The sequence below is a fragment of the Streptomyces sp. NPDC020780 genome, assembly GCF_044334475.1.
In the GTDB taxonomy this organism is placed as follows: Bacteria; Actinomycetota; Actinomycetes; order Streptomycetales; family Streptomycetaceae; genus Streptomyces.
This window is the reverse complement of record NZ_JBIRTB010000024.1, coordinates 1-56,854: the sequence shown is the minus strand read 5'-3', so window position 1 is coordinate 56,854 and position 56,854 is coordinate 1. Positions and strand designations below refer to the sequence as shown.

Annotated in this window: 50 protein-coding genes and 1 riboswitch (1 of these 51 cut by a window edge); of the genes, 29 read left to right on the top strand and 21 right to left on the bottom strand. The window is 72.2% G+C overall.

Annotation, left to right across the window (positions count from 1 at the left end; translation table 11 throughout):
• Nucleotides 1-24 carry the 3' end of an HAD family hydrolase gene (locus ACH4VO_RS30920; protein ID WP_360997494.1) on the top strand. It extends 780 nt beyond the left edge of the window, so 24 of the gene's 804 nt are visible here — the last part of the coding sequence; the start codon falls outside the window, past its left edge; it ends in the stop codon at nt 22-24.
• A gap of 62 nt (nt 25-86) precedes the next feature.
• A complete protein-coding gene (locus tag ACH4VO_RS30915) occupies nt 87-323 on the top strand; it encodes a hypothetical protein (RefSeq protein WP_398441778.1) in 237 nt (78 codons plus the stop codon).
• A gap of 254 nt (nt 324-577) precedes the next feature.
• Here ACH4VO_RS30915 and ACH4VO_RS30910 read toward each other — a convergent pair whose 3' ends face one another.
• Entirely contained in the window at nt 578-781 is a 204-nt protein-coding gene (locus tag ACH4VO_RS30910) for a cold-shock protein (protein WP_069174216.1), read from the bottom strand.
• 727 nt (nt 782-1,508) lie between these two features.
• Here ACH4VO_RS30910 and ACH4VO_RS30905 point away from each other — a divergent pair.
• On the top strand, nt 1,509-3,248 hold the full coding sequence (locus tag ACH4VO_RS30905) for a GAF domain-containing protein (RefSeq protein ID WP_360997497.1): 1,740 nt from the start codon (nt 1,509-1,511) through the stop codon (nt 3,246-3,248).
• Between the two features lie 109 nt (nt 3,249-3,357).
• Here the strand turns inward: ACH4VO_RS30905 and ACH4VO_RS30900 are convergent, their stop codons facing one another.
• Nucleotides 3,358-3,840, bottom strand: a complete 483-nt coding sequence (locus tag ACH4VO_RS30900; RefSeq protein ID WP_360997499.1) for a hemerythrin domain-containing protein — start codon at nt 3,838-3,840, stop codon at nt 3,358-3,360.
• Nucleotides 3,841-3,893: 53 nt separating this feature from the next.
• Nucleotides 3,894-5,177 carry an MFS transporter gene (locus ACH4VO_RS30895; RefSeq protein WP_398441775.1) on the bottom strand — a complete coding sequence of 428 codons (1,284 nt, stop codon included), beginning with the start codon at nt 5,175-5,177 and terminating at the stop codon, nt 3,894-3,896.
• A gap of 481 nt (nt 5,178-5,658) precedes the next feature.
• On the opposite strand from ACH4VO_RS30895, the gene ACH4VO_RS30890 reads away from it, so the two are divergent.
• Nucleotides 5,659-6,081 (top strand): pyridoxamine 5'-phosphate oxidase family protein, encoded by a 423-nt coding sequence (locus tag ACH4VO_RS30890; RefSeq protein WP_360997500.1) that lies wholly within the window; start codon nt 5,659-5,661, stop codon nt 6,079-6,081.
• A 169-nt stretch (nt 6,082-6,250) separates the two neighbouring features.
• Here ACH4VO_RS30890 and ACH4VO_RS30885 read toward each other — a convergent pair whose 3' ends face one another.
• Nucleotides 6,251-7,246 carry an Acg family FMN-binding oxidoreductase gene (locus tag ACH4VO_RS30885; protein ID WP_360997502.1) on the bottom strand — a complete coding sequence of 332 codons (996 nt, stop codon included), beginning with the start codon at nt 7,244-7,246 and terminating at the stop codon, nt 6,251-6,253.
• Nucleotides 7,247-7,608: 362 nt separating this feature from the next.
• On the opposite strand from ACH4VO_RS30885, the gene ACH4VO_RS30880 reads away from it, so the two are divergent.
• The 6 genes from ACH4VO_RS30880 to ACH4VO_RS30855 all read left to right on the top strand — a co-directional run bounded on the left by ACH4VO_RS30880 (nt 7,609) and on the right by ACH4VO_RS30855 (nt 15,333).
• A complete protein-coding gene (locus ACH4VO_RS30880) occupies nt 7,609-11,310 on the top strand; it encodes a nitrate reductase subunit alpha (RefSeq protein WP_360997504.1) in 3,702 nt (1,233 codons plus the stop codon).
• A 1-nt stretch (nt 11,311) separates the two neighbouring features.
• Nucleotides 11,312-12,868, top strand: a complete 1,557-nt coding sequence (narH, locus tag ACH4VO_RS30875) for a nitrate reductase subunit beta (RefSeq protein WP_360997506.1) — start codon at nt 11,312-11,314, stop codon at nt 12,866-12,868.
• Nucleotides 12,865-13,656: a nitrate reductase molybdenum cofactor assembly chaperone gene (gene narJ / locus ACH4VO_RS30870; protein ID WP_360997508.1), complete on the top strand. Its 792-nt coding sequence runs from the start codon at nt 12,865-12,867 to the stop codon at nt 13,654-13,656. Before narH ends, narJ begins: the two co-directional genes overlap by 4 nt.
• On the top strand, nt 13,653-14,417 hold the full coding sequence (narI, locus tag ACH4VO_RS30865) for a respiratory nitrate reductase subunit gamma (protein WP_360997510.1): 765 nt from the start codon (nt 13,653-13,655) through the stop codon (nt 14,415-14,417). Before narJ ends, narI begins: the two co-directional genes overlap by 4 nt.
• A 307-nt stretch (nt 14,418-14,724) precedes the next feature.
• The gene (locus tag ACH4VO_RS30860) at nt 14,725-15,156 is read left to right on the top strand and encodes a DUF2267 domain-containing protein (RefSeq protein WP_360997512.1); all 432 of its coding nucleotides are present in this window, start codon (nt 14,725-14,727) and stop codon (nt 15,154-15,156) included.
• A 51-nt stretch (nt 15,157-15,207) separates the two neighbouring features.
• The gene (locus tag ACH4VO_RS30855; protein WP_360997514.1) at nt 15,208-15,333 is read left to right on the top strand and encodes a helix-hairpin-helix domain-containing protein; all 126 of its coding nucleotides are present in this window, start codon (nt 15,208-15,210) and stop codon (nt 15,331-15,333) included.
• A gap of 340 nt (nt 15,334-15,673) precedes the next feature.
• Here ACH4VO_RS30855 and ACH4VO_RS30850 read toward each other — a convergent pair whose 3' ends face one another.
• Nucleotides 15,674-16,366: a response regulator transcription factor gene (locus ACH4VO_RS30850; protein ID WP_360997516.1), complete on the bottom strand. Its 693-nt coding sequence runs from the start codon at nt 16,364-16,366 to the stop codon at nt 15,674-15,676.
• An 839-nt stretch (nt 16,367-17,205) separates the two neighbouring features.
• Here ACH4VO_RS30850 and ACH4VO_RS30845 point away from each other — a divergent pair.
• Complete coding sequence (locus tag ACH4VO_RS30845) at nt 17,206-18,420, top strand: globin domain-containing protein (protein WP_360997518.1); 1,215 nt, start codon at nt 17,206-17,208, stop codon at nt 18,418-18,420.
• A gap of 264 nt (nt 18,421-18,684) precedes the next feature.
• Here the strand turns inward: ACH4VO_RS30845 and ACH4VO_RS30840 are convergent, their stop codons facing one another.
• Entirely contained in the window at nt 18,685-19,608 is a 924-nt protein-coding gene (locus ACH4VO_RS30840; RefSeq protein WP_360997520.1) for a LysR family transcriptional regulator, read from the bottom strand.
• Nucleotides 19,609-19,681: 73 nt separating this feature from the next.
• Between ACH4VO_RS30840 and ACH4VO_RS30835 the strand changes: the two genes are divergently transcribed.
• A complete protein-coding gene (locus tag ACH4VO_RS30835) occupies nt 19,682-20,686 on the top strand; it encodes a DMT family transporter (protein ID WP_360997522.1) in 1,005 nt (334 codons plus the stop codon).
• On the opposite strand, the gene ACH4VO_RS30830 is transcribed toward ACH4VO_RS30835, so the two are convergent.
• Complete coding sequence (locus ACH4VO_RS30830; protein ID WP_360997524.1) at nt 20,673-22,004, bottom strand: aminotransferase class I/II-fold pyridoxal phosphate-dependent enzyme; 1,332 nt, start codon at nt 22,002-22,004, stop codon at nt 20,673-20,675. The genes ACH4VO_RS30835 and ACH4VO_RS30830 overlap by 14 nt on opposite strands.
• A 35-nt stretch (nt 22,005-22,039) precedes the next feature.
• Here ACH4VO_RS30830 and ACH4VO_RS30825 point away from each other — a divergent pair, with 35 nt between their 5' ends.
• The 12 genes from ACH4VO_RS30825 to ACH4VO_RS30770 all read left to right on the top strand — a co-directional run bounded on the left by ACH4VO_RS30825 (nt 22,040) and on the right by ACH4VO_RS30770 (nt 35,310).
• Nucleotides 22,040-22,735 carry a pyridoxamine 5'-phosphate oxidase family protein gene (locus ACH4VO_RS30825; protein WP_360997526.1) on the top strand — a complete coding sequence of 232 codons (696 nt, stop codon included), beginning with the start codon at nt 22,040-22,042 and terminating at the stop codon, nt 22,733-22,735.
• A gap of 1,008 nt (nt 22,736-23,743) precedes the next feature.
• A complete protein-coding gene (locus tag ACH4VO_RS30820; RefSeq protein WP_360997528.1) occupies nt 23,744-24,742 on the top strand; it encodes a substrate-binding domain-containing protein in 999 nt (332 codons plus the stop codon).
• 79 nt (nt 24,743-24,821) lie between these two features.
• On the top strand, nt 24,822-26,357 hold the full coding sequence (locus ACH4VO_RS30815) for a sugar ABC transporter ATP-binding protein (protein WP_360997530.1): 1,536 nt from the start codon (nt 24,822-24,824) through the stop codon (nt 26,355-26,357).
• Nucleotides 26,358-26,368: 11 nt separating this feature from the next.
• Nucleotides 26,369-27,388 carry an ABC transporter permease gene (locus tag ACH4VO_RS30810; protein ID WP_360997532.1) on the top strand — a complete coding sequence of 340 codons (1,020 nt, stop codon included), beginning with the start codon at nt 26,369-26,371 and terminating at the stop codon, nt 27,386-27,388.
• A gap of 43 nt (nt 27,389-27,431) precedes the next feature.
• Entirely contained in the window at nt 27,432-28,517 is a 1,086-nt protein-coding gene (locus ACH4VO_RS30805; protein ID WP_360997534.1) for a zinc-binding dehydrogenase, read from the top strand.
• A gap of 3 nt (nt 28,518-28,520) precedes the next feature.
• Nucleotides 28,521-29,804, top strand: coding sequence for a DUF4380 domain-containing protein (locus ACH4VO_RS30800; RefSeq protein ID WP_360997536.1), 1,284 nt, complete (start codon nt 28,521-28,523; stop codon nt 29,802-29,804).
• 58 nt (nt 29,805-29,862) lie between these two features.
• Nucleotides 29,863-30,648 (top strand): FadR/GntR family transcriptional regulator, encoded by a 786-nt coding sequence (locus ACH4VO_RS30795; RefSeq protein ID WP_360997538.1) that lies wholly within the window; start codon nt 29,863-29,865, stop codon nt 30,646-30,648.
• Complete coding sequence (dgoD, locus tag ACH4VO_RS30790) at nt 30,645-31,793, top strand: galactonate dehydratase (RefSeq protein WP_360997540.1); 1,149 nt, start codon at nt 30,645-30,647, stop codon at nt 31,791-31,793. Before ACH4VO_RS30795 ends, dgoD begins: the two co-directional genes overlap by 4 nt.
• Nucleotides 31,794-31,864: 71 nt before the next feature.
• On the top strand, nt 31,865-32,497 hold the full coding sequence (locus ACH4VO_RS30785) for a bifunctional 4-hydroxy-2-oxoglutarate aldolase/2-dehydro-3-deoxy-phosphogluconate aldolase (protein ID WP_360997542.1): 633 nt from the start codon (nt 31,865-31,867) through the stop codon (nt 32,495-32,497).
• A complete protein-coding gene (locus ACH4VO_RS30780; RefSeq protein ID WP_360997544.1) occupies nt 32,494-33,459 on the top strand; it encodes a sugar kinase in 966 nt (321 codons plus the stop codon). Before ACH4VO_RS30785 ends, ACH4VO_RS30780 begins: the two co-directional genes overlap by 4 nt.
• A 70-nt stretch (nt 33,460-33,529) precedes the next feature.
• Entirely contained in the window at nt 33,530-34,534 is a 1,005-nt protein-coding gene (locus ACH4VO_RS30775; RefSeq protein WP_360997546.1) for an SMP-30/gluconolactonase/LRE family protein, read from the top strand.
• Nucleotides 34,531-35,310: a glucose 1-dehydrogenase gene (locus ACH4VO_RS30770; protein WP_360997548.1), complete on the top strand. Its 780-nt coding sequence runs from the start codon at nt 34,531-34,533 to the stop codon at nt 35,308-35,310. The genes ACH4VO_RS30775 and ACH4VO_RS30770 overlap by 4 nt, the downstream gene beginning before the upstream one ends.
• Before the next feature lie 552 nt (nt 35,311-35,862).
• Here the strand turns inward: ACH4VO_RS30770 and ACH4VO_RS30765 are convergent.
• Nucleotides 35,863-37,032, bottom strand: a complete 1,170-nt coding sequence (locus ACH4VO_RS30765; protein WP_360997550.1) for an EamA family transporter — start codon at nt 37,030-37,032, stop codon at nt 35,863-35,865.
• Nucleotides 37,033-37,357: 325 nt separating this feature from the next.
• On the opposite strand from ACH4VO_RS30765, the gene ACH4VO_RS30760 reads away from it, so the two are divergent.
• Complete coding sequence (locus ACH4VO_RS30760; protein WP_360997552.1) at nt 37,358-37,732, top strand: VOC family protein; 375 nt, start codon at nt 37,358-37,360, stop codon at nt 37,730-37,732.
• A gap of 192 nt (nt 37,733-37,924) precedes the next feature.
• Nucleotides 37,925-38,746 carry a PhzF family phenazine biosynthesis protein gene (locus ACH4VO_RS30755; protein WP_360997554.1) on the top strand — a complete coding sequence of 274 codons (822 nt, stop codon included), beginning with the start codon at nt 37,925-37,927 and terminating at the stop codon, nt 38,744-38,746.
• 24 nt (nt 38,747-38,770) lie between these two features.
• On the opposite strand, the gene ACH4VO_RS30750 is transcribed toward ACH4VO_RS30755, so the two are convergent.
• On the bottom strand, nt 38,771-39,550 hold the full coding sequence (locus tag ACH4VO_RS30750; protein ID WP_360997555.1) for a type II CAAX endopeptidase family protein: 780 nt from the start codon (nt 39,548-39,550) through the stop codon (nt 38,771-38,773).
• 317 nt (nt 39,551-39,867) lie between these two features.
• Nucleotides 39,868-41,373 carry a glutamate-cysteine ligase family protein gene (locus tag ACH4VO_RS30745; RefSeq protein WP_360997557.1) on the bottom strand — a complete coding sequence of 502 codons (1,506 nt, stop codon included), beginning with the start codon at nt 41,371-41,373 and terminating at the stop codon, nt 39,868-39,870.
• Between the two features lie 485 nt (nt 41,374-41,858).
• On the opposite strand from ACH4VO_RS30745, the gene ACH4VO_RS30740 reads away from it, so the two are divergent.
• Both ACH4VO_RS30740 and ACH4VO_RS30735 read left to right on the top strand, forming a co-directional pair.
• Nucleotides 41,859-42,473 (top strand): hypothetical protein, encoded by a 615-nt coding sequence (locus tag ACH4VO_RS30740; RefSeq protein WP_360997559.1) that lies wholly within the window; start codon nt 41,859-41,861, stop codon nt 42,471-42,473.
• Nucleotides 42,474-42,763: 290 nt separating this feature from the next.
• Nucleotides 42,764-42,970 (top strand): DUF5999 family protein, encoded by a 207-nt coding sequence (locus ACH4VO_RS30735; protein ID WP_360997561.1) that lies wholly within the window; start codon nt 42,764-42,766, stop codon nt 42,968-42,970.
• A gap of 91 nt (nt 42,971-43,061) precedes the next feature.
• On the opposite strand, the gene gcvP is transcribed toward ACH4VO_RS30735, so the two are convergent.
• Complete coding sequence (gcvP, locus tag ACH4VO_RS30730) at nt 43,062-45,947, bottom strand: aminomethyl-transferring glycine dehydrogenase (protein ID WP_360997563.1); 2,886 nt, start codon at nt 45,945-45,947, stop codon at nt 43,062-43,064.
• Between the two features lie 189 nt (nt 45,948-46,136).
• Nucleotides 46,137-46,231, bottom strand: a riboswitch (glycine riboswitch).
• A gap of 132 nt (nt 46,232-46,363) precedes the next feature.
• Between gcvP and ACH4VO_RS30725 the strand changes: the two genes are divergently transcribed.
• Nucleotides 46,364-46,735, top strand: a complete 372-nt coding sequence (locus ACH4VO_RS30725; RefSeq protein ID WP_360997565.1) for a PRC-barrel domain-containing protein — start codon at nt 46,364-46,366, stop codon at nt 46,733-46,735.
• Here the strand turns inward: ACH4VO_RS30725 and ACH4VO_RS30720 are convergent.
• From ACH4VO_RS30720 to ACH4VO_RS30675, 10 genes are all read right to left on the bottom strand, one after another.
• Nucleotides 46,657-48,135: a DNA polymerase IV gene (locus tag ACH4VO_RS30720; RefSeq protein ID WP_360997567.1), complete on the bottom strand. Its 1,479-nt coding sequence runs from the start codon at nt 48,133-48,135 to the stop codon at nt 46,657-46,659. The two genes, ACH4VO_RS30725 and ACH4VO_RS30720, sit on opposite strands and share 79 nt — an antisense overlap.
• Before the next feature lie 67 nt (nt 48,136-48,202).
• Nucleotides 48,203-48,823 carry a MerR family transcriptional regulator gene (locus tag ACH4VO_RS30715; RefSeq protein ID WP_360997569.1) on the bottom strand — a complete coding sequence of 207 codons (621 nt, stop codon included), beginning with the start codon at nt 48,821-48,823 and terminating at the stop codon, nt 48,203-48,205.
• 168 nt (nt 48,824-48,991) lie between these two features.
• Complete coding sequence (locus ACH4VO_RS30710; protein WP_003970463.1) at nt 48,992-49,465, bottom strand: bifunctional nuclease family protein; 474 nt, start codon at nt 49,463-49,465, stop codon at nt 48,992-48,994.
• Between the two features lie 53 nt (nt 49,466-49,518).
• Nucleotides 49,519-50,262 carry a MerR family transcriptional regulator gene (locus tag ACH4VO_RS30705; protein WP_360997571.1) on the bottom strand — a complete coding sequence of 248 codons (744 nt, stop codon included), beginning with the start codon at nt 50,260-50,262 and terminating at the stop codon, nt 49,519-49,521.
• A gap of 42 nt (nt 50,263-50,304) precedes the next feature.
• Nucleotides 50,305-51,081: an FHA domain-containing protein gene (locus ACH4VO_RS30700; protein WP_360997573.1), complete on the bottom strand. Its 777-nt coding sequence runs from the start codon at nt 51,079-51,081 to the stop codon at nt 50,305-50,307.
• 190 nt (nt 51,082-51,271) lie between these two features.
• Nucleotides 51,272-52,090, bottom strand: coding sequence for a DUF881 domain-containing protein (locus tag ACH4VO_RS30695; protein WP_360997575.1), 819 nt, complete (start codon nt 52,088-52,090; stop codon nt 51,272-51,274).
• 5 nt (nt 52,091-52,095) lie between these two features.
• Complete coding sequence (locus ACH4VO_RS30690; RefSeq protein WP_003970459.1) at nt 52,096-52,428, bottom strand: small basic family protein; 333 nt, start codon at nt 52,426-52,428, stop codon at nt 52,096-52,098.
• Complete coding sequence (locus ACH4VO_RS30685) at nt 52,425-53,345, bottom strand: DUF881 domain-containing protein (protein WP_360997577.1); 921 nt, start codon at nt 53,343-53,345, stop codon at nt 52,425-52,427. Before ACH4VO_RS30685 ends, ACH4VO_RS30690 begins: the two co-directional genes overlap by 4 nt.
• A 96-nt stretch (nt 53,346-53,441) precedes the next feature.
• Entirely contained in the window at nt 53,442-55,937 is a 2,496-nt protein-coding gene (locus tag ACH4VO_RS30680; RefSeq protein WP_360997579.1) for a mannose-1-phosphate guanyltransferase, read from the bottom strand.
• A 110-nt stretch (nt 55,938-56,047) separates the two neighbouring features.
• On the bottom strand, nt 56,048-56,656 hold the full coding sequence (locus ACH4VO_RS30675; RefSeq protein WP_360997581.1) for a CDP-alcohol phosphatidyltransferase family protein: 609 nt from the start codon (nt 56,654-56,656) through the stop codon (nt 56,048-56,050).
• Between the last annotated feature and the right edge of the window lie 198 nt (nt 56,657-56,854).

Below are 56,854 nucleotides of genomic sequence, written 5' to 3'. Positions count from 1 at the left end.
CCGGGAGCGGACGGCGCAGCGTAACCCCGGGCGCGGGGAGCGGTGGCCGATCGCGGGAGCCTCGTCACGGGGTCAGCCGGCGCGCCATGCAGGGCTTTTGCACCGTGGTGGCCGCCCACTACGGGGATCTCGCCCGGGGCTTCCTGGCGGGTGGTGTGGCCGGGATGCCGTCGGCCGCTCTCGTCGTCGGCATTGTCGAGAGTGTGCCGCTCTTCGTCGCGGGCCCGGTCGTACCCACGGTGTACGGCCTGCTCTTCTTCCTCGCCGGTGTGCACGGCGCGCACGCGGGACGGCCGTCGTCCCCCGCATGGCCCTCGCGGTGATCGAGAGCCTGCATGCCGTCGGGTGACTCGAGTGATGTGCCGGCGCGGTCCGACCTCACCGTCGCACCGGACGACGCGGCGGCTGGTACGGGAACCGGGCGGCCTGCGGCCGGAACGGACCCGCGGTCACCGCGGAGGACCGGGCGCCTTCGGCCGGGCGGTGGGCCGGCCGCGTACCCGACCCGGAACCCCGGCCGGCGGTGGGCGCGCCAGGCCCGCCGCCGGAAGAGGCTGGGTACGGGCGACGGCGGGCGTCAGCCGGGTGTGACGTTCTCGGCCTGGGGCCCCTTGGGCCCCTGCGTGACGTCGAACTGGACCTTCTGCCCCTCGAAGAGCTCGCGGAATCCGGTACTGGCGATGGCCGAATAGTGCACGAACACGTCGGGGCCGCCGCCGTCCTGCTCGATGAATCCGAAGCCCTTTTCCGGGTTGAACCACTTCACGGTGCCGGTGGCCATGCTGCTCTCCTTTACACGGGGGAACGACTCCCCGCGCGTCGCGCGGGTGCGAGGAGATCGTCTTCGCATCACGCGCGGAACGGGCGCAGACACGCCCACGTCATGACACGAACGAGAGCCTGACGCGGCTGCCGACGCGCCGGCGGGTGCCGTACCCACCGGGCGAGGCCGCGCACGTCCGGCGGCTCCGGCTGCTGTCCGTCCGTACGTCCTGTCAGCCCCGTCGGCCCCGGCTGACACACGGACAGCTCACCCGGGTGGTCACCGACGGGGCGACCCGTACCCTGCCGGCCGGTCTCGTGCCGCGTGCCCCACCCCATCGGCAGCGGCCGGATCGCGTCGTACGGGCCCACATGCCGGCGGAGGCGTTCCCAGGCCGTGTTGCGAAAGTGGCGTCGTCTGCCCGGAGGGCAGGCCCGGCGACGTCCGGTGCGTGCAATCGCAAGGCGGAGGGTCGTCCCGATACTGGGCGTATCGGGATGATCCCGACAACGCGGCGAGTGTGCGTGCCAGGCGCCGCCAGGCAGACGGGACTTTCGCAACACGGCCTGGGTCGGCGGCGCTCGTGCTCTCCTCGCAGACGGGTACGGCCCGGCCGCGGACGGCGGGAGGGTAATAGGATCTGGGCTGCCGTGACGGTCGCGCACCACACATGTGTTCGCGTGTGGACGGGGCCGTTCGTGCATGCTGGGAAGGTGCCGACGGCACCTTTTCGGAGGGAGCGGAAATGGCGGAGAGTCCGGCCGGAGGGCGGAAAGGCGGCCCGGCGGCACCCCAGTTGCGGCTGGACGAGCTGCTGGACGGTCTCCAGGCGCAGGTGGCACAGGTACGTGCGACCCGGGACCGCGTGCACACGCTGCTGGATGCCGTACTGTCCATCGGCTCCGACCTCGATCTGGACGTGGTGCTGCGACGCATCACCGAGTCCGCCGTGGCCCTGGTGGACGCCGAGTACGGGGCGCTGGGCGTGGTGGGCGAGGAAGGCCGGATCAAACAGTTCATCACGGTCGGCATGGACGAGGAGACCGTCAAGGCGATCGGCCACTACCCCGAGGGCCAGGGCATCCTGGGACTGCTGATCAGGGAGCCGGAGCCGCTGAGACTGGCCGACCTCGGCACGCACAGCGAGTCGGTGGGCCTCCCCGCCGGGCATCCCCCGATGACCACCTTCCTCGGCGCTCCCGTGCGGGTACGCGACCGGGTCTTCGGGAACCTCTACCTGACCGACAAGCGCGGCGGGGCGCAGTTCGACGACGAGGACGAGGCGGTGCTGCGCACCCTGGCGGCCGCGGCCGGTGTGGCCATCGACAACGCCCGGCTGTACGAGGACACCCGCCGCCGGGAGCAGTGGCTGGCGGCCAGCAGCGACCTGGCCCGGAGCCTGTTGTCGGGCGCCGATCCGGACCGGGTGCTGCACCAGGTCGCCTCCACCGTGAGGGAGTTGTCCGGGGCGGATCTGGTGACGATGGCGGTGCCGCTCGACGGCGGCGACGAGCTGGTGATCGAGGCCGCCGACGGGGAGGCGGCGGAGCGGGTGCGCGGGCTGGTGCTGCCGGCCACGACGCTGGCGGCGAAGGTCTACCACTCCAACGAGCGGATCACCAGCAACGCGCTGTCCCAGGAGCCGCAGAACGGGGGCGGATCCGCGGCCCAGGTAGAACTGGGAGCGGGGTTCCTCCTCCCGCTCGGCAGCCGCGAGCACGTCCGCGGGGTCCTGCAGGTCGGCAACCTTCCGGGCGGCGACGACTTCTCGGAATCCACCGTCACGATGATCAGCGGATTCGCCGATCAGGCCGCCCTCGCCCTGGAGATCGCCGAGCACCGCCGTGAGGCCGAGCACCTCCTGGTCCTGACCGACCGCGACCGCATCGCCCGCGACCTGCACGACCTGGCCATCCAGCGGCTGTTCGCCTCCGGGCTGACGCTCAACTCCGTGCTGGGCCGGCTGGGCGACCGGCCGGAGGTCGCCGAACGTGTCCAGCGCGTGGTCGACGACCTCGACGACACCATCAAGACGGTGCGGACGACGATCTACGCGCTCCGCGAGCGCGACCGCGCCGAGGGGCGGTCCGGACTGCGCGCCCAACTGCTGTCCGAGACCGACAAGGCCGCCGAGACACTGGGCTTCGGCCCGGCCCTGCGCATGACCGGTCTGCTGGACACGGACGTCCCCGCCGGCCACGCCGATCATCTGCTGGCGGTGCTGCGCGAGACACTCTCGAACGCGGCCCGGCACGCGCACGCCTCCGCCGTGGAGGTCACCGCCGAGACGGACGGCACCCGGCTGCGCCTGCGGGTGTCCGACAACGGACGGGGCGTCGACCCGGCGGTCACCCGCCGCAGCGGCCTGGACAACCTCCTCCGGCGCGCCGCCGATCTGGGCGGCAGCCTCACCGTCGGGCCGAACGAGACCGCCGGGACCGTCGTGGAGTGGATGGTCCCCCTCCCCGCCCCCGCGGACAGGTGACCGCGGGGCCGGCTGCGGTACCGCGCCGACGCCCTGCCCCCCCGTACGCTCCGGGGCACCGGCCGACGCGTAAGGGGGACAGCCCCGGAGCGGGGGCGGCGCGGGCGGCTCAGGCGGCCGGCCGGGGCAGGGGACTGCCCGCCCTGGCGCGGGCCGCCTCGACCGCTTCCCACTCCTCGGTACCGAGGTGGGCGAGCGCGGCCGGGAAGACGCCGTCCTGCTCCTTGAGGATGTGCTCGCGCAGCAGCGCCATCGCCTCCAGCAGCCGGTCGGGCCACGCCGGGTCCGGGGGTGTCACCCCGTCGGCGGCCTCGGCGAGCACCGCCTCGACGCGGCGGTGCTCGGCCTCCAGGGCGGCGATCTGCCGGGGGAAGTCCCCGGCCAGGGCGGGGAACAGCCCGTGCTCCTCGACCTGGGTGTGAGGGCCGAGGATCGCGGCGATCTCGCGGGCGACCTCCGCCATCCGCGTCACGCCGCCCCCGCCCTCCTGACGGGCGACCCGCAGGTGTCCGACGAGGCGGACCACCTCGTCGTGCTCCCGGGTCAGTTCCTCGACCGCTGCGAGGGCCTGGCAGCCGCAGTACTCGCACATGGGGCTTCTCCTTCCTTTTTCCTACTCCGCCCGTCGTTCCCGTCGCCCCGCCCTCACACGGTGCTGCCCGCGGTGCGGCGGCCGGACCGGCGGCCGGTACGCGGCTCGCGCCCGCCGCCCCCGGCGGCTGCGCGGACTCCGGTGAGGGTGTAGGCGAGCGCGGCAGCCGCCACGATCGCGAGCAGGGCGAGGCCCGCCGCGTACGTTCCGTACGCGCCGTACAGCGAGCCCATCACCAGGGGCGGCAGGAAGCCGCCCAGGCCGCCCGCGGCGCCGACCACGCCGGTGACCGAGCCGACCTTGTCGGCCGGGGTCAGCAGGGCCACCAGGGCGAAGGCCGCCCCGCTGCCCGCGCCGAGCGCGGCGGCCAGGGCCAGGAACGCCAGGGTGCCCACCGGTGCCAGGGCCGGGGTGAACGACTGCACGACCGCGCCGGCCACGACCGTGCCCAGCGAGCCGGCCAGGACCCGGACCGGGCCCAGCCGGTCGGACAGCCAGCCGCCCACCGGGCGCATCGCCACCGCGAGGAGCACGAACCCGGCCATGCGGTTGGCGGCGTCGGCCTGGGTGAGGCCGTAGCCGGTCCTGAGGTAGGTGGGCAGGTAGACGGAGAAGGCCACATAGCCACCGAACGCGACCGCGTACAGCGCGGATGCCTGCCAGGTGACGGGCAGCCGGACGGTGGCGGCCAGGCGCCGGGCCAGCGGCTCGGCCGGTACGGTGCGGCCGGGTGCGTCGCGCAGCAGCAGCGCGGCGGCCACGGCGTACACGCCCAGCACCACCGCGGTGATCAGGAACGGGGTGGCCATTGCATGCGCGTCGACGAGCCTCACCGTGGTGAGGGCACTGACGGCGGTGCCGCCCATGCCGGCGCCGAAGACACCGATGGCGAAGCCGCGCCGTGCCGGCGGGAACCACGCGTTGACGAGGGGAACGCCCACGGCGAACGCGGTACCGCCGACGCCGAGGAAGAATCCGCCGGCCAGCAGTGCGGCGAGGGAGGAGTGCCCGGCCAGGCCGAGGGAGAGCACCGGCACGATGGTGACCGCCGACACGATCGGGAACATGACCCGCCCGCCGAACCGGTCGGTCAGCGCTCCCACCGGCACACGGCCCAGCGAACCGACCACGACCGGCACCGCCACCAGCAGCGACTGCTCGAACGACGACAGGTCGAGGCTGTCCTTGAACCGGGGGCCGAGCGGGCTGAGCAGCGCCCACGCCCAGAAGTTCACGGCGAAACCGACCGTGGCCAGGGTGAGCATCAGCCACGCCCGGCCGGGCACCGGGGTGCCCGGCGGGGAGCTGTCGCTCTTCGACTGCAACGGCTGGACCATGGTGTCCGTCCCTTTCCTTTCGGCGGCGGTGCGGCGCCGGGATGGCGCGGGACCGGGCAGGCTCTTGCCTGCGGAACGGCGTCTCCGCGTCACCACTGTCCGTGCCGGGGCAGCACCGCGGGCATGGGCCATGGGTCCCTACCGCCGGGCGGACGGTCCCCGGCTCCGGGCCCGGCCGTCCCTCCCCTGAGGCCGGGTCACGCCCCGGCCGTACGCCCGCGCGGCGGCAGTTGGAACCGGCCGCCCCAAGGACTGTCCCGCACGTCCCGGTGGATCGGCGCGCGGTATCGGATGCGGTGCGTCGCACGGCGGAGGAGTGTCCGCATACGGGATGCCGGGGGGACGTTCCGACAACGTGGCGAGGTGCCGTAGCGGTCGTCGGCCACCCGCCGGGAAGTGCGGGACAGCCCTCCTTCGGCGTCGTACGAGGTAGGGCCGGTCGGCCCTAGCCCGGCCCGGCGGCCAGGGAGACGATGGACCGATGTTCCAGAACGAAGCCTTTCGCGCGCTCGACCGGCAGGAGTGTCTCCGCCTGCTCGTCGGAGTGCCGGTCGGCCGCGTGGTCTATACCTGGCAGGCGCTGCCCGCGGTCCTTCCCATCAACTTCTCCCTGGGCGAGGACGCTTCGGTCCTGCTGCGCACTGCACCGGACTCCGACCTCGTACGTGCCATCGACGGTGCCGTGGTCGCCTTCGAGGCGGACGAGTTCGACGCGGCTACCCGGTCCGGATGGAGCGTGGTCGTCACCGGACGGGCCACCGTGGTGACGGACGCCACCGCACACGAGCGGCTCTCACGGACCGGCCCCCCGTCCTGGATGCCGCTGCCGGGGACGATGTTCGTACGGATCGAGGCCGAGATGGTCACCGGACGTGAACTCCGGGGTGCCCGCGCCGGGTTGTGAGGCACTGCTGTCGACGGCCCTCCTAGGCTTCCGCCGTCCGTCCTCGCCGGGCGTCCGCTGATCCGCGCCGGCCGCCCGGTGTCCTCCATGCCGCCGGTGCCCCCACGCCGGCGGAGCGCGGTCACCGGGCCGGTACGGGCCCGCACCGGCCCCGTACGTGCGTCTCCCGCTACGGTCCCGAGACGCCACCGGGGCCGGGCCGCGCGGCCGCCCGGGGTGTACGGCCGCCGTCCGGGCCGTACCCGAAGCGGATCAGCACCTGCGGGCAGCAGCGCGGTCTCGACCCGGCCATCGCCTCCCGCAGGTCCGGCCACTCCATCGCCTGGTACAGCATCGAGGTGCGCACCCCGCGCCGGGTCGCCGTGAGCAGCACCCGTTCCATCGCCTGACCCGCCCTCAGCCAGTCCTCCCGCCGGTCGTACGAGGTCCACAGCAGGGCCACCTGGGTGTGGCGTTCGAAACGCAGGGCGGGCAGCCGCGGGACGGGCAGCGTCCCGGTGAAGTCCCGTACCGGCATCCGCCCGGACGCGTCCTGCGGGCCGAGGGCCGTCAGTGGGATGCCGTAGGGGGCAGGCGCTCCCGGAGCGGTGACCCAGGCGCGTGTCTCGGCCGTCCGCGCCGGGTGGAGGGCGTTGCGCGCCTCCGCCGCCTGGGTCAGGCGCAGCAGGCGCCGGGTCCCCGGGATGTCGGGGACGTCCAGGCGGGCGCCCTCGGTCCGGGCAGCGCCCGTCATCTCGGTCACGATCGGCTCCGGCACCGGGCGGCCGGTGAACGGCATCCGGCTCGTGTGACGCCGGGCGATGGCCTCGAACAGGCCGGTTTCCGACAGCAGTTCGTCCGTACGGCGCGCGCGGGTCAGCCGTACGGCGGCGAGCAGGCCGGGGTCCCCTGGATCCGGGAGCAGTCCCACCTCCGGCCGCAGGCCCAGGTGGAGGGCGGCGAGCCGGAGGTTGCAGACCGCCGCGCCCACGGACAGGTACTGGGCCCGGTGCGTCGGGTCGGTCACCGGCAGGGTCCGCTCCGGCACCGAACGGACCTCCAGCACCTGGCCGGCGGGGTCCAGGCGGAAGCACCAGGGCTGGGTGTTGTGGATCGACGGTGCCGCCACGGCTGCCGCCAGCAGCGACTCCACGGTGGCGGCGTCCAGCAGGTTTCGGGTGCGCATGGTGCTGCCTCTTCCTTCGACGTTGTGGGTCGTCGCCTCACCGTTCGTCAGGACCCGTGAGAGACGGCCCGACGCACGACCGGACCGCGGATCGCACGCGCCGCACGGGCCGCGTCCGGGGCGCCGGGGACGGGGGACGGCCACCCGGCGGGCGACGCGGGCGGCCGTCCGGGCGGGTCGGACGTCCGCGGTCCGGTCGACGCCCAGCATGCGGCGTCCTTCTCGCCGGCCCACCGGCCGGACGGGCCCTACCACCGGGACCGTTGGTCCCTGGCACGCCCGGCCGGTCGGGGCCGGAAGGCCGCCCGGCGGGGACCGCCGGCCCCGGGTGCGCCGGGCCCGTGCCCCCTAGCGTTCCTGTCATGGAGAACGATCAGAACGCACGACCGCGGGAGCCGCACGCCGGTGAGGGCTGGCCGCTGTCGGCCCGCCGGCTGCTCACGCGCAGCGAGGTGTCGTCCGACGGACGCGCCGTCTTCGGGACCGGTGACGCCCGGTGGGAGGGCTTCTACCGGGACCGCTGGTCGCACGACAAGGTGGTGCGCTCCACGCACGGGGTCAACTGCACGGGTTCCTGCTCCTGGATGGTGTACGTCAAGGACGGCATCATCACCTGGGAGCACCAGGCGACCGACTACCCGTCGATCGGCGCGGACTGCCCGGAGTACGAGCCGCGGGGCTGCCCGCGCGGGGCGTCCTTCTCCTGGTACACCTACTCCCCCGGCCGGGTCCGCTACCCGTACGTGCGCGGCACTCTGCTGAAGCTGTGGCGCGAGGCCCGCAAGCGGCTGGGCGACCCGGTGGCGGCCTGGGCCGAGATCACCGGCGACCCGGCGAAGGCGCGGGCGTACAAGCGGGCGCGCGGCAAGGGCGGACTGGTGCGCGCCGGATGGGACGAGGTCAGCGAGCTGGTCGCCGCCGCGCAGGTGCACACCATCAGGTCCTACGGTCCCGACCGCGTCGCCGGCTTCTCCCCCATCCCCGCGATGTCGATGGCGTCCTTCGCGTCCGGTGCCCGCTTCATGTCGCTGATCGGCGGCACCCTGCTGTCGTTCTACGACTGGTACGCCGATCTGCCGATCGCCTCCCCGCAGGTCTTCGGCGACCAGACGGACGTGCCGGAGTCCGCGGACTGGTGGAACGCCGGTTACCTGATCATGTGGGGTTCCAACATCCCCGTCACCCGTACGCCCGACGCCCACTTCATGACCGAGACCCGTTACAACGGCACCAAGGTCGTCGCCGTCAGCCCCGACTACGCCGACAACGTCAAGCACGCCGACGAGTGGCTCTCCCCGCACCCGGGGACGGACGGGGCGCTGGCGATGGCCATGGGCCACGTGATCCTGCGTGAGTTCCTCGTCGACCGCGAAGTGCCTTACTTCCGGGACTACCTGCGTACGTTCACCGACGCGCCGTTCCTGGTGGCTCTGCGCGAGCACGACGCGGGCGGCCTGGTCCCGGACGGCTTCCTGACCGCCGCCGACCTGGGGCGCGACACGGAGAACGCGGAGTCCAAGACCGTCCTCCTGGACGCGGCGACCGGCGAACCGGTCGTGCCGAACGGCTCGCTCGGCTTCCGCTGGGGCGACACCGGGGCGGGGCGCTGGAACCTCGACCTGGGTGACACCGTGCCCGAGCTGAGCCTGCTCGGCACGGCGCAGGACACGGTGGCCGTGGCCCTGCCGCGCTTCGACGAGGGCGGCACGGAGGGCGGCTCCGTGATGGTGCGCGGGGTGCCCGTCCGGCGCGTCGGCGGACGCCTGGTCACCACGGTGTTCGACCTGATGCTGGCGCAGTACGGGGTGCGCCGGCCGGGTCTCCCGGGCAGCTGGCCGTCGTCGTACGAGGACGCGTCGGAGCCCTGCACCCCGGCCTGGCAGGAGACGATCACCTCCGTGCCGGCCGCGCAGGCGGCCCGGATAGCCCGGGAGTTCGCCCGCAACGCCGAGCGGACCAAGGGCCGTTCGATGATCGCGCTGGGCGCCGGCACCAACCACTGGTTCCACTCGGACACCATCTACCGGGCGTTCCTGGCGCTGGTGACCATGACCGGCTGCCAGGGCGTCAACGGCGGCGGCTGGGCCCACTACGTCGGCCAGGAGAAGGTCCGCCCCCTCACCGGGCTCCAGCATCTGGCCTTCGCCTTCGACTGGCAGCGGCCCACCCGGCACATGGCCGGTACCTCCTACTGGTACCTGAACTCCGACCAGTGGCGCTACGAGGCGTTCGGGCCGGACGAGCTGGCCTCCCCGCTCGGGGACGGGCGGTTCCGGGGCAAGGGGTTCGCCGACTGCCTGGCGCAGGCGGTGCGGCTGGGCTGGACGCCCGGCCACCCCGGTTTCAACCGCAACCCCCTCGACCTCACCGACGAGGCGGCCGCCGCCGGCCGCCCGGTCGCCGAGCACATCGTCGACGAACTCACCTCGGGACGGCTGCGGTTCGCCGCCGAGGACCCCGACGACCCGGCGAACTTCCCCCGTGTGCTGACCGTGTGGCGGGCCAACCTGCTCGGCTCGTCCGGCAAGGGCAACGAGTACTTCCTGCGTCATCTGCTCGGCACGGACGCGGCCGTGCGCTCCGAGGAGACCCCTCCCGAGGGGCGCCCCGAGGACGTGGTGTGGCGGGAGGAGGCGCCCGAGGGCAAGCTCGACCTGCTGGTCACCATGGACTTCCGGATGACCTCCACCGGCCTGCTCTCCGACGTGGTCCTGCCGGCCGCCACCTGGTACGAGAAGGACGACCTGTCCAGCACGGACATGCACCCCTTCGTGCACGCCTTCACCCCGGCCATCGCCCCGCCCTGGCAGGCCCGCACCGACTACGACACCTTCCTCACCATCGCCGACCGTTTCAGCGAGCTGGCCGCCGACCACCTCGGTACCCGCACCGACGTCATCGCCGTGCCGCTGCTGCACGACACCCCCGACGAACTGGCCCAGCCCGGCGGGACGGTACGGGACTGGAAGCGCGGGGAGTGCGAACCGGTCCCCGGGCGGACCATGCCGAAACTCGTCGTCGTCGAACGGGACTACGGCGCGACCGCCCAGAAGATGCGGGCTGTCGGCCCGCTGCTCGACACGCTGGGCACCACCACCAAGGGCGTCACCGTCCACCCGGACCAGGAGTTGGACGAGCTGCGGCGGCGCTGCGGGACCGTCCGCGACGGCGTGGCCGCGGGGCGGCCCTCCCTGGCCACCGCCAGTGACATGTGCGAGGCGATCCTCGCCCTGTCCGGCACCACCAACGGCCGGCTCGCCACCGAGGGGTTCCGTGAGCTCGAGCGGCAGACCGGCAGCAAGGGCCTGGTGGAACTGGCCTCCGAACGCGAGGCCGAGCGGATCACCTTCGCCGATACCCGCACCCAGCCCCGGGCCGTGATGACCTCCTACGAGTGGTCGGGTTCCGAGACGGGCGGACGGCGCTACTCGCCCTTCGTCATCAACACCGAGCACAAGAAGCCCTGGCACACGCTCACGGGCCGGCAGCACTTCTTCGTACAGCACGACTGGATGACCGAACTCGGGGAGCAACTACCCGTCTACCGGCCACCGTTGAACACGCCCCGGCACTACGGGGACGAGCATCTGCACGACGACGGCCGGGCCGAGGTCACCGTCCGCTACCTGACCCCGCACTCCAAGTGGTCCATCCACTCGAACTACCAGGACAACAAGCACATGCTCGACCTGTCCCGCGGCGGCCCGGTGATCTGGATGTCCACCGCCGACGCCGGGAAGATCGGCGTGAAGGACAACGAGTGGATCGAGGCGTACAACCGCAACGGCGTCGTCGCCGCCCGCGCGGTGGTCACCCACCGCATGCCCGAGGGCACCGTGTACATGTACCACGCCCAGGACCGCAACGTGAACGTGCCGAAGACCGAGGTCAGCGGCAGGCGCGGAGGCATCCACAACTCCCTCACCCGGCTGCTGCTCAAACCGACCCATCTCGCGGGCGGATACGCACAGTTCACCTACGCCTTCAACTACTACGGGCCCACCGGCAACCAGCGGGACGAGGTCACCGTCATCCGCCGCCGCAGCCAGCGAGTGGAGTACTGACATGCCACGTGAGGGAGCCCCCGTAGGACGCGTCATGGCGCAGACGGCCATGGTGATGAACCTCGACAAGTGCATCGGCTGTCATACCTGTTCGGTCACGTGCAAGCAGACGTGGACCAACCGCACGGGAGTCGAGTACGCCTGGTTCAACAACGTCGAGACGAAGCCCGGTGTCGGCTATCCCCGCCGCTACGAGGACCAGGAGCACTGGAAGGGCGGCTGGATGCTCGACAGGCGAGGGCGTCTCGTCCTGCGCTCCGGAGGCCGGCTGAAGCGGCTGCTGTCGCTGTTCTCCAACCCTGATCTGCCGGGCATCGAGGACTACTACGAACCGGTGACGTACGACTACGACAACCTGGTCGGCGCCCCCGCAGGGCCGGACATGCCCGTGGCCCGCCCCCGGTCCGTGCTCAGCGGCAGGCCCACCGCCATCACCTGGGGCGCCAACTGGGAGGACGGCCTCGGCGGCGCCCCCGAGAACGCCGGCGCCGACCCCAACCTGACGGGCGCGTGGGCGGAGAGGGTGAAGTTCGAGTTCGAGCAGACCTTCCTCTTCCACCTGCCCCGCCTGTGTGAGCACTGCCTCAACCCGGCCTGTGTCTCCGCCTGCCCGTCGGGGGCGATGTACAAGCGGGTCGAGGACGGCATCGTCCTCGTCGACCAGGACCGCTGCCGGGGCTGGCGGATGTGCGTCACCGCGTGCCCGTACAAGAAGGTGTACGTCAACCACGCCACCGGCAAGGCCGAGAAGTGCACCTTCTGCTTCCCGCGCATCGAGGCCGGACAGCCGACCGTCTGCTCCGAGACCTGCGTGGGACGGCTGCGCTACCTGGGCCTGCTGCTGTACGACGCCGACCGCGTCGGCGAGGCCGCCGCCACCACGGACGACAAGGACCTCCTCGACGCCCAGCGCGGCGTCTTCCTCGACCCCAACGATCCCGAAGTGACAGCGGCGGCACGGGAGTCGGGGATACCGGAGGACTGGCTGGAGGCGGCCCGCCGCTCCCCGGTGTACGACCTGGTCATGAAGTACAAGGTGGCCCTGCCGCTCCACCCCGAGTACCGCACCCTGCCCATGGTCTGGTACGTGCCGCCGCTCTCCCCCGTCCTCGACGCCGTCGACGCGGCGGGCGGCGACCAGGACGACCCCGACCACGTCTTCGCCGCCGTCACCCGGCTGCGCATTCCCCTGGAATACCTCGCCGAACTGTTCACCGCCGGCGACACGGACATCGTCGCCGGGGTCCTGATGAAACTCACCGCGCTGCGCTCGTACATGCGCCAACGCACCCTCGGCGAGGCCGGTGACGAGGCGGTCCTCGAAGCGGTCGGACTGACCGCCCGCACCGCCGAGGAACTCCATCGGCTCCTCGCCGTCGCCAAGTACCAGGACCGCTACGTCATCCCCGCCGCGCACAAGGAGGACGCCGCCGCGCTGAGCGCGCTGGAGGACCGCTGCCCGGTCGAGACGTCCGGCGAGCCCGCGGAGGCCGGCGGCCGGCGCGTGATGCTCGGCCTGCCCACCGTACGCCGCAGTACCTCCGGAGGCCGCTCGTGAAACCGCCGCCCGCCACGATCCCCGCCCTCGTCCGCACCCGTGTCCGGGCGGCCGTACGCCGCCCGGCGCGCCTCACACCCGAGGAGGCCGGGGCACGCGCCCTGCTGCTGCGGCTCTGCTCGCTGGCCTTGCAGTACCCGGACACCGAACTCACCGCCGCCCGGACGGACCTGGCGGCCGCCACCGACAAGCTGCCGCCCTCGCCCGCCGCCGGGCACCTGGCCGCCTTCACCTCCTGGTTCGCCGGCCAGGAACCGGACGCGCTGGAGCGGCACTACGTCGAGATGTTCGACCTGCGCCGCAGGTCCAGCCTCTACCTCACCTACTACCTGCACGGCGACACCCGCCGCCGGGGCATGGCCCTGCTCACCCTGAACCAGCGCTACCGGGCGTCGGGCTGGAACACCGGCGGCGGCGAACTGCCCGACCACCTGCCGGTGGTGCTGGAGTTCGCCGCCCTCGCGGGTCCGGGCGGCGGCGAGGCGCCGCTGCGCCAGCACCGGCGCGGTCTCGACCTGATCCACCAGGCGCTGACCGACGCCGAATCGCCGTACCGTCACGTCCTGGCCGCGCTGCTCACCCTGCTGCCGCCGGCCACCGAGGCGGACCGGGAGGCGGTGACCCGGCTCGCCGCCGAAGGCCCGCCGAACGAGGACGTGGGCCTCGACCCCTACGGAACGTACGGGGACGGGGAGTTCGCCCCGCCGCAGACCTTCGTGCCACCGGTCCCCGCCCCGGCGACCCGTGTACCGCCCACCCCGCCCCTCCGTACGGAAGGCCCCCGATGAACGCCCTGCCCGCCCTCGCGGCCGCCGCTCCGGTGGGCGGCGCCGATCTGCTCCTGTGGGTCGCCGTCCCCTACATCTGCCTCGCCGTGTTCGTCGTCGGGCACGCCTGGCGCTACCGGCAGGACCAGTTCGGCTGGACCTCCCGTACGACCCAGCTCCTCGAACACCGCTGGCTGCGGTGGGGCAGCCCCCTGTTCCACCTGGGCGCATTCATGGTGATCGCCGGGCACGTGGCGGGGCTCGCCGTTCCCGCCTCGTGGACCGAGGCGGCAGGCGTCACCGAGCACGCGTACCACACCACGGCCGTCTGGGCGGGTTCGGTGGCAGGTGTCGCCATGGTCGCCGGGCTGGGCATGCTGTGCGCCCGCCGGCTGCTCAACCGCCGGATCCGCCTGGGCACCGACCGCAGCGACAAGCTGCTCTTCCCCCTGCTCTCCGCCACGGTCCTGCTGGGCATCACCGCCACCGCCGCCCACAACGTCTTCGGCCCCGGGTACGACTACCGTGCGACCGTCTCCGTCTGGTTCCGCGGCCTGTTCGTGCTCCAGCCCCGTCCCGAGGCCGTCGCGGGGGCCCCACTGCTGTTCCAGCTCCACGCCCTGACCGCCTGCCTGCTCTTCGCGGCCTGGCCGTTCACGCGGCTGGTGCACGTGTGGAGCGCCCCGGTCGGCTACCTCGTGCGGCCGTACCTCGTCTACCGGCGGCGCTCCGCGCCGGCGGGCCGGCCCCGGCCCGGCGCCGGCCGGCGGCGGGCCGCGTGATCCGCGGCGCCGCCCCCGTACCGCAGGCCACGGCAGGCCGGCGCAGCCTGTCGTGACCGCGGCCGGCGGGGCCGCGCGGCGGTGCGGCTGCCGACCCGGACCCCCCGCCCTAGCATGGAGCCCTGGGCAGGAGAACGAGCAGGCCGCCGCGGCGCCGCCGGCCCCGTGCGGACACCACCGGGCTGCTGCCCCGCACATCCCGGCCTCAACGCATATGCGGACGGAGTCGCTACGCGGCGCGGCACGTGGAGAAGCACGTGGACACGCCGACCGTCGTGAAGACCCGCACCGTCGGAAGGGAAGGCCCATGCCCACGACACACCCGATCGATTTCGAGCACGCCATCCACAGCGCGAACATCTGGCTGAAAGCGGTGGCGGAAGCGCTGGACACCCCGGACCGCCACCTCGCCCACCGGGCACTGCGCGCCTGGCTGCACACGTTCCGTGACCGGCTCACCGTCGATGTCGCCGCACACTTCGCGGCGCAGCTGCCGGAGCTGCTGCGGGGCGTCTACTACGACGGCTGGGACCCCAGTGTCGTACCCGTCCGGTACGACCGTGAGGGCTATGTCGGCCGGTTCGTCCAGCAGGCGAAGGTCGGCGCCGACGACGTCCCCAAGATCGCCGCCGCGGTCACCGCCGTCGTGCGCGACCACGTCTCGCCCGGACACCTGGAGTCGGCGCTGGAACAGCTCCCCCACGACATCCGCGACCTCCTGCTCCAGCCGGCCGGCTGACCGGAGCCCGGAAGGAGGCGTGGCGGGGGCGTATCCGCCGGCCCGCGAGCCATGCTCCGGTCCGACGACGATGTCGCTGCGCTGCTGCAGGAGTATCCGGATCTGATCTCGCTCACCGGCGGGGACGCGTACAGGGCTCGCGTCTACGAGAAGGCCGCCCGTGCCACCGGCGGCTGACACGCCGACGTCTCCACGCTCGACACGAAGGGGCTGCGCGACATCCCGGGGTCGGCAGGTCTGTCGCCGAGAGGATCTCCGAGTGCGTCCGCACCGGCAGTGGGGCCGCAGTGGAGGAGTTGCGCGCGAAGATCCGGACGGGGTCCGGTGGCTGACGGCCGTTCCCCAGTGATCAACCGGAGACGCGCCTGCGGAGCTTCCTGCGCAAGGGGCGCACCGGTCGCGGGTCGGGCGCCTGACCGGAAGCCACGGCGGACCCGCCGCGGCGCCCGCGGACCGGCACGGCACCCGTCGAGGTGCCGCCACGTTCTTCCCACGGTCGCCGGCCGCCGGGGCGGCCTCAGTTGCCTTGCTGACTGAGCCGGTCCTGAGCCCGGGTCGCGATGACAGCGGCCTGGATGCGCCGCTCGACTCCGAGCTTGGCCAGGAGCCGCGAGATGTGGTTCTTCACCGTCTTCTCGGCGAGGTAGAGCCGCTGCCCTATCTGTCGGTTGGTCAGTCCCTCACCGATCAGGGCCAGGATCTGCCGCTCCCGCTCGGTCAGGCCCGGCAGGACGTCGGGTTCGGGCTCCGGCTCGCCGCCCTGGCGCAGCCGGGCCATCAGCCGTGCGGTGGCGCTGGGATCGAGCAGCGACTGGCCGGCGGCCACCGTGCGTACGGCCGACACCAGGTCGGTGCCCTGGATCTGCTTCAGCACGTAACCGGACGCGCCCGCCATGATCGAGTCGAGCAGGGCTTCCTCCTCGTCGAACGAGGTGAGCATCAGGCATGCCAGCTCCGGCAGTCGTGAGCGCAGCTCGCGGCACACGGTCACGCCGTCCCCGTCGGGCAGCCGCACGTCGAGCACCGCCACGTGCGGGCGCAGGGCGGGTACGCGTACCAGGGCCTGCTCGGCGTTGGCGGCCTCGCCGACGACGGTGATGTCCGCCTCGTCGTCCAGCAGGTCGTGCACCCCGCGCCGTACCACCTCGTGGTCGTCGAGCAGGAAGACCCTGATCGGGTTGTCGGGGCCGGGCCGCTCGCCGTCCGCCATGTGATGCTCTCCTCGTGTTCCGCGCCGGGTGGATCCCGCACCGGTTCCGCACCGGCCTTTTCGGCCCACCGAGCCTAGCCTGTCCCGGCTGCGCTGAATCCTGCGTGATGCGGGGGCCGAAGGGCCAGGGCCCGTCGGCCCTACTGAGCCGGGCACACGGCCCGACCGGGCGGGAGGCGGCCGTGTCCCGCCCGGCCCGGTGATGCGGGCAGCGGGTCCCGCCGGCTCGGGGAGGGTCGGCCCCGGCAGCCCGCCGTGCGGGACGCCAGGGCGTGTTCCGAAGGAACGCCGTCTGCCCGGAGGGCAGGCCCGGCGGCGTCCGGTGCGTGCGAGCGCACGGCGGAGGGTAGCCGCGGTCCCGGATACATGGGGGTGAGCCCGACAACGCGGCGCGTGCGCGTGCCAGGCGATGCCGGGCAGGCGGGACTTCGGGACAGGCCGGAGCGCGGGACCCGTCCGTTCCTGCGGCGGCACGGCGAGGAGGCGGGACGGGCAGCGGACCGGGCGGCGGGACGGCCGGTGGGCCGCGGCCCCCGGCTCACGTGCGACTGACCCCGCACCTGGGGGTGACGGCGGATCACCGTGCCGGTGGCGTACCCGGCGGGCCCCTGCGGACAGGGCCGGGGGGCCGTCGCCGCAGTGCCGTGCGGCCCCACACCCGGGTGCCCGGGCGGGGCCGGTGTTCCCGACGTGACGGGCCGTCCGGCCCTACTTCCCCCCGCGCCGCACAACGGGGGCGGAAGGCGGTCCGGCGCCTGCTACACAGAAGGTGCTGCGGACGCCGCCCGATGCGGCGGCGGCCGTCCCTTCCCCTTTCGATCCTCTGCCCGGGAGGCTTCATGCTGTCCGCAGAATCCACCGCCGTGGTCCGTGCCACCCTGCCCGCAGTGGGCGGTGCGCTCGACGAGATCACCACGCGCTTCTACGGTGCGATGTTCCGCGACCGGCCGGAACTGCTCGACGGAATGTTCAACCGCGGCAACCAGGCCAGCGGAGCCCAGCGCCGCGCGCTGGCCGGGTCCATCGCCGGGTTCGCGACCGCGCTGCTCGACGCCCCGGACACCCGTCCGGACACGCTGCTGGACCGCATCGCACACAAGCACGCCGCGGTCGGGGTGACGGACGACCAGTACACGATCGTGCACAAGTACCTGTTCGGCGCGATAGCCGAGGTTCTCGGCGACGCCGTCACCCCGGAGGTCGCGGCCGCCTGGGACGAGGTGTACTGGCTGATGGCCGGCGCCCTCATCGGCCGCGAGGCCCGCCTGTACCAGGACGCGGGCGTGGAACCCGGCGATGTGTGGCGGCAGTGGACGGTGGTCGAGCGGCGCACCGAGACACCGGACGTGGTCTCCTTCCTGCTCCGCCCGGCCGACGGCCGGCCGGCACCGCGGGCGCGGGCGGGCCAGTACGTCAGCGTCCGGGCCCTGATGGCCGACGGGGTGCACCAGCTGCGTCAGTACAGCCTGTCCTCGGACCCGGGCGGGGACCTGCGGCGGATCACCGTGAAGCGGGTCGCCGGGACGGCCGGCGCACCGGCCGGCGAGGTCTCCGGTCTGCTGCACGACCGCGTTCAGGAGGGCGACGAACTGACGCTCTCCGCACCCTTCGGCGATGTCTTCCTCGACGACCCCGCCGACACCGCCACTCCGGTCGTCCTGGTCTCCGCGGGTATCGGCGGGACGCCCATGACCAGCATCCTGGCCCATCTCGGCGCCCTCGGCTCGGCGCGCCCCGTGCTGGTCCTGCACGCCGACCGCTCCCCCGCCGACCATTGCCTGCGCACCGAGACGAACCGGCTGGTCGCGGAACTCCCGGATGCCCGCGCCGTCTTCTGGTACGAGCGCCCCGGCCCGGAGGAACCCAACGCGCGCGAGGGGCTGATGAACCTCGACGGCATCGAACTGCCGCAGGACGCAACGGTGTTCCTGTGCGGCCCGCTGCCGTTCATGCGCTTCGTCCGCACCCAGCTGCTGGGCGCCGGGGTCGCGGCACAGCGCATCCGCTACGAGGTCTTCGGCCCCGACCTGTGGCTGCCGGGCCCGGCGGACTGAACGCGGGCCCTGTTCCTCCTCCGGTTCGGCGTAAGGGAACTGTCCGGTTCGGCACGGGCGAACGGTCCGGTTCGACGGGGCGGACCCGGCATGCGATCCCCTCGGCGGATCTCCTCGTCGAACGCGCGGCGGTCGGCGAGGTACTCCTCCTGGGGCGCCCACGAAGCTCCCGGTGCGAGCCGGTGGTGCACGCCCGGCGCACGACGGCGGTGCGCCCCCGGTCGCCCGGGCCGCCCCGGCCCGTCGGCCGTGCGGCGCCGGGGGTCAGCTCCCCTGGGGCAGCGGAGCGTCCAGTGCCCGCCCCGCCTCACGCAGCGCCCCGACGGCCGCTCTGATCGACGGCCTGCGGTCCGCGTCCGTGCGCCAGACGGCGTGGATGTGCCGTCGCATCAACTGCCGTACGGGCACGAGCCGCACGCCGTCGGGCACCGGACCCCGACCGAGGCGCGGAGCTACGCAGACCCCGAATCCGGCGGCAATCAGGGCGAGTTGCGTGTGATGTTCGGCTGCGAGGTGGGCGATGCGGGGCTCGATGCCCTCGGACCTGAGGGTGGACGTCAGCCACTCGTGACAGAACTCGCCGGCCGGCCAGGACACCCAGTCGTCGTCGGCGAAGTCCGCGAGGTCGACCTCCGCCCGGTCCGCGAGCCGATGGCCGGCGGGCACGGCGATGTCCGGTACGTCGTCGAGGAGTTCGGCCCGGGCGAGACCGCTCGGGACCGGCAGCCGCTTGTTGCTCCAGTCGAGTACCACGGCGAGGTCGGCGTCCCCGCGCAGCACCGCCCGCATCCCGGCCTCCGGCTCCAGCTCCGTCGTCCGCACCACGAGGTCGGGGTGGCCGGCGCGCAGCGCGGCGAGGGCAGCGGGGAACAGCCCGCGGGCGGCGGTCGGGAAGGCGGCCAGGCGGACCTCGCCCACCACCTGACCGCGCTGCGCCTCGATGTCGGACTGCGCGATCTCCACCTGCGACAGGATGCGGGCCGCGTGGTCGGCCAGGAGCCGTCCGGCGTCGGTGAGCCGCACGCCCCGCCCGTTCCTGGCGAGGAGTTGCTGGCCCACTTCCCGCTCCAGTTTGGCCAGCTGCTGGGAGACCGCCGACGTCGTGACGTGCAGGCCGTCGGCGGCACCGCTCACCGAGCCGTGCCGGGCGAGGGCGTCCAGCGTGCGGAGGCGCTCCAGATTCAACATGTAAGCGATGCTACGCGAAAGGGGTGACGAATTCTCGCTTGTTCTAAGTAGTGAGGACCGCCATGGTTGACCCATGAGCGTCCCCTCCGCACCGAGAACCGTCACTCCGACCGGCACCCCTGCGGCCCTGAAATCCGGTCCGGCCCCGCGCCGCTCCGTGGACTGGCGTCTCCGCTTCGTGGCGCTGTCGCTCATCTGGGGGTTCAGCTTCCTGCTCATCAAGGTCGGCACCGAGGGGTACGCCCCGTTCCAGGTGACCTTCGGCCGGCTGCTGTCCGGCACGGCGGTCCTGGCCGTCGCCATGGCCGTACGCCGTGAGCGGCTGCCGCGCACCGGCCGGACGTGGGGGCACCTGTTCGTCGCCGCGTTCTTCCTCAACGCGCTGCCCTTCTCGCTGTTCGCGTACGCCGAGCTGACCGTCCCGTCCACGCTGGCGGGGATCTGCAACGCGACTTCTCCCCTGTGGGGCATGGCCCTCTCGCTCGTCGCGCTCTCCGAGGACCGGCCGACCCGCCGCCGGGTCGCCGGCCTCGGTCTGGGCTTCATCGGCGTACTGACCGTGCTGGGCGCCTGGCAGGGTTTCTCCGGGCTGGACTTCTCCGGGACGTCGATGGCCCTGCTGGCGTCGCTCAGCTACCCCGTCGGCTGGATCTACGTCCGCCGCACTCTGGCGGGCTCGGGTTCCTCCACCCTTGCGCTGACGGGCAGCCAGCTGGCTGTCGCGACCATTCAACTGGCCGTCGTCACGCCGTTGTTCACCTCGGCTCCCGACCGTTTCCCAGTGATCCCGACACTCGCCGTATGCGCCCTGGGAGCGCTCGGGACCGGGCTCGCCGTCCTCCTCCAGTACGGTCTCGTCGACGAGGTCGGCCCGACGACGGCGCAGATGGTCACCTACTTCATCCCCGTCATCGCCACGGCCGCGGGGGTGGCCGTGCTGGGCGAGCGGCTGAGCTGGAACACCCCGGTCGGAGCCCTGGTGGTCCTGGCGGGGGCCGCGCTCACCCAGAGCCGGGCCCGTACCCCGGCCGGCCCGTCCCGCCGGGTGGCCGGCCGCCGGCCGCTCACCCGTGGCTGACAGGGCGCACCGGCCCGGCCGCCTGCGCCACCGCGTCCGCCAGCGGCGTGATGTCGGCGGCTTCCAGCGGTGACACGGTCAGGCGTACGCCCGGGGGCGAGACCATCCGGAAGCGTGCCCCGGGGGCGACCGCCCAGCCCGCCCGGAGCAGCCTGGCCACCGCCCCCGTCTCGTCGCTCACCGGGGCCCATACGTTCATGCCGCTGCGCCCGTGGGCGGCCACCCCCCGTTCGGCCAGCGCCCGCACGAGCGCGTCCCGGCGCTCTCCGTAGGAGCGAGCGATCGCCACCGTGTCGACGGCCCCCGTCGTCCACAGGTGGACCACGGCCCGCTGGAGGATCCCGCTGACCCAGCCGGGCCCCAACTGCTGCCGTCCCGTCACCCGGTCCACGGTCAGCTCGTCGCCGGTGAGAACGGCGAGCCGCAGGTCGGGCCCGTACGCCTTGGCCACCGAGCGCACGAAGGCCCAGCGTCGCGTGGTGCCGGCGAGGGGGTGAAGGGGAAGATCGACGATGGCGTGGCCGTGGTCGTCCTCGATCAGCAGGACGCCGGGGTGCCCGGCGAGGACGGACCGCAGCTCTCTCGCCCGCCCGCTCCCCACGGCGGCACCGGTCGGGTTCTGCGCCCGGTCGGTGACCACCATGGCCCGGGCCCCCGCCCGCAGCGCCCGATCCACGTCGCCGGGCAGCGGACCGTCCTCGTCCATCGCCACCGGCACCGCGCGCAGCCCCAGCGCGGGAATCAGGTCCAGGAGCCCACCCCACCCCGGATCCTCCAGGGCGACCGCGTCTCCGGGTTTGAGGTGGGCCGACAGCACCCGCTCGATCGCGTCGAGGGATCCGGAGGCGACCGCCACCGGCCCGGCGGGAACACCGTCGGCGTCCATGGCGGCCCGTGCGTACGCCGCCAGTTCGGGCAGCACCGGGGCGTCCCCGTACAGCCCCGGACGCCGGGCGTACGCGGTGGCGGCCGCCGACAGCGCCTCGCGGAGGTCGGGGAGGAGCGCCGGATCAGGGTTGCCGGAGCCGAGGTCCCGACCGCCCGGGGGCGGCTCGATGCGCAGCGAGTTGCGCGCCGTGCTGGCCGGGCGCGACCGCACCCTACTCCCCCTGCGTCCCGCCGTCTCGATCACCCCGCGCTCCCGCAGGGTCCGGTACGCGGCCGCCACCGTGTTCGGGTTGACCCCCAGCCGTACCGCCAACTCCCGCATGGGAGGCAGCAGATGGCCGGGCGGGAACGCGCCGGCACCGACTCCGTGTTCCACGCTCGCGGCGATCTCCGATGCACGGGACCCGCTGATCCGATACTCTCCTAGCACAAAGGTCATTATGCACTAGTGCAATGGAGGAAGCAATGCCGGACACCGAAACCGCCGACGGCACCGGCCCGGACAGCGCCGCGCCTTACGAGCCCACCGGCCGCACGGTCCCGAGCCGGTCCAGGCAGCGGGCGTCGTACGACCGCGAGGTGGTCCACGCGATCCTCGACGAGGCGTACCTCTGCCATCTCGGATTCGTCCGCGACGGCGCACCGGTCGTCCTCCCCACGCTCTTCGGCAGGGTCGGCGAGCGACTGTACGTCCACGGCTCGACCGGATCGCGGCCGCTGCGCGCGGCGGGACAGGCGGACCCGGGGATAGCCGTCTGCCTGACGGTCACGCATATCGACGGCCTCGTCCTGGCCCGCTCCGCCTTCCACCATTCGATGAACTACCGCTCCGTCGTCGTCCACGGCACAGCCCGTACGGTGACCGACCCGCAGGAGCGCCGCATCGCACTGGACGCCATCGTCGACCAGGTCGTCCCCGGCCGGTCCGCGGACTCGCGGCCGGCCGACGCGAAGGAGCTCGCCGCGACGGCGGTCGTGCGGCTGGACCTCGACGAGGTCTCCGCCAAGATCCGCACCGGCGGCCCGAACGACGAGCCGGAGGACCTGGCCCTGCCGTACTGGGCGGGCGTGGTGCCGCTGACCCCCGGATACGCCACGCCGGTGCCGTCCGAGGACCTCGACCCCGCCGTCCCCGTGCCGGACTACCTGTCCGCGCTCTGACCCGTCGAAGCGGCCCGGCCCGGGTGGGGAACCGCGGGCCGGACCCTCACGGATCAGGCGGGCAGGGCAGCCCGCCGCCGGGCGGCCGCCGCACCCCGGCTGCCTCTCCGCCGAGCACCGGCGCCCCGTGCCGGGCGAGGGCGGCGGCCCCGGCGGCATTCTCCGCGGCCCAGCCGTTCCCCGTGGCCGCCCGCGCCCCCCAGCGCGATGAATCCGGGGCGAGGACCGGGCTGCCTCGGTGTCCGCGAGGCTGCCCGGTCGCGCCGGTGCAGATACCGAGTCCAGGCCGCCGCTTCGGGGCGGTGCGCCTCGACCTGGTGGGTGTGGAACGCCCGGGCGGCCGGTGCGCCCGGCGGGTGAGGGCGCCGAAGGAGTCGCGCCGGCCCCCACGAGAGCCGCGGGCAAGGCGGTCGGCGCGCAGGGCGCCGTAGGAGCTGACGGCGGCAAAGGGCGCCGGAACGGGTATGCCGCGGCGGAGGCGAGGTCCTTGCACCACGGCACGTGACGTCGGTGACCTCCTTCGAGGAGGACTCCTCCCCGGCAGGCCGGGCAGCTGTGCATCCGCAGCGTAGGCGGCACGCTGCCTACCTCTGGGGGCGTGAAGGCCCGGGGCGCCTCGCCCGCGAGACGCTGCGGCGGCCGGCGACGGCGCCCCCTCCCACCTGCCGATGTGCCACACACGCGGGGACGCCGGCTTCGCGGCAGTGGCCATCGCCCCCGTGATCACGCTGATCGTGCTCACCCGCGCCCCGACCGGAAGCCGGAGTCTCGCGTCCCGGGGCGACCGCCTCACTCACTGACGGTGCGCCGCTTCGAGATGCCTGCATATCGCCCTGCGGCGACGTGTTACCGCAGGGAAACGCGGGCCGCGGACACGATCAAATCATTAATTAGCAATTAATCTTGACCGTACTCGGGTGTCCCTTCCATACTCGGAGGACGCCGCAGCGGCGATCCGCACCTCAATGCGGTCGTACGCAGCTTTTGTACGTGATTCGGAGTGATGTCATGAGGAACGGCAGGGAGCGGCATCGCACCGCGTTCGCCGTGTGCCTCGGTCTTGCGCTGACCATGGTCACGCTCACCGGGTGCATACCGCGGGCCGGGGACGGGGGCCGGGTCGGGCTGGTCTACATGGACGCCCAGGGCTACTACGCCGGTGTCCGAAAGGGCATGCAGGACTCGGCCGGCCACCTCGGGGACGGGGTGCAGTTGCTGGAGCTGAACGCCCAGGGCGACGCCTCCAAGGAGAGCACCTTCGTCGACACCGTGAGCGCCGCGGGGGTGAAGGCTCTGGTGCTCTCACCCGTCTCCACCACTGCCTCCATCCCCGCCGTCCGCCTGGCGCACGAGAGCGGCATCAAGGTCGTCTGCTACAACACCTGTCTGACCGAGGAGGCGACGCGGGAGTACGTGAGCGCCTGGGTGCTGGGCGATCCGGTGAAGTTCGGGGAGCTGGCCGGGGCGGAGGCAGCGAAGTACTTCACGTCCCAGGGCATCGAAGACCCCCGGATCGCCGTACTCAACTGCGAGACGGTCGAGGTGTGCATCCAGCGCCGGGTGGGCTTCGAGAAGGCGCTGTTCGCCGAACTGCCCAAGGCGAAGATCGTCACCAACCAGCAGGGCACGACGATCGACCAGGCCGTCGAGGTCGCCGACCGCATTCTGAGCGCACACTCTCGGGTCGACGCCTTCTACGGCGAGTCGGGCGGCGCGACGATGGGCGCGGTGCGCGCCGTACGCCAGCGCGGCTTCATCGGCCGGACGGTCGTCTTCGGTAGCGACATGACGGCCGACCTGGCGCGCGAGCTGGCCGACAACCGGGTGCTCAAGGCCGATGTGGACATCTCCGGCATCGAGGTCGGTGAGCTGGCCACGCGCGCCACCGCGCGGGTCATCGCCGGCGAGGAGCTGGACAATCCCGTGGTGCCCGCCCCGGTGAGGCTCTACTCGACGCCCGAAGAGGCCCGCGACTGGCTGCGTACCCACCCCGACGGCCTGCCGTGACGGCCGTCCGGTCCACGGCCGGCGCCGTCAGGACCCTTCCCGATCCCTGTCCCGTCCCTCCGGTTCCCCTGGAGCGAGTATGACGACCTCCCCACCGCCGCCCGACCGGTCCGGCCCCGTGCCGGCCGCGGAGGCAAGCGGCCTCAACAAGCAGTACCCGGGTGTCCGCGCGCTGGCCGACGTCGACTTCCGGATCGAGCCGGGCGAAGTCCGCGCCCTCCTCGGACGCAACGGGGCGGGCAAGTCCACGCTGATCCGGATGCTGTCCGGTGTCGAGGTCCCCGACAGCGGCGAGGTTCGCATCGGCGGCGAGACCCTCGGTCACGGCGGCGTGCGACGGGCGGCCGAGCTGGGCGCGGCCACGGTCCACCAGGAACTCAGCCTGGTACCCGAGATGACGGTCGCCGAGAACCTGTTCCTCGGCGAGTGGCCCCGCCGCGGCGCATCCGGGGTGGACTTCCCCCGCATGCGCCGGGAGGCCGCCGAGGTGCTGGCCGAACTGGACGTACGGGTCGCTCCGGAGGACACGGTCGGCTCCCTGCCGCTGGCCGAGCAGCAACTCGTCGAGATCGCCCGCGCGGTACGCCGTCGTCCTCGGCTGCTCATCCTCGACGAGCCGACCAGCGCGCTGGCCGCCGGTGAGGCGCGGACCGTCCTGGAGGCGGTCGGCCGTATCGCCGCCACCGGTGTCGCGGTGATCTACGTGAGCCACCGGCTGGACGAGATCCGGCAGGTGGCGCGCAGCGTGACCGTCGTCCGTGACGGCAGCGTCGTGGACACGGTGGACGTGCGGGAGGCGACGACCGCGCAGATCGTCGCACTCATGCTCGGTCAGGCTGCCCGCGAGCAGGAACCGTTCGCGCCGCGGGCCGTGGACCGCTCCCGCACCCCGCTGCTGTCCGTGCGGAACCTGACTCTGGCGCCGAAGCTGGAGGACGCCGGCTTCGACCTGTACGCCGGGGAAGTGCTGGGCATCGGGGGGCTGCTGGGCTCGGGGCGCAGCGAACTGCTCCGAGCGGTCGCCGGGTTCGAGCCCGCCGCCGAGCGCACGGTCGTCTTCGAGGGGCGGCCTGTTCCCCGCCCCACCGCGGCGGCGATGAAGCGGCTCGGAGTAGGCATGACCCCCGAGGACCGCAAGGGCGAGGGGATCGTCCCGCTGCTGGGCGTCGGCGAGAACATGACGATGTCCTGGTTCGCCGGGATCAGCGGACGGACCGGACTCTCCCCCCGCCGGGCCGGGGAGGCCGGCGAGGACCTGGTCCGCCGGCTCGCGGTCAAGACCCCGGGCCTGGACACCCCCATCGTCAACCTCAGCGGCGGCAACCAGCAGAAGGCGGTCATCGGCCGCTGGCTGCACGCCCGCAGCCGGGTGCTGCTCCTGGACGAACCCACCCGGGGCGTGGACGTCGAGGCCAAGCAGCAGATCTACCGCCTGATCCGGTCCCTGGCCGACGAAGGTGCCGCCGTGGTCTTCGTCTCCGGCGAGCTGGAGGAGCTGCCGCTCGTCTGCGACCGGGTCCTGACACTGCAGAACGGCCGGTTCACCCGCGAGTTCCTCGCTCCCGACATCACTCTCGACGACATCATGGCCGCCACCATGGCGGTGGAAGTGTGAGGCAGACAACCATGTCCTCGACCCTCGTGGCCGGCAAGACGTCCGGCCCCCCGTCTCCGGCCCCGGGCACCGTCCGCGTCCGCCGGCTGCGCCACCTCAACGAACTCGGGCTGCTGGCCGCGGTCGTGGTGCTGTACATCGCGCTCGGCGTCACCGCCGGCGGATTCCTCAGCACCGACAACCAGCTCGGCATCCTGCGGGACGCCGCAACCGTCGGCATCCCCGCCCTCGGCGTCACCCTGGTGATCATCGCCGGGGAGATCGACATCAGCATCGGCCCGGCCGTGGCCTTCGCCTCGGTGCTCTTCGCCAAGGGCGCCACCGAATGGGACCTCGGGCTGCCCGTCGCCCTGCTGCTCACCCTGGTGGCCGGTGCGCTCTGGGGATCAGCGGCCGGCTGGCTGCGCGCCCGGTTCGGGGTGCCGTCCTTCATCGCGACGCTCGGTCTCTGGAGCGCACTGGGCGGCCTCGCCCTGTACACCACCAACGCGCTCCCCGTCGCCACCCCCGGCGGCGGATTCATGGACGCGCTCGGCGGCAAGATCCTCGGTATCCCGACCCCCGCGATCGTCCTGGTGCTGCTGTTCGCGGTGTTCTGGTACGTCGCCCGCCGGACGGCTTACGGGCGGTCGGTCTACGCGGTGGGCGGCAACGCGGCGGCCGCGCAGCTGGCGGGCATCCCGATCAGCCGCGTGCGCGTCGCGCTCTTCGCCACCACGGGGCTGCTCGCCGCCCTCACCGGCATCCTGATGGCGGCCCGCCTGGGCTCGGGCAACGGCGGCGCGGCCGCGGGACTGGAGTTCGACGTGATCGCCGCCGTCGTCATCGGCGGCACCGCGCTGGCCGGAGGCCGCGGAAGCCTGGTCGGGACGATGCTGGGCGTCGTGTTCATCTCGGTGATCGCCAACGGGCTGGTCCTGCTGGGGGTCAACTCCTTCCTCCAGGACGTCGTGCGCGGCCTGATCATCGTCGGGGCCGTACTCATCAACGTCGTCATCTCCCGCAGGAGCCTCACGACGCGCACCACGTGACCCGCCCGCCCCGACCCCGCCCGACCCGCCTGAAGGACACCCCATGAGCGAGACCACCACCCCGCTGCCCGCCACCATGCGCGGCGTGTACCTGCCGGGGAACAGCACCGCCGAGACGCGGGACCTTCCCGTACCGGCGCCCGGCCCGGGACAGGTACTGCTGCGCGTGGGCGCGGCCGGTATCTGCGGCAGTGACATCGGCTACATCTACCGCGAGCACAAGACCCACCGCGGGGTGGACGGCCCCGCCTACCGGGGCGTCGTCGCCGGCCACGAGCCCAGCGGCACCGTGGTGGCGACGGGCCCCGGTGTACGGCGACACCGGCCGGGCGACCGGGTGGTGGTCTACCACATCGCCGGATGCGGGCTCTGCGACAACTGCGCCCGCGGCTACCAGATCAGCTGCGCCGACCCCTCCCGCGCGGCCTACGGCTGGCAGCGCGACGGCGCAGCGGCCGACTACCTGCTCGCCGACGAGCACACCCTGGTGCCGCTGCCCGACGAGCTGAGCTTCGTCGACGGGGCGCTCATCGCCTGTGGCTTCGGCACGGCGTACGAGGGCATCCGGCGGATCGGCGTGAACGGCGACGACGACCTGCTCGTCGTCGGCCTGGGCCCGGTGGGCCTGGCCGCAGCGATGACCGGCCGCGGCCGGGGCGCGCGACAGGTCATCGGGGTGGAGGTCTCACCCGAGCGCCGTGCGTGGGCCGACGGACTCGACGTCTTCGACGCGACGGTCACCCCTGAGGAGGCGGCCGACACCGTGGCGGCGCTCACCGGCGGGCGCGGGGCCTCCACCGCGATCGACTGCTCGGGCACCCGCCCCGGCAGGTCCACCGCCATCGCGCACATCGCCGAGTGGGGACGGGTCTCCCTGGTGGGCGAGGGCGGGACTCTGGAGACCGAGGTCTCCGACGCCCTCCTGCACAAGCAGGTCACGCTCTACGCCTCCTGGGTCACCTCGGTGCCGGTCATGGCGGAGCTGGCGCGCAATCTCGTGCGCTGGGGCGTCCGGCCTGAGCGGATCGTCAGCGACCGCTTCGGTCTCGCGCGGGCGGACGAGGCGTTCGCGCTCGCCGCGGGCGCGGCCCGGGGCAAGGTCGTGCTCGAACCCGGTCTGGACGGCTGACTGGTGACCGAGGCGAACGACGCGGTGCGGGTACGCCGCACACCGGCCGCGCACGGAGAGCTGATCACGCTGGACGCCGGCGCCCTGACGGTGACGGCCGCGCCCGGGCTGGGCGGCCGGCTGCTCTCGGTGACACTGGACGGCGCGGAGTTCCTCTACCGCAACCCGCGGCTCCTGGGCGACGACCTCGCACCGCTGCCGGGCGTGCGGCCCGGCCCGCACGACGGACCGATGGCCGACTGGCTCAACTGGGGCGGCGACAAGACCTGGCCCGCACCGCAGGGCTGGGACGTCCCCGACCAGTGGGCGGGTCCACCGGACCCGGTGCTGGACTCGGGCCCCTACACCGCACAGGTGGAACAGCGCGACGGGACAGCGGCGCTCGTGCTGACCAGCGGTGACGACCCACGCACCGGTCTGCGGCTGGAGCGCCGGATCGTGCTCCGCCCGCGCAGCACGGCCTTCGGCCTGCATCTGACGATGACCAACACCGCCGCTGCGGAACGCCGTTGGGCCCTGTGGAACGTCACCCAGATCGCCGGAGCTCCGCCGACAGGCCCGGCGGATGCCAAGGGCGTCTACCTCGGCCGCGCCGGGTCCGGGCGACCGGCGACCGTACCCCTGGTCGCCGGCACCGGCCGGCCGCAGGTGCTGGAGGTTGCTCCGGGCGTCCTGCACGTACCGCACCAGGACGTCGTCGGGAAGGTGGGTTTTCCCGACTCCGCGGGATGGCTGGCGCACGTCGGGCCGGAACGCACCCTGACGCAGCGCTTCACCGTCCACGAGGCCCCCTACCCCGACGGAGGGTCGCGTGCCGAGGTGTGGTTGGAGTATCCGCTGGCGGAGGGACTGCCTCACCTGGGCGGTCTGCGGCCGCTCGACCACGTCGTCGAATGTGAGGCGCTGGGACCGCTGACGACGCTGGCGCCGGGGGCGTCGGCCGTGTTGGAGGTGGAGTTCGGGGTCGGCCCCTCTGCCGGCCCGGTCGAAAGGGTGACCCCGGCCGGTTACTGGGCGGGGCCACCCCCTGGCGGGGCGGGCGGACGGCTGGAGGGCGTCTTCGTCCCCTACGCTGCGGGCCGACTGGAGGCTCGCGGCCCGGCCGGGACACAGCCGCTCGTGCTGGGCGTGCTGGAGCCGGGCCGGGCGTGCCGCGTGCACCTCCCGAGGGACCAGCAGCGTGAGGCCGGCTGGGAGTTGACGGCACCGCTGCCCGGTGGTGGCACGGCCCGGGTGGCCCTTGTCACTGTCGGAGGGGACGGAAACCACCCACCTTTTAATTCATAAATAATATAGGGTGGATGTGTGCGCCGCGCAGCGTGCACAGGCGGAGGAGGAACGACACATGGCCGAGTACGTGGGCAGGGGCCTGCACGGGCAGATCGTGGAGAAGGTCGGCACGCGCATCGTGCAGGGGCGCCTGCGGGTGGGCGAGACCTTGGACATGTCCTCCCTCATCGACGAGCTCGGCATAAGCCAGACGGTGCTGCGGGAGGCTGTCAAGGTTCTCACCGCCAAAGGACTGGTCGACGCGCGGCAGAAACGCGGCACGTTCGTCCGCCCGCGCGAGGACTGGAACCTGCTCGACGCCGACGTCATCCGCTGGCAGTTCGCCGCGGACGCACCGGAGTTGGTCCTGCGGGACCTCGCCGAGGTCCGCCTCGTCGTCGAACCAGCCGCCGCCCGCCTTGCCGCCGAACGGCGCACCGAGGAAGACCTGACCGCGCTGGAGGCCGCCCTCGCCCGCATGGGAGAGACCTCCGGCGATCCGGCCGAGGCCGCCGAGGCCGACCTCGCCTGGCACCGTGCCCTGCTCCGGGCCACCCACAACGAACTGCTCCAGCGCATGGACGTCTTCATCGGACCGGCTCTGGCCGAACGCGACCGGCTCGTCCACTCCGCCGAGGCCGACGACCCCGTCCCCGCCCACGAACCCGTCCTGCGCGCCGTGCGCGACGCGAACCCGTCCGCCGCCGAGCAGGCCATGCGCGCGCTGCTCGCCCGTGCGGACGCCGATCTCGCCCGCACCGCGGACCCCTCCCGTACCCGCACCGAGGCCGACGTGGACGACGGCCGCACCGGCCGGAACAGCGCGTACGGCACCGAACCGGAGGACCGAGAAGTCCCATGAAGATCACCCGCATCGAGACCTTCCGGGTACCGCCCCGCTGGCTCTTCTGCCGCGTCGAGACGGACGAGGGGATCGTCGGCTGGGGAGAGCCCGTGGTCGAGGGCCGCGCCGACACCGTCCGTACGGCCGTCGGCGAACTGGCCGAGTACCTCGTCGGGCTGGATCCCCGGAACATCGAGGACCACTGGCAGGTGATGACCCGCGGCACCTTCTACCGCGGCGGACCCGTGTTCTCCAGCGCCGTCGCAGGCATCGACCAGGCCCTGTGGGACATCAGGGGTCAGGCGCTCGGCGTCCCCGTGCACGATCTGCTCGGCGGCGCCGTCCGCGACCGCGCCCGCGTCTACTGCTGGGTCGGCGGCGACGAACCGGCCGAGATCGCCGACGCCGTCAGCGCCCAGGTGGAGGCCGGGTTCACCGCCGTCAAGATGAACGCCACCGGGCTCACCGGACGCCTGGGCGACGCGGCCGGGATCGCCGCCGCGCACGCCCGCGTGGCCACCGCGCGTGAGGTGCTCGGCCCCAGCCGGGACGTCGCGGTGGACCTGCACGGCCGCCTCGGGCCCGCCGGCGCGCGACGCCTGCTCGCCGCGCTGGAGGAACTGCACCCGCTGTTCGCCGAGGAGCCCGTCACCCCGGAGCACACCCGGCTGCTGGAGCCGCTCGTCCGCTCCACCACCGTGCCCATCGCCACCGGCGAACGCCTCTACTCGCGCTGGGACTTCCTGCCCGCGCTGACCGCCGGGATCGCTGTCGCCCAGCCCGACCCCTCGCACGCCGGAGGCATCTCCGAACTGCGCCGGATCGCCGCCCTCGCCGAGACCTTCGACGCCCAGCTGGCACCGCACTGCCCCCTGGGGCCGATCGCGCTCGCCGCCTCGCTCCAGGTCGTCTTCGCCACCCCCAACTTCCTGATCCAGGAACAGAGCATCGGCATCCACTACAACGACGGCGCCGAACTCCTCGACTACGTCGTCGACCCGGAGGTCTTCCGCTTCACCGACGGACACGTCGCCCGCCCCACGGGGCCGGGGCTGGGCATCACCGTCGACGAGGACGCGGTCCGCCGGGCCGATGCAGCGGCGGGCGCTCCCTGGCGTAGCCCGCTGTGGCGTCATCCCGACGGCTCGTTCGCCGAGTGGTGATGCCGGCCGCACCGGCTCCGTCCGTGGCCCCCGACCCCGCATCCGTACCGCAGCCCCGAGGACTGACCAGTATGAGCTTCACCGACCGACTCCGCCGTGAACGCGTGATCGCCATCGTCCGCGGCACCGACCCGAAGGCTGCCGAACAGACCGTGCACACCCTCCGGGAGGAGGGCGTCACGCTGATCGAAGTGTCGCTGACGACCCCTGACGCGGCCGGGATCATCGCGCGCTGCGCCCGGGATGCCGGTGACGCCCTCATCGGCGCCGGCACGGTGCTCACCGGCGACGACGCCCGTGCCGTCCAGCAGGCCGGAGCCGCCTTCGTCGTCACACCCGCGCTCGCCGAGGGGAGTGTCACCGCGCACGCCCTCGGACTCCCCGTCGTCGCCGGCGCGCTGACCCCTACCGAGATCGTCCGGGCGGTCGGCGAGGGCGCCACCGCCGTCAAGCTCTTCCCCGCCTCCGTCGGCGGCCCGGCCTACCTGCGCTCCCTGCGCGATCCGCTGCCCGAGGTCCCGTTCGTACCCACCGGGGGCGTGAACGCCGAGGCCGCCCGCGCCTACCTGGAGGCCGGAGCCCTTGCCGTCGGCGTCGGATCACCCATCGTGGGAGACGCCCCGGACGGTGGTGACCTGGACGCGCTGCGGGAACGGTGCCGGACCTTCCTCGCCGCCCTCCCCGGCCACCGGGAGGGGGTGTGAGCACCGGGACCACCCCCGACGTCGTCACTCTGGGGGAGACGATGGCCGTCCTGAGGGCATCCGGCCCGCTCCGGATGGGCGGCGACCTGCGGCTCTCGGTGGCCGGAGCCGAGTCCAACGTAGCCATCGGACTGAGCCGACTCGGACACCGCGCGCGCTGGATCGGCCGCGTCGGTGACGACGAACTGGGCACTCTGGTCCTGCGCACCCTGCGTGCCGAGTCCGTGGACACGACCGGCGCCCGTACCGACCACGACGCCCCGACCGGTCTGCTGCTCTCCGAACCGCGGATCGCCGACCTCACGCGCATCCAGTACTACCGGGCGGGCTCGGCGGGCTCCCGGCTGTGCCCCGAAGATGTGCCGCCCGCCCTGCTCGACGGCGCCCGGATCCTGCACGTCTCCGGCATCACCTGCGCCCTGGGGCCGCAGCCGCTGGCCGCCGTGCGCGCAGCGGTACAGGCCGCCCGGACCGCCGGAATCCTGGTCAGCCTGGACGTGAACCACCGCCCCCGGCTCTGGAGCGCCTCCGAGGCCGCCGACATCCTGCGCCCGCTGGCCCGCGACGCCGACCTCGTCATCGCCTCCGAGGACGAACTCGCCCTGGCCACCGACCCCTCGGCCCGCACCACCACCGACCGCGTCCGGTCCCTGCTGTCAGGCGGCCCCACCCGGGAAGTGGCCGTCAAGCTCGGCGGCGACGGCGCTGAACTGCACACCGCGGAGGGCCGGGAACACACGGCCGCGCGCCGCGTCTCCGTACGCGACACCGTGGGCGCCGGGGACGCCTTCACCGCCGGCCTGCTGTCGGGGCTGCTCGACGGCCTCGGTACGCGTGAGCGCCTGGCGCGCGCCAACACCGTGGGCGCTTTCGCCGTCGGTTCCATGGGCGACTGGCAGGGGCTGCCCGAACGCCGTGAACTCGCCCTGCTGGACCGGGAGGACGGCGCCACGCTGCGCTGACCGTCCCGCCGTGCCCCACCCCACCGTCCCGGACCTCCCGAAGGTGCGGTGGACCGGAAGGAGAGAGACCGTGACCCGCCACCCGCATCGGGCGACCGACCCACCGGCGTTCCGCCCCTGGACCACCCACCGGCGCGAACTCGGCGAGGGCCTGCGTCACACCGGAGACCACCTGGTGACCGTCGACATCCTCGACGGCACCCTCACCGCCCTCGACCCCACCACACCCGGCGACGGGACAATCCTGCTGCGCCTGGACGTCCCGCTGGGTGCCGTCGCCCCACTCGCCGGCCTGCCCGGACACTGGATGGCGGCGGCCGGCACCGGCCCCGTCGTACTGGCCCCCGACGGCAGCGTCACCCGGCTGGCCCGCCCCGATGCCGGTGAACCCGTGCCCAGCCGTGTCAACGACGGATGCTGCGACCCGTCGGGACGCTTCTGGTTCGGCACCATGCCCTACGGGCCCGACCGCGGCCTCGGCCGGCTCCACCGGGTGGACCACAACGGTTCCGTCACCACCGTGCTGGACGGTCTCACCGTTCCCAACGGTCCGGCTTTCACGGCCGACGGGACGGTGATGTACCTCGCCGACAGCGCCGAGGGCCGCATCGACCGCTTCCGGGTGGATCCCGACGACGGACGGCTGCTCGACCGGACCGCACATGTGGTGTTCGCCCCGGACGCCGGCAGTCCGGACGGCATGACAGTGGACGACAACGGTCACCTGTGGGTAGCGGTATGGGGTGCCGGCGCGGTCCACCGCTACGCACCCGACGGCACTCTTGCAGCCCTCCTGCCGCTCCCCGCCGTCCAGCCCACCAGCCCCGCGCTCGTCGACGGCACCCTGTTCGTGGCCACCGCGGCGATCGGTCTCACTCCCGCGCCGGGTGCCGGCTCCGAGGAGGCGCGGCCCGGCAGCCGCCCCCGGCACGACGGCCGAGTACTGGCCGCCGACGTCGGAGCCTCGGCACCGCCCGCGTACCCGGCCGTCCTGCACCCCGGAGCCCCCGGGTTCCCGTCCCACACCGTCGCCGCGCGCCCGTCCGGCGACGCTGCCCCCAGGGAGGCACTGTGAACCCGTACCCGTTTCAGGACCGCACCGCCATCGTCACCGGCGGTGCGCAAGGCATCGGCGAGGCCGTCGTCGACGTCCTGCTGGCGGGAGGTGCCGCCGTCGCAGTGCTGGACCGCGACGAGACCGCACTCGGCCGCGCCGCCGACCGCCGCTCCGCCCACGCGGGCCGGTTGCTGCCGCTGGCCGTCGACATCACCGACGAGGCAGGTGTCGCCGCGGCCACCGCGTCCGTCGCCGAACGGTTCGGCCCGGCCACGCTCCTGGTCAACAACGCCGGGATCAACGCGTACTTCGACCCCGCGTCGATGACCTCCGACGAATGGGACCGCGTCTTCGCGGTCGACCTCAAAGGCGCCTGGCTCGTCGCCAAGCAGCTCATCCCCGCCATGCGCGAGGGCGGGGCGGGCTCGATCGTCAACGTCGCGTCCCTGCACGCCCGCCTCACCTCCGCCGGGTACTTCCCCTACGCGGCGGCCAAGTCCGGTCTGCTGGGGCTGACCCGGAGCCTGGCCCTCGAACTCGCGCCGCACGGGGTGAGGGTCAACGCGGTCAGCCCGGGCTGGACCCGGACATCCCTGGTCCGCGACTACTTCGCCGCCCAGCCCGACCCCGCGGCAGCCGAGGCCGAGGTGGTGAACGTGCACCCGATGGGGCGGATGTGTGAACCCCAGGACGTGGCCGAGGTCGTCGCCTTCCTGCTCGGACCGGGTGCCCGCGGCATCACCGGGGCTGATATCCCGGTCGACGGCGGCCTCGGGGCGCGCTTCGCGGGTTGATCCGGCTCGACCGGGACACGTACCGGTGTCAGGGCCGGGTGGCGTGGCCGAGAGGCACTGTCCTGCTCTCTCGCGTAGCCCATGGCTGTGGCCGGGCACCCGTGCCGTTCGCGTGGTGTCAGCCGGAGCCGGGCGCCGCCACCCGGCGACCCGGCGCGGCTGGGCCGCCCACGGGGCGCCTCGGCACCGTCCAGCGGGTGAACACGGGCAGCGCGCCGTCGGGCTCGTACGCCCAGGTGCGGCCACCTTCGCCACCGCCGTCGCCGCCTCCCGCATGACCACCCTGCGGACGAGTTGGTCACCGGCCTGCCCCGGCAGGCGTGGGAGCGACGTTCGTGCGGGCGGGGCGCCCACGCCGAGCGTGCCCGCGACGGATCCCGGGCCGCGATCCGTCCCTGCGCGAGGAGAACGTCGAGCACCGGGTCCTGGCCCGCCGCAGCGCCACCGGTCCCTCCGAGATCGCCTCCTGCGTGAGCTTCGCCCCCGAAGGCAGCACCCCGAACACCCTCCCGGCCGTGGCAGGCCGCCGGTGGACGATCGAGGAGGGCCACCCTAAAAGGCCGCCGGCCTCCCGGACACCTCACCTTCCGCGTCGGCGGACCCGCGGCCACCGGCCGGTTCCGGTCCACCCGCCCCGGTCGCGGCCGGCCCCGACGCCACCGGTCCCGACGGAGGCTTCGGGGCGGTCGACTGGGCGATGAAGGCCCCGATCAGCACCACGCCTCCGCCCACGAGCTGGGGCGCGGAGAGATGTTCGCCCAGGAGCACCCAGGCGAGTACGGTCGCGATGACCGCCTCCAGGCATGCCACGACGCCCGCCACCTGCGGCGAGAGCAGCCGCACCGACACCACCCCGGTGACGTAGGCGAGGACGGTCGCGAGGAGGACGATCCAGCCGAGCAGCAGCCACGCGGGCACCTCGTGCCCGTTCATGCCGGCGCTGCCGGCGAGAACCGACCGGTCCATGCCCCACGGCCTGGCCACCACGGTGAGCACGGCCGCACCCACCAGCAACCCGTACGCGATCACCCCGAACGGATGGGGCGGCTCGGCCGCCGCCGGGCCGGCTCCGCCCGGTCCCCCCGCACTCCCCGAGGGCGTGACCCGCGGCGTCCGGCGCTCACCGTCGGCAGGTGGAGCGTCGCCCTCGTGCCGGACGTACGCGGACGGCTCCGGCGACGCGGTGCTTCGCGTGTCAACGCTGCCCTGGTCGGACAGCACGAAGTAGCCCACCTGACAGCACGCCGCTCCGAAGGCCAGCAGCAGGCCGACGGCGTCGAACGACAGACCCGCCCACACCTCGACGACGCAGGCGAGCCCGCAGACCGCCAGGACGACGCCGAGAGCGGCGGCCCGGGTGACGGGCCTGCGCTGGACGAACCGCACCCAGCCGAGGACCAGGGCGGGCGCCAGATATTCGACGAGGAGAGCGACCCCGACGGGGATGCGGGAGAGGGCGGCGAAATAGCAGGCCTGCACGCCCGCCACGGCGAAGAGCCCGAAGCCGGCCAGCAGCGCGGGCCGTTCCCTGACCAGGCGACGGTGTCGCCAGGCGACCGGCAGCATGACGAGGGCCGCCCCGGTCACCCGCAGCCACACCACGTGCAGCGGGTCGAGCCCGGCCTCTATCAGCGGCTTGGCCGCCACCCCTGAACCACCGAAGGCGAAGGCCGAGGCGAGGGCGAGAGCCAGACCCGTGCTTCTGCCGTGAGACGCGTGCATCGGCACATCATGACAGCAGCCGTCAGTAGCGTCACCCCCGTCACACCTGTCGGAAAGGTGCCCGTGATCACATCGGCGATCACGGGCGCGAGCCGGCCTCGGCCTGCCGCTCGGCCGCACGCGCCGCGAGCCGGGCCGCGGAGACGCCCGCCCGCTCCAGCACCTCGACGGCACGGCACACCGCGGGCCGGCGGCGGGCGCGGCGAGGAGGTCGAGACCTCCGGCGTGCGCGCCGCCCCGCAGGGCGGCACTCCGCGCGGCCGGTGGTCCTCCGGGAGAATCCCGAACGGGCCAGGCGGGACGGCCTGTTCCGTACACTGACGGCATGGCATGCCGCATCAGTGAACTGGTCGTCGAAGCCGCCGACCCCGAGCGGCTCGCCGCCTTCTGGAGCGAGGTCCTCGGTTACGTGGAGTTCGGCCGGGAGGACGACGGAAGCATCGAGATCGGGCCGCCCGGCGGTGGCCCGCAGCCCACCCTCGTCCTCAGCCCCAACAGCGCACCGCGGACCGGGCAGCTCCGGTTGCACATCGACGTCAGCGCCACCGACCGCGACCAGGACGCCGAGCTGGAGCGGCTGCTCGCGCTCGGCGCCAGGCCCGCCGACGTCGGCCAGACCGGCCAGGAGAGCTGGCACGTCCTCGCCGACCCGGAGGGCAACGAGTTCTGCCTCCTGCGGGCTCGGATCCAGCCCGTCTGACCCTGCGTTCGCCGCCGGGGGCTCACCGCACACGTCACGGCGACGGACCGCGCCGGCCGTGCGGAGCGGACCGGTTCGCGCTCACCGCACCCGGCCTTGCCGCAGGGCCCTTTCCACGGGCACGCCCCGAAGATGCCGCCGACCCGCGATTGGCCTTGGACCGGGCGGGAGCCCGCCGCCTACGGTCGCCGCATGAAGATCCGCATCGTCGACGCGTTCACCGACCGGCCCTTCGCCGGTAACCCCGCCGGAGTGGTGCTCCTGGATCCGGGTCCCTTCCCAGGGGCGGCGCTGCTCCAGCGGATCGCTTCGGAGGTCAACCTCTCCGAGACCGCCTTCGCCCACCCGCTGCCGCCCGGCGGCACCGCGGACTGGGCCCTGCGCTGGTTCACCCCGGCCACCGAGGTGGACCTCTGCGGGCACGCCACACTCGCCACCGCACACGTCCTGCACACCACGGGAACAGCGAGCGGCCCCGTGCGCTTCGCGACGCGCGCCGGGGTCCTCGGCACCACCGCCCACCCGGACGGCAGCCTGACCCTGGACTTCCCGACAGCCCCCCTGACCCCCACCACGGCGCCACCCGGCCTGGCAGAGGCGCTCGGCGCGCACCCGCTCTCCGTCCACGACACGGGTGAACACCTCGGCGACCTGCTGGTGGAGCTGGCGGACGAGGCGACCGTTCGAGCTCTCCGGCCGGATTTCGCCCGGCTCACCGCCTGCTCCCGGCGTGGCGTCATCGCGACGGCGGCCGCCGAACATCCCGGGTCCGGCTACGACTTCGTGTCGCGCGGGTTCTTCCCCGGCGTGGGGATCGACGAGGACCCGGTGACCGGCAGCGCCCACACCGCCCTGGCCCCCTTCTGGTCGGCCAGGTGGGGCCGGACGGACCTCACGGGCCTGCAGGCCTCGGCCCGTTCGGGCCTGGTCCGCACCGCGCTGCGCGGTGACCGGACCCTGCTGACCGGCAGCGCCGTCACCGTCATCGAGGGGGAACTGCTTCCCGCCGTCTGAGGCCGGCGGGAACCGCTCGCCGCCTCACGGCGTGGGCAGCCAGCCCACCTCACCTGCGAGCAGGGCGTATCCGACGAAAGCTCCGATGTCGAGCAGGGCGTGCGCGACGATCAGTGGCCCGACGCGTCCCCAGCGCCGGTACAGCAGCACGAAGACGACGCCCATGACCACGTTTCCGATGAAGCCGCCGATCCCCTGGTACAGGTGGTAGGAGCCGCGGAGCACGGCGCTCGCCACCAGGGCCGCCATGGGCGTCCATCCCAGCTGGCCCAGCCGGCGCAACAGGTAACCGACGACGATGACTTCCTCGAGGACGGAGTTCTGGACCGCGGACAGGATCAGTACCGGAAACTTCCACCACACCTCGGGGAGGGACTCCGGCACCACGGTCAGGTTGAAGCCCCCTGCCCGCGCCGCCAGATAGAAGGCCAGCCCCGCGCTCCCGATCCCGGCCGCGACCACGGCCCCCCGGCCGAGGTCCTGCCACGGCCTGGTCAGGTCGGCCCCGAGAGCCCGCAGACCCGCCCCTTCCCGGATGAGCAGGTGGGCCACGAGCGCCACCGGCACGAGCGCCGTTGCGATGCCGAACAGCTGCCAGGCGAGGTCCAGCCACGGCCGGCCGGGTGCGTACGAACTGTTCAGTGTCGCCGCCTGGTCCTTCAGACCGCCCGGTTTCGTCAGCGAGCCGATGAAACTGATGAGGGCGGACACCCCGCTGGCCCCCAGCGAGAGGGCCAGCACGAGGAGTGTCTCCGACCGGAGGATCCGCCGGGACACCCCCTCGTGGGGAATGGATTCAGCCACGCGTCCCGCCTCCACCTGTACTCCTGCCTCCAGCCGTGCGTCCTGAGGGCTGTCCCGCACGTCCCGGCGGGCACGCACCTCGCCGCGTTGGCGGAACGTCCCCCCATACATCCAGTATGCGGACGCTCCTCCGCCGTGCGACGCACCGCATCTGACCGCCGCGCGCTGATCCGCCGTGAAAGGCGGGACAACCCTTAGCTTGCCCGAAGGCGTCGGGGCACGGGCACACCGGCATCCGTCACGGTGCGGGGGCGGGGAGGTGATCGCGGGAGGCGGTGGGCGGGTGGCTGCGGCCCGGTGGGGCCGCAGCCACTGCCTCAGGGGGCGGGGAAGCCGACCGGCCAGGTGTGCACCGGCTCGCCCGCCTGCATCAGTTCGCCGTAGCGCCGGGTGGTGGCGGCCAGTGCTCCCTTCCGGTCGAGGCCTGCCTCCTGGGCGCGGTGGTAGGTGTCGACCTGCCAGGAGGCGCCGTTCACCCGGAGCCGGCAGCGCTCCTCGATGACACCGAGATACAGGTCCCGGTCGGCGGGCTCGATGTTCCAGGCGTCGAGCCCGGCCGCGGCGAGCGGCAGCAGTTCGGCCCGTACGAGCTCGGTGGCTGGCACCTTCGCCACGCCTCCCGAGCGGCCCGGCCGCGGCCAGAGCAGCTCGGCCTCGATCCCGTGGCGGCAGGCGGCGTCGAAGTTCTCGGCAGCCGCCTCGAAGGGGAGCCTGGTCCAGACGGGCCGGGACTCGTCGGCCAGCGCGCGCACCAGGCCGTAGTAGAACGCCGCGTTCGCGATCACATCCACCACCGTGGGCCCGGCGGGCAGCACCCGGTTCTCGACCCTGAGGTGGGGAACGCCGCCGGCCAGCCCGTACACCGGCCGGTTCCACCGGTAGACCGTGCCGTTGTGCAGGACGAGTTCGGCCAGCGTGGGCACTCCGCCCTCGTCGAGCACCTGCAGCGGTTCCTCGTCGTCACAGATCGGCAGGAGGGGCGGGTAGTAGCGCAGGTTCTCCTCGAAGAGCTCGTACGCGGAGCCGACCCAGCGCTCCCCGAACCACGTCCGGGGCCGCACACCCTGGTTCCTGAGTTCGGGCGGGCGTACGTCGGTGGCCTGCTGGAACAGTGGAGGCCGCGATTCGCGCCACAGCTCCTTGCCGAACAGGAAGGGGGAGTTGGCGCCCAAGGCGATCTGCACCGGTGCGATGGCCTGGGCCGCGTTCCACACGTCCGCGAAGCGGGCAGGCGTCACCTGGAGATGCAGCTGCACGGAGGTGCAGGCTGATTCCGGCGCAATGGAGGCAGAAGTACGCACCAGCCGTTCGACACCTTCGATATCGAGACGGAAATCCTCACCCCGTGCCGCTGCCATTTGGTCGTTGAGCAGCGTGTAGCGGTCCACGTCCGACAGGTTCGCCGAGACGACGTCCTCGTCGCCGAGCGTCGGCAGGATACCGATCATCACGATGCCCGCGTCCACCTCCGCAGCCTTGCGGTGGGCATATGCGAGCCCTGTCCTGAGCTCCTCGGCGAGCTGATCGAATACCCGCCCGCTGAGCCGGTGAGGAAGAATATTGACTTCCAGGTTGAACATCCCCAGTTCGGTCTGGAAATCCCGGCTGGCGATGCGCTGGAGCACCTCCGCATTCCGCATCCTCGGCATGCCGTCCGCGCCCGCGAGATTCAGCTCGATCTCCAGACCCATGAGGTTCCGTGGCCGGTCGAACCTCCCCTCCGACAGGAGCCTCTCCAGTGCCGCCAGGCACCGGGTGAGCTTCTCGCGGTATGTCTGCCGATCGGACAGGTCAAAAGTACCCGCCACGACCTTCTCGCCCATCGAAGGGTCCCTCCTCGAGTGGGCGGCCCGCGGCACAGGCCGCTCGTATCACGATCGATAATGCCCCGGGGAGGAGATCCGTAACTCCCCCCACGGGCCACATCTACCCAGTAGTCTGTCGATGAACGCCGGAGGCACATTCCTGCGGCATGCAGGGGGTGCAGTACCGTCGGCGCGGCCCAGCTGAATGATCGACGGGTTTCAGCCTACCGTGCCGCCCGGGAAATACCTGGCTGAGGGCTTGCAGGGCGGCCCGAACCAACAGAAACTCCACAATTCACGGGCTGAAATCCGCCTTGCGCGCAATACGCGGAACAGGTAGCCGAAACATCGTGTGAATATTTGTCGTATAAACTCTGCGCACGAGGCAGAGAGTTGACGTACCGGCCCGTCCGTCGCCGGCCTTCCTCTGGCCCCGCACGCCGACAGCGCTGTCTGCACCCGCCCACGCATCACCGTGTCTCCGAAGTGAGAGGCGACCCACTATGCCGCTGCATGTCTCCCCGGCCCCCGCGCCCGCACTGCGCAGCGTTCTCGCGGCACTCGGTTCTCCCGCCGCAGTCCGCGAGGGCCACACCCCCGCTCTCCGGTCCGTCCAGGGATCGCTGAGCCCCGAACTCCCGCTGCCTGTCCACGTACTGGACCGGATCGTGCCCGATGAGACCGCGCCGCGCACCCGCCTCGCGGGCTGGCGCTTCCTCATCCGCAGCGGCGACCGTGCCGTCGCTGCCGCCGACACCATGGTCACCCCGGACGGGTGGGCCTTCTCGCACTTCTTCGAGGGCCCGTACCTCGTCTCCACCGAACTCGCCGTACGCCAGGCGGAGTCGGCGGCCGGGCATTACCAGCCGCGCCTGCTGTCGATTCCCGAGCTGTACATGCTCACGCTGTGGCTGCACAACGACACGGGAGCCGACGCCGGCGCCGGCGCACTGGCCCCCACCGATGTGCTGGTGCCGCTGGCGCCGGCGCCTCCCGGCATCACCCCGTACCTGCCGCACCGGGTCGCCGAGCTGCTTCCGGTCATGACACTGCGTGTCACCCCCGCCCCCGCTCCGGATCTCCCCGGCCTGCCGGGGCTCCTCGGGTCGCCCGCCTGATCACCCGGCCCCACGCGCCCCCGCCGCACTCGACGGCGAGGGCGCCTTTCCGTGCCCGTCCGGGCTAGCCCGGACGGGCCACCCCGAACCACCCGAAGAGGCAATGCAGTTGGATTGAACCGCCCGGCCGGGTGATGCGTCATGTGAGGAGAACGTGAGCTGTCGCGAAATCCCTGCGGACCGACGCCCGTGGGGCAACACTGGGACCGGACCGACTTGACACGGGGACGGCCATGAACACATCGTCACGCCGCGAAACACCCGACTCACCGCAGCGAAAGAACCCATCCATGTGCCAGCACCAGCCACCCTGCCCGACCGCAGACTCCAACGACCGGGAAGCCGCACGTCTGACGGCGCACCACCCGGAACAGGGCTGGAGCCTGCTGTGCAACGGCGTCCTGCTCTTCGAGGACACCGGTGAGCTGCTCCCGGACGGGCAGATCATCGCCCCGCACCGGCCCCTGCGTACGGGTCACGTGACGAAAGCCGCCTGACCCTGCGGGACGGAGCAGGAGGGAGCAACGGGGGCCGGCCCGGAGTGGTCTCCGCACCGGCCCCGACGCGTGGCGCGCCTCGCTCCGCCTCCTACTGGTCGTACGCGTCCAGCGGCGGGCAGGAGCAGACCAGGTTGCGGTCACCGAACGCGCCGTCGATCCGGCGCACCGGCGGCCAGTACTTGTCCGAGGGCGCGACGCCTGCCGGGAAGACGGCCTCCTCGCGGCTGTAGGCGTGGGTCCACTCCCCGCCGAGCGCAGCCGCCGTGTGCGGTGCGTTGCGCAGCGGATTGTCGTCCGCGCTCCAGGCACCGGACGCGACCTTCTCGATCTCGCCGCGAATGGCGATCATCGTGTCGCAGAACCGGTCCAGCTCCGCGAGGTCTTCGCTCTCGGTCGGCTCGATCATGAGCGTCCCGGCCACCGGGAACGACATCGTCGGCGAGTGGAAGCCGTAGTCGATCAGCCGCTTGGCGATGTCGTCGATGCTGACGCCGGTCGCCTTGGAGATCGGCCGCAGGTCCACGATGCACTCGTGGGCGACGAGTCCCGCCGGGCCGTTGTACAGGATCGGGAAGTGCGGCTCCAGGCGCTTGGCGATGTAGTTGGCCGCCAGCACGGCCACCTGGGTGGCTCGCTTGAGTCCCTCGCCTCCCATCAGGCGGACGTACGCCCACGAGATGGGCAGGATGCCCGCCGAACCCCACGGGGCCGCCGAGATCGGGCCGACGCCCGTCTCGGGGCCCGCCGCGGACTGCAGCGGGTGGTTCGGGAGGTACGGCGCGAGGTGGGCGCGCACTCCGACCGGGCCGACGCCCGGACCGCCGCCACCGTGCGGGATGCAGAAGGTCTTGTGCAGGTTGAGGTGCGAGACGTCGCCCCCGAACTTGCCGGGCTTGGCGAGTCCGACGAGGGCGTTGAGGTTGGCGCCGTCCACGTACACCTGGCCGCCCGCGTCATGCACCTCGCCGCAGATGTCGGCGACGTGCTCCTCGAAGACACCGTGCGTGGAGGGGTAGGTGATCATGAGCACGGCGAGCTCGTCGCGGTGCTTCTCAATCTTCGCGCGCAGATCCTCTATGTCCACCTCTCCGTCGTCGGCGGTCTTCACGACCACGACCTTCATGCCGGCCATGACGGCACTGGCGGCATTGGTGCCGTGCGCGGAGGACGGGATGAGGCAGACGGTGCGCTGGTCGTCGCCGTTGGCCCGGTGGTAGGCGCGCACGGCCAGCAGCCCGGCGAACTCACCCTGCGAGCCGGCGTTGGGCTGGAGGGAGACGGCGTCGTAACCGGTGACCTCGGCGAGCCGCTCCTCGAGTTCGCGGATGAGGGTCAGGAAGCCCTGTGCCTGCTCGGCCGGCGCGAAGGGGTGCAGCGCGCCGAACTCGGGCCAGGTGATCGACTCCATCTCGGCGGTCGCGTTCAGCTTCATGGTGCAGGAGCCGAGCGGAATCATGCCCCGGTCCAGCGCGTAGTCGCGGTCGGCCAACTTGCGCAGGTAGCGCAGCATCGCCGTCTCGGAGCGGTGCTGGTGGAAGACCGGGTGGGTGAGGACGGCGTCGGTGCGCAGCAAAGCCTCGGGCAGGGCGTCCGCGGTCTCGGCATCCAGTGCCTCGACATCCCCGTCGGTGCCGAACGCCGCCCACACGGCGGCGATCCGGGTGCGGGTGGTCGTCTCGTCGCAGGCGACGGAGACCCGGTCGGCGTCCACGAGCCGCAGGTTGACCCCGCGCTCCCGGGCGCCGGCGACCACGGCGGCCGCCCCGCCCGGGACACGGACGGTGAGGGTGTCGAAGTAGGAGTCGTGCACGACGTCGATCCCGGCGGCGCGAAGGCCCTGGGCCAGGATCGCGGCGAACCGGTGGGTGCGCCGGGCGATCGTCCGCAGCCCCTCGGGCCCGTGGTAGACCGCGTACATGCCCGCCATGACGGCAAGCAGTACCTGCGCGGTGCAGATGTTGCTGGTGGCCTTCTCGCGGCGGATGTGCTGCTCGCGGGTCTGCAGCGCGAGGCGGTAGGCCTTGTTGCCGTCCGCGTCGACCGAGACGCCGACGAGGCGGCCGGGGAGGCTGCGGGCGAACGTCTCGCGCACGGCCATGTACCCGGCGTGCGGTCCGCCGAAGCCCATCGGGACGCCGAAGCGCTGGGTGGTGCCGACGGCGATGTCCGCGCCCAGCTCACCGGGCGAGGTGAGCAGGGTCAGCGCCAGCAGGTCGGCGGCGACGGCCACGATCGCGCCGAGTTCGTGGGCCCGGTCGATGACGGGGCCGAGGTCACGCACGGCTCCGGAGGCGCCGGGGTACTGCAGCAGCACGCCGAAGACCCCGCGCTCCGCGACGTCCGCGGGAATGCCCTCGCTCAGGTCGGCGACCACCACCTCCACGCCGGTCGGCTCGGCGCGGGTCCGGATCACCGCGACGGTCTGCGGCAGGGTGTCGGCGTCGACCAGGAAGACGCCGTTCTTGACCTTGCCCACGCGCCGGGCCAGCGCCATGGCCTCGGCGGCCGCCGTGCCCTCGTCGAGGAGGGAGGCGCCGGAGGTGGGCAGGCCGGTCAGGTCGGCCACCATCGTCTGGAAGTTCAGCAGCGCCTCGAGCCGCCCCTGCGAGATCTCCGGCTGGTACGGGGTGTACGCCGTGTACCAGGCGGGGTTCTCCATCACGTTCCGCAGGATCACCGGCGGGGTGAACGTGCCGTAGTACCCCAGCCCGATCATCGGGGCGAGCACCTGGTTGCGGTCGGCCAGACGGCGCAGCTCGTCCAGGACCTCGGCCTCGGTGCGAGCGGCCGGGAGGTTCAGTGCCTCGGCGCTCCTGATCACGTCGGGCACCGCGGCGGCGGTGAGCTCGTCGAGGGAGCCGTAACCGACCTGGGCGAGCATTTTGGCCTGCGCCCCGGCATCAGGGCCGATGTGGCGCTGCTCGAAGGGGATGCCCTGCTCCAGCTGGGAGAGCGGAGTGCGACGGGTGGTCATGATGGAGGCCTCCTGGTCTGTCACGACCTGCGAGGGGCACCACGGCGTGGCGGCCCGAACGGCCTCCCCCTCTGTCATCTCGACCTGAGAGCTTCACCGGCCGCACGGGGCGCGCCGGCTTTCACCGTCGGTGAGGGCGGCCCCTCCCGGCCTGAGCCGTGCGGGTACCGTCCTGCTTTCCAGAGTGACCTCGTCCGTGCGGTACGGGTGCCTGAGAGATTCCGGGGAGGAGTTGCTCCTTCGGCGCCTCCGCGGGTTCCGGAGGACTCTCCCGCACGGGGTCGGCAGCCGCTTCCAGCCTACCAGCGGGGCCGACACCGGCCGTCTCGAGTGGCCGGAGCCCCGGATGTGGCCTTTCGTAGGGGTGTGGTGCAGTCGCGACCACCCTGACGCAGTGGCGAGCAGTGGGAGGCACCGTGCAGACCGACATCGATCCGCGCAGCCTGATCGGCCGCAAGGCCTTCGACCGTAAAGGCAACAAGATCGGGACGGTGGACGAGGTGTATCTCGACGACGCCACCGGTGTGCCCGAATGGGCGGCCGTACGAACGGGGCTCTTCACCAGGGACGCGTTCGTCCCCCTGGAGCCGAGCGAGTTCGTCGACGGATCGCTGCACATCCCCTTCGACCGGTCCCTGATCAAGGACGCGCCCGACTTCGGTGTCGGCCGCCATCTCTCGCCGCAGCAGGAACTGCAGCTCTACCGTCACTACGGTCTCGACGCCGCCCCGTCCGGTGGCGTGGGCCCCGACAGGGACTTCGGCAGACTGGCCGGCCACGAGGAGTAGTCCACCGGGTCCCGGACCAGGGGCAACGGATCGGCCGGGTGCAGCTCCGGGTCGTCGACACGGAACGTACGCACCCGGCCGGGCGGTGCCCCCGGCTCCTCGAACCGCACGGTGACGCGGCCCACGCCGCTGCCCTGCACCCAGCCGTGCCCGTGCCTCTCGTGCCGTACGTCGTGTCCCGCGGGCCACTGCCGGGCGGACACCTGCGCGGCGTCGTGCCGCGCCTGCTCCTCGGCCACGGTGCCTGGCTCGGCCGGCGCCTCCTCTGTACCCGCCTCCTCCGGCGCACCGCCCGGCAGGTGGCCCTCCGCGGCCGCCTGCAGAGCGTCCGCAGCCTGCGCGAACAGATCCTCCTGGGTGAAGTCGGCGAGGCCGGTGACGCCGACGCCCAGAAGCCGTACGCCGCCCGTGGTGTCGACGGCCTCCAGAAGCCGCGCGGCGGCCTCCCTGACCACCGTGGGGTCGTCGGTGGGGCCGCGCAGGGTCTCCGACCGGGTCAGCGTGGAGAAGTCGTAGCGCCGCACCTTGAGGACGACGGTCCGCCCGGACCGCCCCGCCCCGCGCAGCCGCCGGACGCACCGGTCCGCCAGACGCTCGACCTCCGTCCGCACCCGCACCCTGTCGTGCAGGTCGACGTCGAACGTGTCCTCGACCGACACGGACTTCGCGTCCCGTTCCGCGACGACGGGCCGGTCGTCGTAGCCCAGGGCCATGCGGTGCAGGGCGACCCCGTGCGCCTTGCCCAGCAACCTCACGAGCTCCGCCTCGCCCGCCTCCGCCAGATCCCGCACCACCGTCATGCCCGCGCGGCGCAGATGGTCGCCGGTGGCCGGTCCCACCCCCGGAAGGGTCCGTACCGGCATCGGGGCCAGGAGCTCGCGCTCGGTACCGGGCTCGATCAGCATGAGGCCGTCCGGTTTGGCCTCCTCCGAAGCGATCTTCGCCAGCATCTTGGAGCCCGCCAGACCCACGGAACCGCTGAGCCCGGTGACGCCCCTGATGACCGTCCGCAGCTGCTCACCGATCAGTCGGGCGGACGCCGAGTCGCCGGCGACTCCCCCGGCCTCCAGATCGACGAAGGCCTCGTCCAGGCTGAGCGGCTCCACGAGCGGTGAGAGCCGCCCCAGGAGCTCCATCACCTGCTCGCTCACGGCCCGGTAGAGCACGAAGCGGGGAACCAGGTAGGCGGCGTTCGGAGCCAGCCGCCGGGCCTGCGCCATAGGCATCGCCGAATGCACGCCGAAGCTCCGCGCCTCGTACGAAGCGGTGGCGACCACCCCCCGCATGCCCAGCCCGCCCACCACGACCGGCTTGCCGCGGAGGCTGGGCTTGGCCGCCTGCTCCGCGGAGGCGTAGAAGGCATCCATGTCCAGATGCAGGATGGTGGGCGCGGCTCTCACAGCACCGATGCTGCCCTACGCCACTGACAACCGGCCTGTCCGGCCCACGCGCGGCGTCGGGAATTCCTCAGCCCGCGCGGTTGCGGCGGCGGGCGAGTTCGTCGGTGGGGTTGTTGCCGACGAGTGTCTCGCCCGTGTCGACCCGCTCGCCGTGCAGCTGGGACAGAGCCGCGTCCACGTCACGCCACACCACCCCCACGGCGATGCCGAAGACGCCCTGGCCGCCCTGCAGCAGACTCACGACCTCGTCCGGCGAGGAGCACTCGTAGACCGTGGCACCGTCGCTCATGAGCGTCATGCGCTCGAGATCCGTGAACCCGCGGTCCCGCAGATGCTGGACCGTGGAGCGGATGTTCTGCAGCGCTACCCCCGTGTCCAGGAACCTCTTGACGATCTTGAGGAGGACCACGTCCCGGAAACTGTAGAGGCGCTGGGTCCCCGACCCGTAGGCCGGACGGACACTCGGCTCCACCAGCCCCGTACGCGCCCAGTAGTCGAGCTGCCGGTAGGTGATCCCGGCCGCCGCGCATGCCGTCGGCCCCCGATAGCCGATGCCGTCTGCCACTGCCACACCGTCCGCCGCCATCATCGCCGGTCGTACGACCGGCTGTCTGATGGTCTGGTCGGCTGTACTGCCGTGCTGCCGGTACGGCCCACCCGCAGCCGTACCGTCGCCGCTGCTTCTCACGCCGACCTCCGTCCTTGACCTGCCCACTCGAAGGTAGGCAGTCACCAGGGGTGCGTCAACGATCGCCACACTCGGCACGCCGAGTGATAATCACCCTGAGGGTGGTTTCCCGTGACCGAAACACGGGAACGGCTTCTCGGATGCGCTGACGGAGCCCCTGCGGGGCGGTCATTGGCTGTTGGTCCCGAAGTCCTCCGGCGAGATCTGGTCGAGGAACTCGCGGAACTTCTCCACCTCGTCCTCCTGCTCGTCCGGGATGGCGATCCCCGCGTCGTCGAGCACCCCGTCACTGCCGTAGATCGGCGTGCCGGTGCGCAGGGCGAGCGCTATGGCGTCGGACGGCCGCGCGCTCACCTCGACCCCGCTGGCGAAGACCAGCTCCGCGTAGAAGACCCCTTCCCGGAGGTCCGTGATCCGGACCTCGGTGAGCTCCTGGCCGAGGGCCTCGAGCACATCCTTGAAGAGATCATGGGTCAGCGGCCTGGCCGGAGCCATGCCCTGCTGGGCGAAGGCGATCGCGGTCGCTTCCCCAGGGCCGATCCAGATAGGGAGGTACCGGTCGCCTCCCACTTCACGCAGGAGCACGATCGGTTGGTTGGAGGGCATTTCCACCCGGACACCCACAACGTCGAGCTCGTTCACACAGCAACCCTAGGACGTGCCCGGCATGTTTGGATAGTCGGGCTCCTGCGCAGTCAGTGGAAACGCACCTTCAGCGCGCTCTGCACGAGCGCGCTGTGGAGCCGGACCGACAGCTCCGCCAGCTCTCTGACCGTGGTCTCCGCCTGCGCCCTGGTCTGCGGATTCCGGTGCCGGCGCAGGGGGGCCACCACCTGTTCGACCAGTCCCGCCTCACGCTCCGCAGCCGCTCTCACGGCCCTCAGATGCCGAGGTTCCAGACCGAATCGCCCCAGGTCCGCCACGAGTCGCGCCACGGTGACGGCCTCGGCCTCGTAGCTCCCCTCCGGCGTGGGCACGATCAGGCCGTACGACTCCCAGTCGTCGAGCTGCTCCTCGGTGGCCTCAGTGGCGGCGAGGAGCTCCTGGCGCCCGATAAGGGCTGCGGTCACCCCTCCCGCTTCGTGCTCCCGGCCGCCGTCCGGAAGCTCGCCCTGCCCGACGCCGGGGGGCAGCATGGCCCTCTCACCGCGGGCGAGGGCGTCCAGATGCTCACGGATGACCTTGAGCGGCAGGTAGTGGTCCCGCTGCATGCGTAGCACCTGGACCAGCCGCTCGACATCGGCCCTGCTGAACTTCCGGTATCCGGAAGGTGTGCGCTGCGGCTCGATGAGTCCTTCCGCCTCCAGGAAGCGGATCTTGGAGATCGTGACTTCGGGGAACTCGTCGCGCAGCCGCTGAAGCACCGTACCGATGCTCATGGCGCGCTCCTCCGGGGAGGCGGTGCCGTGACCGGCACCGCCTGTCGGTGTTCGCAGCATGGACCTTCCTGGGGGTCCCCCGGACAGGGTCCGGGGGGTGGGTCACACGCCCCGCTGGCTGGCGTAGAAGACCAGACGGTACTTCCCGATCTGGACTTCGTCGCCGTTGGTCAGCGCGACGGAATCGATGCGCTCGCGGTTGACGTACGTGCCGTTGAGGCTGCCGACGTCACCCACGGTGAAACTACCGTCCGGGTTCCGGTGGAACTCCACATGACGCCGCGACACGGTCACGTCGTCGAGGAAGATGTCGCTCTGCGGGTGACGGCCGGCCGTGGTCAGGTCGCCGTCCAGGAGGAAGCGACTGCCTGAGTTCGGGCCGCGGCGCACCACCAGGAGCGCGGAACCCGGGGGCAGGGCGTCGACGGCGGCCTGGGCCTCCGGTGAGAGGGAGGGAAGGGCGGTCTGCCCGGTCGCCTCCGCCTCGTACGCCTCGATGCCGGAGATCGAGATGGTCGAGGTCGTCTCCGAGGCCCGCTCGGGCACTCCGCCCCTCAGCGGCGCGCCGCAGTTGGAACAGAAACGGCTGGCCTCGGCGTTTCGATGCCCGCACCTGGAACAGACCGGCATGGACGAACCCTCCGGGGCGGGGACAAACCCTCCACCCGTACTCGAGGTCGATGGCTCCCCGAAACCTATGCGTCCGGCACCGGCGGGGTCAACGGACGACACACCGGCGCCGCCTCCCGGCCGCTCGTCGCGGAAGAGGGGGCGCTCCACGCCCTGCTCCTCGGCACCCTGACGCGGTGCACGGTGACGGGCAGCGCTGTTGCCGTCCTCGCGTGCACTCTTTCCGAACCACTTCGCAAACAACTTCACGGGCGTTTCCCCTTGACCGAAATAGACCCGCCCGTGGGGCAGGACGAACCCTGAACGAACACACCTGCCGACCCGGACATCTTCACAACGTCCGTATCCACCCGACAGTTTCCACCACGCGTCACCGATCTGATGCGCCGACCCCCCGCAACCTCGTCCCCGTGTCCTCCGAGCCCCGCACACCGCGGCCTCACGGGGAGGACGACCGAGCGTAGTCAGGCTGCTTCGCCGGTCGCAAGGCGTCGACGACGATGTCCTCGGCGCGTGCCACCTCCGCCGTGGCCTGCTCCTTCTCGAGCGTCTGTACCACTCCGCCGGGGATGTTGAGCGCCGGCTCGAGGTCCTGCGGCCTGCCGATGACCTTGAACTCGTAGGGAGCCCTGATCGTACGGCCGTCGACCTTCAGGTCTCCCCCGTCACCGGAGAAGTAGGTGCTGGCGACCACCCGCACACCGTTGACCTCGATGGCCTCCGCGCCGGCGGCGCGCAGCTCCTGGATGGCGTCCAGGAGCATGTCGGCCTCGACCGCGCCGCCGGGGTCGCTGATGGTCAGCGTGATCCCGGGGCCGTGAGCCGCGACGGTGCCCGCGAGGATGCCCAGTTGCCGCTCCTTCTCAAGGGTCTGTTTGCGGGCCTCCTCCGCCTGGTCGGAGCTGTTCTCCAGTTCCGTGCGCTGGTCGTCGAGGCGCTGCTTCTCGTCCTCGAGGCGCTGGGTCCTGTTGTCGAGCTCGTCCAGGATGCGGACCAGGTCCTCCTGCCGGGCGCCGCGCAGGGCGCTGTTGTCGCTGTTCGACCTGACCTGGATGGCCAAACCCAGGCCGAGGACGAACAGGAGGAGGGCCACGATCAGTTGGGCCCGGCTCACCCTCGGAGGCCAGAGTCCGGCCAGCAGCCGCTGACGTCCGGAGGCCTCCTTCGGCGCCACGCCGGGCGCAGGCGCGGGAGCGGGGACCTCGGGCGGCAGTGCGCGGGGGTCCCTGCGGTGCTGGTGCCTGTTGTCGTCGGTCATCGGCCTCACGCCCGGAAGACGTGCCGGCGGATCGCCGCGGCGTTGGAGAAGATGCGGATGCCGAGCACGACGACCACACCGGTGGAGAGCTGGGCCCCGACACCCAGTTTGTCGCCGAGGAACACGATCAGGGCGGCCACCACGACGTTCGACAGGAACGACACGACGAAGACCTTGTCCACGAAGATTCCGTCGAGCATGGCCCGCAGCCCCCCGAAGACCGCGTCGAGCGCCGCCACGACGGCGATGGGCAGGTAGGGCTCGACCACCGCCGGCACTTCGGGCCGGACCAACAGTCCGACCACGACTCCCACGACGAGGCCCAGTACGGCGATCACGATGTGCCCTTCCCTGTGTCTGCCGCCCCACGGCCCGTCTCCGCGGCCTGGGGCACTGCTGTGCGTACGATCAGGCTCGGCGCGGCCGGCAGGCGCACCTTCTCCTGCTCGGAGATGCCGGTACGGATGTCGAAGCTGTCGTGCAGCGCCTGGAGGTACTGGCCGTCCGCGCTGTCCCGGAACGCGGCTGCGAGCTTCGGGCCGTCGCCCACCGCGAGCACCGTGTAGGGCGGCACGAGCGGCCTGTTGTCGACCAGTATGGCGTCGCCTGCGGCGCGAATGGCCGACAGGGCCGTCAGCCGCTGGCCGTTGATGGCCACGGCCTCGGCGCCGGACTGCCACAGCCCGTTGACCACCCGCTGCATGTCACGGTCGCGTACCCGCCCGGTGTCGGAGAAGCCCGTCGACTCCCGGGGTCCGCCGCCGCCCTGGTCGGTGTCTTCGGCGTCGTCGACGACCAGCTTGACTCCGGGGCCCTGGACGGGAGTTGCCCCGGAAAGAAGCGCGACAAGGCCACCTTGGTCACCGCCGTGCCGTTCCAGCGCCTTGCGCTGCCGCTCACCGACGTCCTTGCGCAGTTCCTCGACGTCGGCCTCGAGGGCGTCCGCGGTCCTGGTCTCGGCGTTGACCCGGTCGATGAGCTCTTCGCGCTCCTTGGCCACGACCGGCGCCGCCACCCGCGCCTCGGCGGCACCCAGGGTCACCACGAGGGCGGCCAGCACCAGGCAGGCCGCCAGACCGAGTTTCGCGGTGAGGGTGCGGGGCAGGCCGGCGGTCCCGTCGGCCCGGCGGCGCGCCGAGGCCTCGGCGTACCCCTCGTCCAGGCTGTGCTCCATCACCGTGGTCAGCAGCGACATGGAGGCGTCGGGGCGTGGAGGCGGCGGAGCACTACTCCGATCGGGGGGCGACTGCGACATGCCGCACATCGTCGCACGTCATGCCGAGTGCCGCCGAATGGCCCCACCGTTGCCCGGAAGCCGGGGGCGTGGCTCCCGGGCCACGGTGTGCACGGCTCAGTCTCCGGTGCTCTCCACGATCGTCGCCCACTCGTCCAGGAGAGCCTGGGCGGAGGCGTCGTCGGGGCCTTCGGCCCACAGGTGGGTCACGGCCTCGGCGGGGTCGGGCAGCACCATCACCCAGCGCCCGTCCGTCTCGACCACCCGCACGCCGTCGGTGGTGTCCACGCTGCGCTCCCCCGCGGCCTCCACGACCCGTCGCATGACGAGGCCCTTGACCGCCCACGGGGTCGCGAGGTCCCGACGCAGTACGTGGGCGCGCGGGATGCGGGCGTCGATCTGGCTCAGCGTGAGCTGCGTCCGGGCAACCAGCCCGATGAGGCGCACGAAGGCCGCCGCCCCGTCGAAGACACTGCTGAACTCGGGAATGATGAAGCCGCCGCGGCCGTCGCCGCCGAAGATGGTGGTGTCCTCACGCCCGACCCGCGTCAGGTCGTCGGGCGATGTGGTCGTCCACTCCACCTGCGTGCCGTGGTAGGCCGCCACCTGCTCGGCCACGCGGGTCGTCGTCACCGGCAGGGCGACACGGCCGCTCCGCCGTTCTGCCGCGACGAGGTCGAGCATGACGAGCAGCGCCCGGTCGTCCTCGATGATCCGGCCGCGCTCGTCCACGAGCGAGAGCCGTTCGCCCACCGGGTCGAACCGCACACCGAAGGCGGCACGGGCGGACGACACGATCTCGCCGAGGCGGACCAGCCCGGCCCGGCGGGTCTCGGCGGACTCGGTGGGCCGCGACTCGTCGAGTCCCGGGTTGATCGTCAGGGCGTCCACGCCGAGCCGTCCGAGAAGGCTGGGCAGCACGAGTCCGGCACTGCCGTTGGACGCGTCGACGACGACCTTGAGGCCGGCGTCCCCGATGCCGGCGGTGTCGACGTTGCGCAGGAGGGAGCCCGTGTACGAGTCGAAGACGCTCGAGGGGAAGTGGAGGTCACCGATCTCGCCGGGGAAGGCCCTGCGGTACTCCTGGCGGGCGTAGACACGGTCCAGTTTGCGTTGGCTCGCCTGGGAGAGGTCGGCTCCCCTCTCGTCGAAGAACATGATGTCGACCGAATCCGGGACGCCCGGAGAGGTCCGGATCATGATGCCGCCCGCGCTGCCGCGAGCGGTCTGCTGCCGGGCCACCGGCAGGGGGACGTTCTCCAGGTCGCGGACGTCGATGGCGCTGGCCTGCAGGGCCGAGATGACGGCTCTCTTCAGCGCGCGGGCACCGCGGGAGTGGTCACGCGCGGTGGTGACCGTCGCGCCCTTCTTCAGGGTCGTCGCGTAGGCGCCGGCGAGCCGCACCGCGAGTTCGGGGGTGATCTCCACGTTCAGGATCCCGGAGACACCTCGGGCGCCGAAGAGGTGTGCCTGTCCGCGCGACTCCCAGATCACCGAGGTGTTGACGAAGGCACCGGCTTCGATGGTCTTGAAGGGATAGACCCGGACGTTGCCCTGAATGATCGATTCTTCACCGACCAGGCACTCGTCGCCGATGACGGCGCCGTCCTCGATGCGGGCGGCCCTCATGATGTCGGTGTTCTTGCCGATCACACAGCCACGCAGATTGCTGTGCTGACCGATGTACACGTTGTCGTGCACGACCGCGCGGTGCAGGAAGGCGCCGGATTTCACGACGACGTTCGATCCCACGACGGTGTGTTCGCGAATTTCGGCACCGGCTTCGATCTTCGCGTAGTCACCGATGTACAGCGGCCCGCGGAGTACGGCGTCGGGGTGGACGTCCGCGCCTTCCGCCACCCAGACTCCGGGCGAGATCTCGAAGCCGTCCACCTCGACGTCGACCTTGCGTTCGAGGACGTCGGCCTGGGCCTTCACATAGCTCTCGTGGGTGCCCACGTCCTCCCAGTAACCCTCGGCGATGTAGCCGTAGATCGGCTTGCCGTCCTTCATCAGCTGCGGGAAGACGTCTCCTGACCAGTCCACCGAGGCATCTGCCTGGACGTAGTCGAAGACCTCGGGTTCCATCACGTAGATACCCGTGTTGACCGTGTCCGAGAAGACCTGGCCCCACGTCGGCTTCTCCAGGAAGCGCTCTACCTTGCCCTCTTCGTCGACAATCGTGATCCCGAATTCCAGCGGGTTCGGGACCCGAGTCAGACAGACGGTGACGAGGGCGCCCTTTTCCTTGTGGAAGGCGATGAGATCCGTGAGGTCGAAGTCGGTGAGGGCGTCGCCGGAGATCACCAGGAAGGTGTCGTCCTTCAGGGCGTCCTCGGCGTTCTTGACGCTTCCTGCGGTACCGAGCGGCTTCTCCTCGTTGGCATAGCTGAGGTCCATTCCGAGTTCTTCGCCGTCGCCGAAGTAATTCTTGACGAGAGACGCGAGGAACTGAACGGTCACGACGGTCTCATTGAGCCCATGCCGTTTGAGCAGCCGCAGCACATGCTCCATGATCGGGCGGTTGGCCACGGGCAGGAGTGGCTTGGGCATGCTAGAGGTCATGGGGCGAAGGCGGGTGCCTTCACCGCCTGCCATCACAACGGCCTTCATGTCGGAAACGTCCTCCTTGAGAGACGACGGTCTAGCCGACTTCACCCGTCGGGGCGACTCAACAGCATCCGCTGCGGACCGGCGACTCTGCACGGCACCGCGTCAACGGGCTAATCGGCTACTACATCCGCCTTGACGAGTCGGCGGACTTGGACCACGTAGAGGATCCCTGCCCACCAATAGAGGGTTGTACCCCACCCAGCGAACGCCCATCCGAAAATGGCGCCCAACGAAGCAAGCCAACCACTTCCGTCGCTGAGCAGCAACAAGGGGAAGGCGTACATCAGGTTGAACGTTGCAGCTTTCCCGAGGAAGTTGACCTGCGGGGGCGGGTAGCCGTGCCGACGCAGGATTCCGACCATGATGAGGAGCATCAGTTCGCGGGCGAGCAGGGCCGCGGTGAGCCAGAGGGGGAGGATCTCGCGCCAGGTGAGCCCGACGAGCGTGGAGAGGATGTAGAGGCGGTCGGCAGCGGGGTCCAGGAGCCGGCCGAGGCTGCTGATCTGATTCCACCGGCGGGCCAGCTTGCCGTCGAGGTAGTCGCTGATACCGCTGAGCATCAGAACCAGCAGGGCCCAGCCGTCGCTGTTGGGCCCACCGAAGACGGGGCGGAGGATCAGCCACAGGAAAAGCGGTACGCCGACGAGGCGAGCCATGCTGAGGATGTTGGGGATGGTGAGTACTCGGTCCGTCTGAACTCGAGTCTCCTGGACCTCCACCCGGGGGCCTCCTGTGAAGAACGTGCCAATGATGCCCCTCGACCTTACCCTCAGCCACGGAGACCCGGTGCACAGGGGTACGGAGGCGGAGGGGGCCGGCCGGGACCGTGAACGCAGAAAAGCCCCGTGCCACAAAGGCACGGGGCTTTCCCGGAAAAATTGTTCGGCGGCGTCCTACTCTCCCACAGGGTCCCCCCT

Excerpts from the sequence above, each read along its gene's own strand:
- ACH4VO_RS30915 (WP_398441778.1), top strand. The coding sequence starts at position 87 with ATGCAGGGCTTTTGCACCGTGGTGGCCGCCCACTACGGGGATCTCGCC.
- ACH4VO_RS30910 (WP_069174216.1), bottom strand. The coding sequence starts at position 781 with ATGGCCACCGGCACCGTGAAGTGGTTCAACCCGGAAAAGGGCTTCGGA.
- ACH4VO_RS30905 (WP_360997497.1), top strand. The coding sequence starts at position 1,509 with ATGGCGGAGAGTCCGGCCGGAGGGCGGAAAGGCGGCCCGGCGGCACCC.
- ACH4VO_RS30900 (WP_360997499.1), bottom strand. The coding sequence starts at position 3,840 with ATGTGCGAGTACTGCGGCTGCCAGGCCCTCGCAGCGGTCGAGGAACTG.
- ACH4VO_RS30895 (WP_398441775.1), bottom strand. The coding sequence starts at position 5,177 with ATGGTCCAGCCGTTGCAGTCGAAGAGCGACAGCTCCCCGCCGGGCACC.
- ACH4VO_RS30890 (WP_360997500.1), top strand. The coding sequence starts at position 5,659 with ATGTTCCAGAACGAAGCCTTTCGCGCGCTCGACCGGCAGGAGTGTCTC.
- ACH4VO_RS30885 (WP_360997502.1), bottom strand. The coding sequence starts at position 7,246 with ATGCGCACCCGAAACCTGCTGGACGCCGCCACCGTGGAGTCGCTGCTG.
- ACH4VO_RS30880 (WP_360997504.1), top strand. The coding sequence starts at position 7,609 with ATGGAGAACGATCAGAACGCACGACCGCGGGAGCCGCACGCCGGTGAG.
- narH (WP_360997506.1), top strand. The coding sequence starts at position 11,312 with ATGCCACGTGAGGGAGCCCCCGTAGGACGCGTCATGGCGCAGACGGCC.
- narI (WP_360997510.1), top strand. The coding sequence starts at position 13,653 with ATGAACGCCCTGCCCGCCCTCGCGGCCGCCGCTCCGGTGGGCGGCGCC.
- ACH4VO_RS30860 (WP_360997512.1), top strand. The coding sequence starts at position 14,725 with ATGCCCACGACACACCCGATCGATTTCGAGCACGCCATCCACAGCGCG.
- ACH4VO_RS30855 (WP_360997514.1), top strand. The coding sequence starts at position 15,208 with ATGCTCCGGTCCGACGACGATGTCGCTGCGCTGCTGCAGGAGTATCCG.
- ACH4VO_RS30850 (WP_360997516.1), bottom strand. The coding sequence starts at position 16,366 with ATGGCGGACGGCGAGCGGCCCGGCCCCGACAACCCGATCAGGGTCTTC.
- ACH4VO_RS30845 (WP_360997518.1), top strand. The coding sequence starts at position 17,206 with ATGCTGTCCGCAGAATCCACCGCCGTGGTCCGTGCCACCCTGCCCGCA.
- ACH4VO_RS30840 (WP_360997520.1), bottom strand. The coding sequence starts at position 19,608 with ATGTTGAATCTGGAGCGCCTCCGCACGCTGGACGCCCTCGCCCGGCAC.
- ACH4VO_RS30835 (WP_360997522.1), top strand. The coding sequence starts at position 19,682 with ATGAGCGTCCCCTCCGCACCGAGAACCGTCACTCCGACCGGCACCCCT.
- ACH4VO_RS30825 (WP_360997526.1), top strand. The coding sequence starts at position 22,040 with ATGCCGGACACCGAAACCGCCGACGGCACCGGCCCGGACAGCGCCGCG.
- ACH4VO_RS30820 (WP_360997528.1), top strand. The coding sequence starts at position 23,744 with ATGAGGAACGGCAGGGAGCGGCATCGCACCGCGTTCGCCGTGTGCCTC.
- ACH4VO_RS30815 (WP_360997530.1), top strand. The coding sequence starts at position 24,822 with ATGACGACCTCCCCACCGCCGCCCGACCGGTCCGGCCCCGTGCCGGCC.
- ACH4VO_RS30810 (WP_360997532.1), top strand. The coding sequence starts at position 26,369 with ATGTCCTCGACCCTCGTGGCCGGCAAGACGTCCGGCCCCCCGTCTCCG.
- ACH4VO_RS30805 (WP_360997534.1), top strand. The coding sequence starts at position 27,432 with ATGAGCGAGACCACCACCCCGCTGCCCGCCACCATGCGCGGCGTGTAC.
- ACH4VO_RS30795 (WP_360997538.1), top strand. The coding sequence starts at position 29,863 with ATGGCCGAGTACGTGGGCAGGGGCCTGCACGGGCAGATCGTGGAGAAG.
- dgoD (WP_360997540.1), top strand. The coding sequence starts at position 30,645 with ATGAAGATCACCCGCATCGAGACCTTCCGGGTACCGCCCCGCTGGCTC.
- ACH4VO_RS30785 (WP_360997542.1), top strand. The coding sequence starts at position 31,865 with ATGAGCTTCACCGACCGACTCCGCCGTGAACGCGTGATCGCCATCGTC.
- ACH4VO_RS30765 (WP_360997550.1), bottom strand. The coding sequence starts at position 37,032 with ATGCACGCGTCTCACGGCAGAAGCACGGGTCTGGCTCTCGCCCTCGCC.
- ACH4VO_RS30760 (WP_360997552.1), top strand. The coding sequence starts at position 37,358 with ATGGCATGCCGCATCAGTGAACTGGTCGTCGAAGCCGCCGACCCCGAG.
- ACH4VO_RS30755 (WP_360997554.1), top strand. The coding sequence starts at position 37,925 with ATGAAGATCCGCATCGTCGACGCGTTCACCGACCGGCCCTTCGCCGGT.
- ACH4VO_RS30745 (WP_360997557.1), bottom strand. The coding sequence starts at position 41,373 with ATGGGCGAGAAGGTCGTGGCGGGTACTTTTGACCTGTCCGATCGGCAG.
- ACH4VO_RS30740 (WP_360997559.1), top strand. The coding sequence starts at position 41,859 with ATGCCGCTGCATGTCTCCCCGGCCCCCGCGCCCGCACTGCGCAGCGTT.
- ACH4VO_RS30735 (WP_360997561.1), top strand. The coding sequence starts at position 42,764 with ATGTGCCAGCACCAGCCACCCTGCCCGACCGCAGACTCCAACGACCGG.
- gcvP (WP_360997563.1), bottom strand. The coding sequence starts at position 45,947 with ATGACCACCCGTCGCACTCCGCTCTCCCAGCTGGAGCAGGGCATCCCC.
- ACH4VO_RS30705 (WP_360997571.1), bottom strand. The coding sequence starts at position 50,262 with ATGCTGCGAACACCGACAGGCGGTGCCGGTCACGGCACCGCCTCCCCG.
- ACH4VO_RS30695 (WP_360997575.1), bottom strand. The coding sequence starts at position 52,090 with ATGACCGACGACAACAGGCACCAGCACCGCAGGGACCCCCGCGCACTG.
- ACH4VO_RS30685 (WP_360997577.1), bottom strand. The coding sequence starts at position 53,345 with ATGTCGCAGTCGCCCCCCGATCGGAGTAGTGCTCCGCCGCCTCCACGC.
- ACH4VO_RS30680 (WP_360997579.1), bottom strand. The coding sequence starts at position 55,937 with ATGAAGGCCGTTGTGATGGCAGGCGGTGAAGGCACCCGCCTTCGCCCC.